The sequence below is a fragment of the Caldalkalibacillus mannanilyticus JCM 10596 genome, from assembly GCF_000615945.1.
Classification (GTDB): domain Bacteria; phylum Bacillota; class Bacilli; order Caldalkalibacillales; family JCM-10596; genus Bacillus_AT; species Bacillus_AT mannanilyticus.
The window spans coordinates 1-48,408 of sequence record NZ_BAMO01000039.1 but is presented as its reverse complement, the minus strand read 5'-3'; the positions used below and the strand labels follow the sequence as shown (position 1 = coordinate 48,408).

The following is a 48,408-nucleotide window of genomic DNA, read 5'->3' as shown; positions in this document are numbered from 1 at the left end:
AAGCGGTACTCATTTCCTACCCACCCACTATTTGACTTTAATCCTGAAAAATTACCAATAGATAATCCATTTACCGGCAAATTCTCGTGAGTATCTATATGTGACCATCCCCCTATCCAACCATCTTCTTTTTCGATTCGAAGCTTCCACTTAGTATTAGTTCCAGTATTTGTTGAAGTTTTTGCATTATAATATACTGTAGTTTTTCCAGAGCTTAAACGAATTGTCTTTGGAATCTGCCAGCCTGTTTCAACATTAAACTTTGCAGACCATAAATGTGTATTCCAAAACTTATCAATATCTTCCCCTTCTATCAATGGATATGAGTAGATAGTAGCACTCCCTTTTGCGGGACCATACACCCTATCTAATTCCTCTTGATCATGAGCACTTCCACTCACCTCTGTTGTCTCAATTTTCTCTTGTTTTTGCTCAGCTTCGGCATAAACTGAAAACGGCCACATCAAAGTTAATGCAAGCATAATTATAAAACTACTTTTTCTTTTCTTTCTCATAACAATCAACCTCCACATTTATTTGCCTTAATAGTTTCATATTATTCCCAATTTATTTCAGAATCAATACTTTATGAGGAATATTTACAATAAATTAACATTAATTGAAGGTAAGACTTTTAGTTGAAATTATTTGTTTTTTTAATTGTAAAGATGGCCTACTGAATAGCAAAAAATGAATTGTAGTGATTCCCCCCTTTTTCCTTGTATCCTTTCGCCTCTAGAATTATAATAATATAGATCGTATTTAGGATCGGAGGAATAATGATGAATACAACTCTAAAAACGATAATGGATCCTGCTCTCGCTCCTATTGTTGGGAAAGTTCAGAATGGAGAGCGACTAAGCTTAGAAGATGGTGTCACCCTCTATCAATCTCCAGACTTACTCACCATAGGTCAACTGGCGAATCAAATTAATCACAAAAAAAATGGTGACAATGTTTATTTTATTGAAAATATGACTATATATCATACCAATGTATGTGAAGCGCATTGTAAATTCTGTGGATTTCGACGTGATCCCGGTGAAGAGGGCTCCTATACCTATTCAGGAGATGAACTGGTTGAGCAGGTTGCTCAAAAGATCACACCCACCACTCGTGAATTGCACATGGTGGGAGGACATAACCATAAGGTGTCCTTTGATTATTATGTAGATATTGTTCGAAAGCTAAAGCAGGCGTTTCCACATGTCACTCTCAAAATGTATACTCCTGCTGAAATTGAATTTTTTGCTCGTCTATCTGGGCTCTCCAGTTTAGATGTGTTGAAAACCTTGATGGAAGCTGGCTTGGATACGATGCCTGGTGGTGGAGCAGAAATATTGTCCGAAAGATATCGCTTGAAAATGAGTCCAGATAAGGTAAGCTCTCAAGAATGGCTTAACATTCATCGTCAGGCACATCAGCTCGGAATGAAAACACATGCGACCATGCTTTACGGCTCCATTGAAACCTTAGAGGAAAGAGTCCAACATATGCTCTATCTACGTGAACTACAGGATGAAACGAATGGGTATCTTGTCTTTATACCTTTAGCTGTTCAGCCAATCAGTGTAAAAGCAGGAATCAAGCGTAGAACCTCCGCATTTGATGATATTCGTTCGATTGCCATTAGCCGGTTGATGCTCGATAATTTTCCTCATATTAAAGCTTACTTTATCAACATAGGTACACAACTGACTCAGCTTGCCCTTTCTTTCGGAGCATCAGATGTTCACGGTACTCTGATTGAAGAGAGAATTAGTCATTCTGCTGGAGCTCTTACTCCGGCTGGACTCACAAGAGATGAGCTTGTTTGGCTAGTCAAAGGTGCGTATAAGAAGCCTATTGAAAGAGATACCTTCTATAATATAATTAAAGAATATTAAACAATAGAAAAAAAGAGCCACTGAGAAAGTAACATGTCCTTGTCAAAAGGTCATATTAGATTTGCTCAGTGGCTCTTTTTCATTTTTTTACACTATTTTTTACACTTTTATAGAAAAAAGATTCCCTCACAGATATATTCCGCGGGTCCAGTCATCCAAATATGATCATCTTCTTTCCACGTAATTTGTAAATCTCCTCCAAGTAAATGTACCGTTATTGCTTCTCCCTTTTGTGCCTTCTCTTTGACAATGGCTGCTACCGCTGCGGCACATGCTCCTGTACCACATGCATAAGTTACACCAGATCCTCTCTCCCAAACACGAAAATCAATCTCACGTGGATTCCGAACATGAATAAATTCTACATTTGTCCACTCAGGAAAAAGCTCATGCTTCTCTATTTTGGGTCCTAATGTAGTCACTGGAGCCTTCTCCACATCTTCAACAAAGAAAATGGCATGGGGATTTCCCATAGACACTCCAACAAACGATAGTTCTTCTCCATCTACAGTCATTTGCGCATCTACGGTAGATTCTTCTTTTTCACCTAGCATGGGAAGTGAGCCTTTGGTCAAACCTGGTTTCCCCATATCAATCGTTACTTCAACCACTTTCCCCTGCACCAATCGAACCTCGGCTTCGACGATCCCCCCCAAGGTTTCAATTTTAAATTTTGGTTCAGTTACCAGCCCTTTTTCATAGGAGTATTTGGCTACACAACGTAAACCATTCCCACAATTCTTTGCTTCTGATCCGTCTGAATTAAATACCCTCATTTTTACCGCTCCGACATTGGAAGGGCAGATAAGAATCATTCCATCTGATCCGATTCCTGTCTGTACAGAGGCAACCTTGATGGCAATATCCGCTAAAGCATCTTCTGGTAAGCTCTCTTCAAACTGATTGACATAAATATAATTGTTTCCAAGAGCATGCATTTTAGTAAACCGAAAGCTCATTTCTGTAGGTCCTCACTTTCTTCCGCCTTATTCTTAGCCCTATTGTATACGAATCATTCCTCTACGTCACCTCTATGTCGATCAAAGCCATGATAGCGTGTTCCCTGAAATGTAAGCTTCCCCTGATCCCCTTCAGCTAACAAGCCATATTCCTTGAAAGACACCTTAAGCTCCATTCGATCCCCACTCTCGACCTCAAAGGTGACATAGTACGTTGTCGAAGTATGATGATTGGTGTGATCACTATGATGATGCGATGATCGGCTTACGTGGTTTCTTTTCGCTACGACTCTACTTTCAACGGTTAAAACCGGTTGAGTATTGTTGTGGCTCCATTCGGATACCCCTCTAAACAATTGAAATAGAATGATTCCAATGACCAAGATAAAGAACAGGGGGACGATCGTTTCCATTAATTCAAACATTGTACCACCTCACAATTTTTTACATAATATACGGTAAGACCTCCTAATAGTTTCAATTAATCAAAAAACTAGGCTCACCTATCTAGTCCTATCTAGCTCTTTCCTATTAGATCAAGGTATAAAAAACAAAATAAATACCCATAATATTCCTATTATGATGTTGAAGGAGGTCACGAAAATGGAGGAAGAAAAAAATATTTTTGTCGGAATATTCTGGGGTTTTCTACTCAGTATCCCTTTGTGGATCGCAGCCTTCGGATGGTTGGATACAATTATTCATTTCTTTAAACTATAAGCCTACAGGAATAATATGTAAAATTTTTAAAAAAATCAAAAAATATTTTCTAGCACGCATTTTTCCTTATATGCTCATATTTGCTTATATGGTATAATTCTTCTATCTAACAATTAGTTAATATTACCTTACTTAGAGGTGACAAGCTATGAAAGAAAGAATGTCTGCTAGAGTCGTGTTCACAAGTAATATTCGCATTCCATTTACCATTGCTGAGTTGCATGGTAAACCAGTGAAAGCAAATAGTACAGTAGTCAGCATCAAAGATATTAGTATGCATGGTTTACAATTTTATTCTTCTTTGAACTTCCCTGTAAATGAAGATCTCATATTAGATTTTAATCTATACAGAGATCAGCTTCAATCCTTACGTGGATATATTGTTTGGAAGCAGCAACATGGTGAGGAATACAAATACGGTGTCCAGTTTACTAGCGTACCCGCAGGATTCTTACACTATTTCATTAGCATGGCAGGTGCACAGGAGGGCTTCTCTACACCTCTGACGGAAAAACCGGCAAAATCGATTGAAGCCCAAACGGATGAAAATCCAAATTAAAGAGGGTGTTCCTATTCTCATAAGAACCCCCTCTTTAGTTCGTTTATCCTAACAAATAGACTCTTGCTTCATAAGGTCTAAGAAGAATTTGTTTCTTTTCTGTTTCCGTAACCTGATAGTTGCTAATTAATAAGCTTAAGGAAGAGAAAGACATGTGATCTGGCAAAATAAAGGTTGCTTGATCCTCCGTAAAGCTCGTAATCACTAGCAATGTCTGATCCTTCCACTGTCTTGTATAGGCAAAAACCTGCTCATCCTTCTCTGCCAGCAGTTTGTACTCCCCATATACAATAATCTCATATTGTTTGCGTAACTGAATCAGCTTTTTATAATAATAGAAGATCGAGGTAGGATCATGGACTACAGCTTCCGCATTGATATGCCTGTAATTTGGATTGACCTCAACCCACGGCGTTCCAGTGGTAAATCCAGCATGAGCTTCACCACTCCATTGCACGGGGGTTCTTGCGTTATCTCTGCTTCTCTGATAAATGGCATCCATAATGGAGTCATGAGAAAGTCTGCCATCCTGTGTATAATCTTTATAGGCGTTTAAGGTTTCAATATCCCTGTAGGCTGAATATCTTCAAAAGCAACATTGGTCATTCCGATTTCCTCGCCCTGATAGATGTATGGGGTCCCCTTCATCATGTGCAAACATGTGGCAAGCATTTTGGCAGAAACAACTCGATATTCTTCACTAGCATTGGCAAAGCGAGAAACGGCTCTTGGCTGATCATGGTTACTCCAGTACAAGGAGTTCCAGCCCTCTTGCTCTAACTCCAGCTGCCACTTAGAGAAGATTTTCTTCATTTCACTCAGCTTCCATTCTCCTGGTGTCCATTTTCCGTATCTTCCATTCCCTAAATCCACATGTTCAAAATGAAAGACCATGTTAAGTTCATGACGCTCGTCTGCCGTATAGAGCTTTGCTTGCTCTGTATTCACTCCAGGCATTTCACCCACAGTTATGACATCGTATTTCGAAAGAACTTCTTGGTTCATCTCTTGTAAAAATTCATGAATGCGAGGACCGCTTAAGTAATATGGACTGCCATCTCCATAATGATGACCCTCAGCTACTTCGCCATCAGGATATCTTTGATCCTTAGAAATGAAATTAATGACATCCATTCGGAAGCCATCCACTCCCTTATCTAACCACCATCTCATCATCTTATATATGCTTTGACGAAGAGCAGGATTCTCCCAGTTTAGATCAGGCTGTTTCTTGCTAAATAAGTGCAAGTAGTATTCCTTGGTGTGATCATCGAATTCCCATGCTGATCCTCCGAAGGCGGCTCCCCAATTAGTAGGCTCACTTCCATCTTCTTTTGGCTTTCTCCAAATATAAAAATCTCTTTTTTCATGATCAAGCGAAGAACGTGCGTCTTGAAACCAAGCATGCTCATCTGATGTATGATTGACAACAAGGTCCATCATGATTCTGATGTTACGATCATGTGCCTCCTTGAGCAATTGATCAAAATCCTCCATGGTTCCAAACTCACTCATAATGGCTTGATAATCGCTAATGTCATACCCATTATCATCATTTGGCGACTGATAGACTGGAGATAACCAAATCACATCGATTCCTAGCTCCTTTAGATAGTCTAGCTTCTGAATAATCCCTTGAATATCCCCGATTCCATCGCCATTAGAATCCATAAAACTCCTTGGATAAATTTGATATACGACCGCTTCTTTCCACCATGTTTTTTTCATTTCACTCACTCCTACCTTTTTCTATTTTTTAGTTTCTTTTTACTATGGTGAACTCTTGCACTCTTATTTAATCGCTCCCTTGGTTACACCGCTAATAATCCATTTTTGTGCAAAAATATAAACAACAATCATCGGGGTTAAAGCCATTAAATAAGAAGCAAAAGCTAAATTATAATTTGTACTAAATTGTGATTGAAAAATGTATTGTACGAGAGGTAACGTAGCTAGCTCTCGATCACTTAGAATAATCAAAGGTAACATAAAATCATTCCACGCCCAGAGGCAAGTCAAAATCCCTACTGTTGCATTCATGGGACTCAGCAAAGGAAAAATCACTTTCCAAAAAACTCCCCAAGTACTTGCTCCATCAATAATGGCTGCCTCTTCTAGTTCATAAGGGATCGATTTAATATAAGCCACATAGACAAAGACATTGAAAGCAAGCCCATAGACAATATAGAGAAATATTAAGCCTACAAGATTATCCATGCCCCACTGGCTCGTTTGCTTCACAATAGGAAGCATGATGATAGGAAAGGGTACAAACATTGCACTGACAAAATAATAATATAAAAGCTTATAGAAACGCTTGTGCAGGTTTCTCGCAATCGCATAAGCCACTAATGAGTTGGTTAGTAAAGTGAGAATCACCACAGATACAGTTATAATCGCACTATTCTGAAAGGCTCGAAAGAAATGGGTCATCTCAATCGCACTTATAAAATTATTCAGTGTCCAGTTTTGAGGCAAAGCTAATAGGGAATGTGCCATTTCCTGAGGAGTTTTAAAAGCGATAGTGATGGTTAAATACAAAGGAAATAAAATCAAAAGCGCCCCTAGTATTAAGAGAAAGGTTAACACCCAATTCGTCTTTCTTCCTACCATTTAGATTTCAACCTCCCTCTTACTTAAGATACGAATTTGAAAAATTGAAATAGCAACAATGACTAAGAAATAGATGACAGCATTGGCTGACTGATAAGCAAATTGCCCTCCTTCAAATCCTCCTCGATAAATTAATAAAGCAATGGACTCCGTTGCTCTACCAGGTCCTCCTCCTGTCATCGCCATAATTTGATCAAAAACCATTAAGAAATTTTTCATAGCCAGCACCATATTAATGGTAAAAAACGCCGCAATCATTGGGAATGTAATACTCCAAAACTGTCGCCAGCGATTCGCCCCGTCTAAGCTGGATGCTTCGTAAATCTCCAACGGAATGGTCTGAAGCCCGGCTAAATAAAGGATCGTATTAAAGGCTACTGCCTGCCATACAGCCACAATAACAATTCCAACCCACGCTAACTCTGGATTTCCTAAAATATTTTTGGTCAGTGAGATGATCCCTAATTCTTGAGCAATCTGAGGAATAAATTGCGCAAAAATAAAATTAAAGATAAATCCCACAATTAGAATACTCAAAATGTTAGGCATAAAATAAATCGCACGCAGTGTCTTTTTGAATTTAACATTTGCGTTTAACCCAAGAGCAATCAGTAAACTAAATATATTAACCAAAATCGTCGAAACAATAGCAAACTTAAAGGTAAAAAGATATGCAGAAAGAGCTCGATCATCCGCAAAAACATGAATATAATTCCTTAACCTATAAATCCACTCACCATACCCTCGCCAATTTGTAAAACTGTAAAAGATCCCTTGTAAAACAGGATACGTATGAAAAACAAAAAACAAAACTAGAGCAGGTAGTGTCATTAATAGATAGCTCCTCGCTTGTTTTTTCACAGTTACATCTCCTTTTGATCAATGGAAAGGGCACTAGAAAACGATGCCCCTTCCACTATCTCAGTTATTGATTATCTTTGCTCTACTTTGTCCCACTCTTGATCTAATCTATCTAGAAAGGCTTCTTTGTTTTTTCCTTCTAGTAAAAATTCATGAACAAGATTTGCAACCTGCATTCCTGGTGGATAGTAATGATCTGGAAAACTCGTAATATTTCCTGTTTCAAAACTTGTCTTAAAACCTACCATGATAGGATCATCTTGAAATACTCCTTGTACAGCTGAAAAAGCGGATTGCTCTGTAATATATTGCTTGGCTATTTCTTCTTGCAGCATAAAATCAATAAACTTTTTTGCTTCCTCAGGGTACTTGGTCTTTGCCCCCATACTTAACAAAACATCAACACCAGAAACCAAACGGTTCTGTGCAGACTGATTTGTAACAGGAAATGGGAAAACGCCAAGCTTTATATCTGGATTTGCCTTCGTGATTTCAGGAATTGCCCAGACTCCCTGTAAGTAAAATAGACTTTCTCCTCTCGCAAAGGCATTATTTCCATCACCATAGCCTACTCCAAAACGATCATGTTGACCGTAGTTTAAAAGGGTTAAAAACTTATCTGCCACCTCGCTATATCTATCCTGAAATGTTACTTCTCCAGAGGAGCGCTTCTGAGCAAAGTCATCACCTTGAAGATTGGCAGCCAATGAGTTCCAAGTCACCATTCCCGTCCATGCATCCAAAAGAGTAAAATAAATGGGAGTTTCGCCTGCTTCTTTCGCCACCTCTAGGGCATGAATAAATTCATCCCAGGTAGTTGGTGGTTGAAGTCCTAGTGCCTCCAGTTTTTCAATATTATAAATTACTCCATTGGCATTAGCTGCATAAGGGATTCCAAAGATTCCTTCCTTCTCGCTTCCAACAAGATTTTTGAGCATGTCCATATAAGCTTCATGTACTTTGTTCACATTCGAATCACCACTAAAATCATGAAAGACCCCTGCCCTTGCTAACTCACCAAAAGTATAATTCCCTCCGATTGCCATTAAATCGGGAATATCATTCTTGGTCAGTCTTGTTTTCAGTACCGTTTCCGCTTCAGGAGGTGCATTTAATTCAATTTTAATGGTAGGATTTTGTTCCTCAAATTTTTGAATCATGCTTTTCAATGTTTCAATGCTCTCTGATTTATTGGAGAATAGCTCTAGCTTGACATGACCGTTCTGTCCCGTGCTTTTTGAACCACAAGCAGATAGTAAGGATAAAGGCAAGACAACCACCAATAAAATAATTAATAATTTTCTGAAAACTTCACTCATATTGACCCTCCTCAACTCATTCTGAACTTCTTTTTTCAATAAAACCAACTACGTAAACGTTTAACTAAATAGGTAAAAAAATATGTTTTTCACTCTAGTTTTTTTACAGATTCTCTCTCTACTATATAATGCTCCATCAATTTACTTGGGACACTTTCACCTGTATCAATCATCTCAAATAACATACTTGCTCCAGCCTCACCCAGCCCTACTAAGGTTGAGCCACTGTTGTTAATGGGGGAATCGCCATTTCTGCAGATCTTGTATTATCATACCCAATGACGGATAATTGCTGAGGGACAGCAATCCCTAACTGATAGGCTGAGGAAATCACTCCCATAGCTAAATCATCACTTGCAGCAAACACAGCCGTAGCTTCTGGATACTTGTCCAGCAGTAGAGGTAAAACCCTTTGACCATCATAAAATCCAAAACTATTACAATGAATAATGGAATGATCATGACAAGGAAGCTGATAATCCTTCAACGCTTTTTTAAAACCCTCAATTCTTGGAATCCCAGCAATGATCATTCGAGCTACCACTGACCATGGCAATATGCCGATGCCCCTTTTGAATCAGGTATTCGGTAGCTGAATACGCAGCTATTTCATCGTCTACCTTCACAAAGGGAAAAGGGTGTGAAGATGCAGTAGATAACAAAACGACAGGAACATTCATATCTACCATCCTCTGATAATAGGCTTCTGTAAGAATAGAACTGGCAAAAATCAGCCCATCCACTCTTTTTTCATGGAGCATCTGTAGGTATTTCATCGTTCGCTCTCCATTACTCGCTGTATGACAAACAATCACACTCGAGTCACGGTCATGAGCTATATTTTCAATACCGTCCAGAATTTCAGATGAAAGCATACTCGAAACATAAGGAAATAGAACTCCAATTGTCTGTGTCTTCTTTCCAATCAATCCCCTCGCCAAAGCATTGCTTATAATTTAGTTCTTCAATCGCCTCTAATACTTTCCGCTTGGTTTCTTCTGTATATCCAGGTAATTGATTAAGAATACGTGACACTGTGGCAATGGATACATTAGCCTTCTTAGCGACGTCTTTTATGGTGGGCTTCATATTAAACTCCTAACGTAAACGTTACATGATAATAGTAGCCTTTTTTTATGCATGTTGTCAATACGATTCTTCCAACTCAAAAATAAAGGTTTCAAATCTGGGATTCTCACTACCCACACGCACATTTCTCTTTACTGTTAAGGCGTTATCTTTTACATCCATCTCTTCATAAAACAAGACTGTAGAAGGAATCATCTCATGTTCAACCTCTATCGCGTTTGGATACAACGGATCCTTTTTGATCCTATACGTCTGACCAATAGGAATATTGCATTTATTTTTCTTTGTGGTGATCCCGTTTTGAGTTATGTATACTTCCACTAGCTTTGCTTTTACAGGGATTTCAAGCATGGGGCTCACTCCTTTTTAATCTTTTTGTACTTTGGAAAACTTTTCGTTCACCTCTACACCACCAATATCATGTAGCTTCTTTTCCAATATTTTTAAGACTAGTTCCTCATCATCTGCCAAAATAGCCTGAATCAATTCAGCATCCCAAAAGACTTCTTATATGTTACTATATTATGTGGACTTGCTACTTTCAAGTCTATTGTACGTTAATTACCCGAGCGAAAGGATGTATTATCATTACTAAGAACTGGCTCGCTACTCTTGTCATTATTATTTCCTTGTTTTTTTCCATAATGATAGCATTCTCTCCTTTTTTTCTCGAAAGCAAAGAACCATTGGCAGTAAAAGGGGTTCTGGATCTAAGAGAACAGTACGAAAAAAAACTAGGACGTTTCTCATTAGAAGGCGAATGGGAATATTATCCGAACTCACTGTATACCTCACCAGAAGATATCATACGGGATCAGGTCAAACCCGTCTATGTGAACGTCCCTCGGAGTTGGAAAAGCGAACAGGTCATGGATACTTATGGATACGGTACTTATCGATTAAAAATACTCCTTGAGGATATAGAAGATATCGCTGCTTTCAATATTAAATGGATTCTTTCCGCCCATGCCCTCTTCGTGAATGGGGAAATGATCGCCCAAGGAGGAATTGTTGCAGACCATCCGGAACATTATGTGCCCGATCAAAAACCCTATATCGCTTATATCCCGATAGAAGGAAATGAGATCGATCTGTTTTTGCAAGTAGCCAATTTTGATCATGCTTTGGGAGGGGGAATGATGCACACCATTACCTTTGGTTCTCCCGATGAGGTGAATAAATGGCGATTATATAGACTAATCATTGAGTTTAGCGTAATTCTCCTGTTTTTTATTTCAGCACTTATTTCTATTTTTATCTTCTGGTTTCAAAAAAGAAAGAAAGAATGGCTATCCTTTATTCTTTTTTGTCTTGCTGCACTCAGCTTTATATCTGTCCAAGGGGAAAGGTGGATCACACTCTTGTTTCCAACCATCTCCTTTGAGCTTTTATATAAATTTTATTTGTTATTTTCTATTCTTGCAAAAGGCTTTCTTTATCTATTTATTTATTATCGTTACGCTCAGAACAAATTTCCCCTTCTACATAGAGGGATTCAAATCACATTTGTTGGATTAGTTCTTTTGTTCACACTAAGCAGCGTTTCCTATTCCTCTAAATTTGGAATATTATGGACTTTGATTGCGACCGCAATCACCATACTGCTCCTGTCTATTCTTTTAAAAAGCATGTTGGCAAAAAATGAGGATGCCAAGCTTGATTTTGCCTTTCTTTTTAGCTATGCTATGGCGGAATTGTCACATCTGCCAACAGTTCTGGGATTCATGGAACGGGAACCCCTTATGGGATTGCATATCATCTTGATTGTGATCGCCTTGTGTCTTGTTGTGGCTCAACGTTATTACCGTATCTATCAAAAGGAAATAAGACGGTCGGAAGAACTGATTCAATTTAACAAACGTAAAGACGAGTTTTTAGCTGTAACCTCCCATGAATTAAAAACACCCTTACATGCGATCTCAGCGATTACGCAGTTGCTTGTGGAGAAAAACAGCCAGACGGACAAAAATAGCAAAGAAAACTTGCAGCTTATTACCTCTATTACCCGAAAGATGAATGTGCTGATCAATGATCTGCTAGATTGGTCAAAAATCAGGGAGGGGAAACTATCCATTCACCCCCAAGTAGTCAACATCCATACCGTTGTCGAAAGTACGATGGATGTTCTGCGATATGTTTCCTTAAAAAAAGAGGTACGATTGATCAACCAGACGTCTTCTGCTCCTCTCGTTCTGGCGGATGAACAGCGTTTGACACAAATATTGACTAACCTGCTGTCCAACGCTATCAAGCATACCAAAGAAGGGAGCATTATAGTCAGAGCCAGCCAACAAGATGACATGCTAGAAATTGGTGTTTCTGATACAGGGGGAGGGATTCCAGAAGAGAAGCTGCAAACCATCTTTCACGCTTACGAACAAGCAACAGACCATCAATCTAAGGATTCAGTCGGTACTGGCCTTGGTTTAACCATAACTAAAATGTTGGTTGAGCTTCATGGCGGAACCATAGGTGTTACATCTAAAGCGGGGAAGGGAGCAACATTCTCTTTTACCTTACCAGTAGCTGATAAGCTGCAAGTAACAAATCAGACAAAAGAAAAAAAGAAGATGACACTTGCTGCTGCCAAAGATCATATACAGGAAGATTATGTAGATCACTTAAATAATCAACACGCAGTTCCACTCTCCCTCCTTCCTTGGCAACATGGGGAAGTATGAACCTACTTCTTGTTGATGATGATCCTTTAAACATTAAAGTGATGTCCGATCTCCTTTCTCATGAAAACATTCATATTACTTCAGTTACTACTGGGGAGGAAGCACTTCAGCAAGTAGAAGATTTTTCTCACTGGGATCTCGTCATTCTGGATTTAATGTTACCAGGGATTTCTGGAATAGAGGTGTGTAGAACAATTCGAGAGCACCACCCTCTCTTTCAATTACCTATGTTGATACTGACAGCAAGTGGACGTACAAATGATATTATGGCTTCCTTTGCCGCCGGAGCCAATGATTTTCTGACAAAACCAGTTCAAGCAGCAGAATTGAGAGCGCGGGTTCGTACGTTGTTAGAAATGAAAAAATCGGTGAATGAGCGTATCCGTATGGAATCTTCATTTTTACAAGCTCAAATTAAACCTCATTTTTTGTTTAATACCTTGAATTCGATTTTTGCTCTAAGTGAAGATGATCCCGAGCAGATGAGAGAGCTACTGGATCAATTTACACACTATTTGCAGGAAAGCTACTTGTTTGAAAACCATGAGCTACTGGTGCCCATTCAAAGAGAGCTTCAATTGGTGCGTTCTTATTTGTATATAGAGAAAGTGCGCTTTGGTCATAGGCTGCATTATGAAATAGATATGGCAGAAGAAACAAACAGTGAAATTCCTCCTTTTACTCTTCAACCAATCGTTGAAAATGCCATCCATCATGGCGTGCTGAAAAAAAAGGAAGGAGGAAGCATCAAGATTCGTATCATGGAAAACGGAGATCAACTCATCATTTGCGTAAGTGACGATGGTGTTGGGATGTCAAACGAAAAGGTGAAGAGAATCATGTCCAGTATTCCGCTAGACGGAATAGGTCTAAAAAACGTTGATCTGCGAATGAAACGCTTGTATGGAAGAGGGATTTCCATTACAACGGATCTGGGTCTAGGAACTACAGTGGAGATGCGAATTCCAAAAAAAAGATAAAAACACTGCATTGCCTTGTCCTTAGCACATGGTAGCACAATTACTCCTCATACGGAAATTCGATAGACAGATTCGCCGTGTGAATACGCGAACTGTTCATTGATGAATACAGCACAAGCATTTTCATCAATCCCTAGACCATTCTTTATTTCTCTTAATTTCATAGCTTGTACTAAGTTTTGCCTCTCGTTCCATTCAGAAAAATGAACGCTAATAAGGATGTCTGAAAGCAATCCTACACCTTGTTTGAATAGCATGACTCCTTCAGCATGATCGTTCGAAGAGATGAAGCAACACTCTGGTAAAATCAAGGCACCCGCTGAATTTCCTGCAATAGGAATTCCTTGTTGATAACGATCTATGATCCAGTCTTTAAAAGGATGGGTAGCGAAATGATGATGATAAGCCACTGTATCCCCTCCCCCAATAAAGATGCCTGTAGAGGTGGAGAGAATCTCCTTAGCTTTAGCCAAGTCTATTTCTCCATTTTCATTCGGTACAATCACTTCTACACTCGTTACTCCGTATGGCTCCCATGTCCGTCTAAACAACGGTACATAATTTTCCCATCCAGAGCTGTTCATGATACATAATGCTATCTTGCTCTGGCTCCACCAGCCTTTTCTACAAAGTCCTTATTGGCTTCTTTTTGGAACGAATGACCGCCTAATAAATACAAATACCTGTTTTTCATGAAAATCACCACCCATAGCTCATAAATGAACAAATCCATAAAAAATCTTACTTTTCACCTTATTCTCCTCATTCTTTCATTTCTATCCAATATCTTTGTATTAGCATCCCATCTACTAGGCCCTCTGAATCTAATCTTCCGCCATTATTCACAATCGTTTTAGCAGAAGCTATATTCTCTTTATCACAGGTCACTAGCACCCGATCCAGTCCCATTTCCCGTGCTTTTATTAAAGCGAGAGCAAGCTGTAGAGTCGCAAACCCTTTGTTTCTTTCACTGGGACGAATTCCATAACCAATATGCCCCCCGATCTCTCGTAAAGAATCATTAAGTTTATGTCTTATATTGACCGCTCCTACTACTTTTTTATTGGAATGTACGAGCCAGAATGTTGAACTATTTCCTGTTCTTTCATTCACGTTTTCCCCAACTTTTAAATGATTCATTTCTTGTAAGAAAAGAGTAAAATCACTACAATCATATCTCAGAGTGAAGGGAACCATCCTTTCTCCGGTTTTCTCCCATTCTTGAATCATGTTTAGATATTCAGCCTTATACTCTTCCGATGGCTCTACTAATCTAAGGTCTTTCATAAATCTACTCCTTTCTTTGAGCAATAAATTATATTCTCACTCAATCGTATTCACTTAGGATAAATTGTGGATCTGTCATATACTCAACTGGATATATATCCTCCCTATGAGTAATCAATCCTTTGATAAGACCAAGATTGCCGTATTTCTCAACAACTTGTACAATCACAAAAGCATCATTCCTAAGAGTTAATGGGTATACCTTATTTCCACTTTGAAAAACTTCCTCATCCCTATCCATTGTGTAGAGTTTACACTCTTGTCCTCTCCATTCAATGGAATAGCATTTAAAAGCTTCTGAATGAATGGATGAAAGAAACTGTTCCTTACTCAAACTCATCTCGATCCCTATTAGATAGCCTTCTGAATCCCTGTCATTGCAATATTCTTCGTCTATCTCTTCATTACCTAGTGCTTCTGCATATGTTTTAGGTTGAATAGAAAGTAAATCTAACTTGCTCATCATGTTTTTTCCGTCTAGCACGGGAATGTTGATATCTTCTTTTCCTATGTATTCATAGAGGTGATTCTCTTTGCTTAGAAAATACTCCATTCCCTCAATAGGGGGCTTAAGATAGATATATCCCATATGACTATAGGCATCACAAGTAATAATCATTTATTTGTTACACCTCCGTAATTCCAAATAAGCTTCCCATTCCTCTCTTAGAATTCCCATTCTAATAGAGTCATAATATTCTCCATTATAGTAACGACATTTTCTAAGTCTGGCTTCCATCTTCATCCCTAGTTTTTCCCCTACTTTAATCATACGTTCATTCCCCGACCAAGTGGTATAACCGACTCGAACTAGGGGCATTGTCTGGAATAGGTGAGTGATCCAGAGGCGCAATGCCTTGGTACCGTAGCCACCATTCCAATAACTAGGGTGATAGATTCCTATTCCCATTTCAAGCCAGAGCGAAGGCTGATGCTCCCAATAGTAGTTTATTGTTCCAATTACTTCGCCATTCACCTCAATAGCCCACCTATCTTCTTGATTGATCATCTTTTCTTTTGAATCTATGTATTCTTGATAGGGAATTGGTTTATGCTCAAAATAAGGAGCATCCCATTTCTTCCATTCTGGTGATTCATCCTTATAGATTAACTCCCATAATGTAGGCAAATCTTTCTCTAGTATGGGACGAATTATCATTTCTCCATCTTTGTAAGCCAAGCGTACCTCTCCTTTTCACCTTAAAAATGTGTTTAGTTTCATCTAGCCAGAAACTCTTTACTACTTTTTATCTGAGCAAGCTCGATTTTTCCAGTAACCGCTTGTAGATGTGGTTCTGTTGTATTCCAATACTCATGCTGCTTTAAACTCTGATAATCAAAAATTCTTTCCCAGCTTTGTTCTTTTGTCATCGATACTAATGATTGTTCATATAAGCGATCCTCTTCTTCATCTAAAGCCAGAAATGCATCAAGCAATACAATATGCCAAGCATCAAAGTCTGAAATTAAAATCTTCTCTGGATTTAATTCTACTTCTAGTAGAATCCCTTGGGTTCCTCTTTCTAAATGTCCACTGCATCTTAAATCCGGTCTTTTGACCCATAGCCATACCGGATATTCCACGGTATCGGAGTTGATTCGTTTTTTCATTTGATCCATCATCCATAGATAGGGAGAGATAAAATCCTCCCACACGTAGGCAACATCTCCTACCAAATATCCTCTTTTTTGAGCCACTTTCCAAGCTTGCTTGGTTTGAATGGTCCATAAGATCATAAGAAAGTTCCCCTTACATTATACAGATATTAATATTTAATCCATTTCACTCTAGTAATAAATTGAATAATAGCATAAATTCTAATTAATGGTAAGAGGATTTTAAGGTCGTAAAGGTTCTCACTAAAATGAAGTGACAGGCGTGGCTCCATACTGGTAAACAACGAAGCACCAACGACGCAAGCACTGCAGTGAATTAAAAATGCTTTAATACTAAACGTTTAGTATTTATGTAAAATTCCTCATCCTAAACTCTAGGTGGAAGTTCTCAAGCTGGTGTTGTATTTAGTAGTTAAATATCTATCGGTGTACTCTATTTATTTGCTAGGAACTGTTAGACAAAAGACTCTACTATGGATCATAAAACGTGTCTTTTAAGATGTCAGATTGGAACTCCACCTAAGCTTTACTTTGAATAATATCTTTTCCTCTTTTTAACTTGCTTTTTTGCTTTAACCTTCAGTACCTTTTCTTTATTTTTTATTTCTATTTTTGGTCTCTTCATTTGTATCATCTGACTAACCTCTACCACTTTTCCATTCTTCAAAAATACTCGGGGCAGACGGTGGCTAAGAGTAGCAACAACCTCATAATTGATAGTCCCTAGCATTTCGGCTACTTCTTCGACTGAAATCTCAGCATTGTTTTGCCTACCATATAGGACAACTTCATCCCCCTGGTTTCCTTCGCTTTCTCCTAAACTGACCATCAATTGATCCATGGTCACCCTGCCCGCAATAGGGACTCGTTGACCACGATGTAGAATAGAGCCTCGATTTGAGAGAGCTCTAGAGTACCCATCAGCATAACCAATAGGAACAGTAGCTATCACCTCTCCTAGCCTTGCGACATACGTACCGCCATAGCTGATCGTCAGTGGCTCCGTCAACATGGTTTTGACAAAAGAAAAACGAGCTTTCAACGTTAAAGCAGGTGTCAATTGCACAATATCTAACTCTCTGATATAGCCTGAAGGGTATAGCCCATATAGCCCGATCCCTAAACGAATCATATCCGCACTAAATTCAGGAAAGGCAATTGCCGCAGCCGTATTACTCATATGCACAGTGGGCAGCTTATAACCTTTATCTCTCAAAGTACGGAGAAATCTTATAAATAGATCATGCTGGATGTGCAATAATGTGGTATCTGGTTCATCTGACGTTGAGAAATGTGTAAAAATCCCCTTCCATGCTAAAAACTTACTAGAAGTAAGAACTTGAACAATCGCTAGAAGCTCTTCCTCAGTTCGTACGCCTAAACGTCCCAATCCCGTATCCACATTGATATGAATGGATAGTTTGTTAGATGAGTTCATTTTTTTTACGATTCTGTGGGCTTCCTTAAGCCAGCTTACTTGAAAGGCAGATAATTGGACATTCCAAGCCACCGCTTCCTTCACACAATTTAATGCAGTAAAACCAAGAACAAGGATGGGAGCCCTAATTCCTGCTTTACGTAAAATAATCGCTTCTTCTAATGAGGCTACACCTAACTCACTTGCTCCATTTCTCAAAGCATGACGTGATACACCAACCAACCCATGACCATAGGCATTTGCTTTCACCACAGCCATAATCTTACTTTTCCTTGGAATGTGTTGGCGAAACGTTCGCAGGTTTTGCTTTATCGCATCAAGATTGACTTCTACCCAAGCTTCCCGACAAAGCTTTCTCATTATGTTTCCTACCCTTCTGCATAAAGTAGACTTCCAGAGGAGAGAGTCTTACCGACGCTTAGAACGAGATATAAATAGTACTGACATTTATCAGTGTTCTCTTCGTTGCATCACGTACAGATAGAACGCTCCTTTTCATCTATACTCGCGATTCACCCAATACATTCTCTTTTTTTACATCCCCTCATTTTATTGATACTTGATCAATCATTGAAATTTTTTACAATTATGATAACATTGTGTATAGATTTATAGGGAGGTGAACTAGTGAAGCTGTTAAAACCTATGGATTTTTTGGGATTATCCGTCATCACACTATTACTCATTTGTGATTATTTTTTGGATGCAAAGCATAGTCTGGAAATTGCTAGAATGATAGCTGTTGCTTTTGTCGTTATCTTAGTATTGCGGGCTGTCTTCGCCAAACGTAAAGATCAAAAGGAAGATGAAATCGGAGAATTAAAAGGTCGATTGTTTCATATCATTTATATCTTTATTTTGCTAGGGATTCTGACAGCACTAGGAGGAGAATCCAACTCTGGCATTTCTTTTTACGATTGGTTTTTTTGGGTTGTAGTTGGTGTTTATTGTATAGATTTATATTCCAGTTGGAAAAAAACAAAAAAGAACATAGATATCTCAAGTTGATAGTAGAAGCTCTAAGCGATAGTTATTCTAGCCCTTGCTCTCTTCCGTTTGCTCTATTTTCTTATATTCACGCCAATCTATTTCTTTAGGCTTCTGCATTTCTTTTCCACATTTTTTACAAGCATAATTACTAGGAATTAGAAACGGAAGCCAGCAGATAAAAATTCCATATGGTACAAAAAGCAAGATAATGGCTAAGGGAATTTTTAAAAACAAAAACATTCTTTTCTCTAGCATGTCAGATTGACAATAATGACAAATCTTCATAAATCTACTCTCTTCCTTTCCTTCTACAGTTCAATTTCCTCTATTTACTTTTCTTCATACACGAGAACTAACTCACATGAAGGACATTCTCTCTCATGAGGAGAAACCTTAAATTGACAGGCAGAGCAATATTCTACTTCATTGCTATCGGGAACTATCCTAGTATCACTTTCTATTTCTTCAGCAATCAGGTCCTCAGGCTTCCGGCCTTCAATTTCCATCACCTGTAATTCTTCAGTTAGAAACCAATGGATTTTTCCTTTTGAGTCTGAAACAGCGGCTACAGGGATTTCACCCATATCTTCAAAAGGAAATAAAGATCCACCTAGCACACTAGGTCTAGTAGACTTATAGGCACCAAATCCAGTACCAAGAAGCACATATTTTCTCTTACTTTTTACATGCATTACAACAATAGCCATGCAATACCCCTCATTCTTAGATAGCTTTTCATCTAAATTATACCATATCTAACTATTTCTTTCGTTTACAACACAAAAAATATTCAGCTTAATCATGTTGTTCAATGCTTGCATTGCTGCAAGTATTTAGGCTATAATATCGTTATCTAAAAACAACTTATGTCAATTGATAGGTTGTTAGATGATGTCGGGACGTGGCGCAGCTCGGTAGCGCGCACCCTTGGGGTGGGTGAGGTCGCAGGTTCAAATCCTGTCGTTCCGACCATTGTTTTTCACCCTACCTATAATGTATGGAAGCTGAACACAAGACCATACGTAATGCAGGTTCGTATTCTAACCAATAAAGTTTCTATAGATAACGCTTTTTCATTCTACGATTGTTCGAATGGGAAAGTGTTTTTTAGTTCAAATCGCCCATCCAAAGGAGGAACTTACCTATGTTCTCACCCATTTCATCTGAACTACCCAAGGCTTGGCTTACCCCTTCTATTAAAAACAGACTGCTTACCCCTCAGGTATTGATTCACTATCAACAATTAGAGGCAAACATCAAGAGAATGGAAGACTTTGCTCAACGCTATCAGCTTAAGCTGCGTCCTCATCTCAAAACGCATAAGACGGCTGAAATCGCCGCACTCCAGCTGAAGCACGGGGCATGTGGACTTACGGTGGCAAAAATTAGTGAAGCAGAGGCACTTGTAGCTTCCCCTGTATTTAAAAATCAAAAGCTTTCCATCCTCATTGCTTACCCTATTGTTGGAGAGCAAAATTTTCAGAGAGTGTTGGCTTTAGCTAAACAAGCTACTCTTCTACTTATGATTGACTCAGTCGAACAAGCCAAAGAACTGCACCATTTTGCTGAGAAGAATCAGACAACTTTCTCAGTGCTGATTAAAATAGATACAGGACTAAAGAGATGTGGCATCCAAGCTGATACAGGAACCCTCCAATCCTTCCTACAGCAGGTACTCCCTCTCAAAAATATATTAATTCATGGATTAATGACTCATGCAGGACATGCTTACGGTGCCTCCACAACAGAAAAACGAAAAGAAATTGCTACGTATGAAGGGGAAGCCCTCGTTAGGCTGAAGCATGATGCACAACAACATAGTGGAATTAATCTAGCTGATGTTAGTGTAGGCTCTACTCCCACCGTCTATCTTTCAGGAACGATTCCGGGAGTCACCGAAATCAGACCGGGTAATTATGTGTTTTATGACCGAACTCAGGTTAGCTTAGGAAGCGCCACTTGGCAGGATTGTTCTTTACGAGTCTTAAGTCGGGTCGTATCACATCCTGCCCCGCAGAGGTGGATTATTGATGCTGGTTCAAAAACATTGGCGTTGGATCAAGGCGCTCACGGGCAGGCGGGAGTTGCTGGCTATGGCTATATCGTCGACCAACCCCATTTGCAAATCGCCCGTCTCTCTGAAGAACATGGGGTTGTTGAAGGAAATCCAACCACCCCATTATGTATCGGTGATATCATTGAAATTATTCCTAACCATTCTTGTCCCGTTGCCAATCTTGCTAACCAACTCCTTGTATTGAAGAAAGAAGATCGGGATGAACCAGAATTTGAAACATGGAACGTAATGGCAAGAGGAAGAAATTATTGATTCTCTATTTCATCGCTTTATTTCATAATTCTTTAATTCAATGAGGATGTTTCCTCCTTGACACGATACGAATAGCTTCGTAATTGGGGTTGTAGCATAACGATGATTGCAGTAAGCAGATAGAGAAGCGAAGCAAGAAGAAAAACATTTCTTACTCCAATAATTTCCGAAAGAAATCCCATCATAGGGATGACTACACCATTCCAGGGTGAAAGAATGATGTTTCTAGCAGCCATCACACTCGCACGCTCACGTTCTGGAATAACATCTTGAAGGATGGTCGATTGACAAATATCTCGAATTTGATACATCGGTCCCATGAGAATACATAGTAGAACAGATAAAATCGGAATGGTAACAATAGAAAAGAAAAAGGTTAAGATGCTCATGCATATGGCACTTAAGGCAATAGTAAAGGTCATTCTCCGTTCAAGAATCTTGCTATTTAAAACGACGACTAAACCTCCCAATATAGCACCTATAAAATAACCTGCATTAATAAAGCCCCACCACTCCTCCGTTTCCTTTAATACTAAGGTGGTAAAACCTAAGAGCAGGGCGGATGACCAAATGGCGTTAGCCAATCCCTCAACTATATCCATCATGGTAATAGAGCGAACCATTGGTGATTGAAGAGCAAGCTGCCAACCCGGCTTCGCTCTTTTCTTCGCTTCTTTTTTCTCTTCTTTTTGCTGGATTTGAATGGATTGAATCAGAACTCCTGATAAGGCGAACATCAAACAACAGAACATCAATAATTGAACATTTGAAAAAAGAAACAAGGAAGCTGAACCAAGCGCCCACCCTGCTGTCATGAGCAGTTGCTGAACCACCGTTAAGGTTCCATTTGCTTTTATATATTGCTCTCGTGACACGATTAAAGGCAGTAAAGCAAATCGAGCAGGTCCATACCATGAACCCACAAAGGAAAGAATAAATTTAAACACCAAAATACCTATAATAACATACAGGTCTGTTTGAAACCCTGAAGCAAGCCAAATGAATAGGAGCGTAAGGATGGCTCTGATCCATCCTATGGTATGTAATAATCTTTTTTGATCAAATCTACTAATATAGTAGGAAGCTAAAAAACTCCCTAAAAATACAGAAATAGAGGTTATCGCTGGTACTAATGAAGCACCAAATACAGAACCCGTCAGACGATAAACTTGTGAAATCAAAACAATTTCTAAAACAATTTGTCCTAGTATATTGGCGGTTTGCGAGAACCATAGCTTTATGAAATTTGGTTGCTTCCAAAGAGAATAGGGATAATTCATTTCCATCTCCCTTTTACTTTCTTTGCCATGTTTAATCTCCTTCTCAAGTTCTTCTCTTATTCATCTCTTGCTCTTGGTCTAATGAATCTTATTTTCACACAAACAAAGCACAAGGCATTCTGCCTAGTGCTTTGATGTTCATGTATCTTGAGTCTATTCACTTTCCTTTATTTCCTGACGAATTTTCTCCAATAAATCCTTTGTTGATTCTCCCATAACCACTTGACCGTTGACTAAAGCAAAGGGATATTCGTAGCATTCACCACAGTGTCCTAAGCAACCGTAAGAAATGACATCTAGGTTTAGATCCTTTTCTAACTCTTCCTTTACTCTCTCTGTTCCTGCGGATAGATTACTTTGACAGAATTCTATAATGGGTCTCATATCATCCCAGCCTTTCTCCCTTTATCCTACCCACACTTTCCTGAATCGTCAACTTCTAGTGTGCACTGAATGGCATCAAATGTGTCCGTTTTTATTTTCTTACTTTCTTTCTCAATGACTTGCTCAAAAGTTTCTTTACTAGCAGCTCCTGAAATACGTTCATCACCGATTATAAATGTGGGAACACCAGTAATTCGAGCTTCTTCATACGCATGTTTTAAAGCTTGTTGTTGTGTATGTTTGTATTTTTGTAAAACCAATGCTTCCTTAAATTCTTCTTTATTTAAGCCGACTTCTTCAGCTAATTGTGCTAATACTTCAATCTCTCCAATGTTTTGATCCTCTTGGAAGAGTGCTTGGTAAACTCGATCATTATATTCTTTTTCTTTGCCTTTCTCTTTTGCAAAGTGGAAACCTTCATGTGCCAAATCTGTATACGGATGAGGAGAAACATTTGGTAATTTCATGTCTACACCCCATGCTTCAATTCTCGGATAAATAGCCTGCTCCCATATTGCTAATTTAGATGGATCATTTACTGGATCTAATTGTTGAGATGGTCTAGGACGTAATTCATACGGCATCCATTCCACCTCAATGTCCTTTCCTTGCACTGCTTTTTCAAACTGATCTTTCCCTAAGAAACAAAACGGGCAAACATAATCTGAATACACTTTTACCTTAAGCGCCATTTTATTACTTCTCCTCCTAAATTGATTTTCTTATTCATTTTGACTCTTTATATCGTTATTATTCGATAATACACCTGTAACCAAGGAAGTTACAACTAGATTGCAAAAATTTCTCTTAACATCCTGCGTTACAATATTAGTTTCATCTCTATTTTTTTGTCAACATATTGAATTACTGAAAGGCTCCTATTTATTCAAGAAGTTGTTGATTTTTTGTCACACATTAGATAAAATTTAAAAGGTGACTATGGTCATCTTTTTTTAAGGAGAAGAGGAGTTTTGTTCAATGGGTAGACGTGAGCGCAAGAAAGAACAGACCAAAGAACGGATTATGAGTGAAGCACTTGAGCTGTTTAAAGAGAACGGCTATAGGCAGACAAGTGTGGAAATGATAGTGCAGAAAGCACAGATTGCTAAGGGTACTTTTTTTAATTATTTTTCTACAAAGGAATCTTTATTACTAGAGATACAAAATAATAAGATCATGCACGGACGAGATTTTTTAAATGCTCCTCATATTCAAACACTGCCTTTTTTACAGCAGGCAAGTCAATTATTTCATTATCTTCTTTCTTATTATGATGTGGACCCATTACTAACAAGACAATCTTTTTTTACTTTATATCAAGAAAAAAACAGTTCAAGCTTCCATATGATCGATTTATTTCAGCAATTAATTGAACAAGCACAAAGCAGAGGAGAAATTCCGCAGGACTTGCCTTCTGCACTTGTAGCTGAGGTTTGCTATGGATTGTTTATTTCTAGTCTGTCTTTTGTACAAGACGATACTCCAAGAGAGCAACTGATAACAGAGATGAATAAAAAAATGAATATTTGCTTAGAGGGATTTTCAACTAAGAAAGGAAGTCAAGCCATGAAACGTAATGTCATTATTCTAGGTGGAGGATATGGGGGAATACGAATTATTCAACGCTTATTAGCAGCTCAACTCCCAGAGGATATTCAGCTGACACTTGTTGATCGAATGCCGTATCACTGCCTAAAAACAGAATTCTATGCTCTTGCTGCCGGTACTGAGCCAGATTCAGCCATTCGAGTCAGTTTTCCTAATGATCCTAGACTCATGATAAAATATGGTGAAATAACGGAAGTCGATTTAGAACAAAAAACAGTTCATATGGAGAATCAAGAATCTTTGAGCTATGACTATCTCGTGATTGCCCTTGGTTGTGAGGATAAATACCACGGAGTACCGGGTGCAGAGGAAAACACGCATAGTATTCAAACCATTAATAAAACGCGAATGACCTACCAAGCGTTAAATAATGTCCAGCCATATGGAAAAGTAGCCATTGTAGGCGGAGGGCTAAGCGGAGTAGAGATTGCTTCGGAATTAAGAGAAAGTCGCCCTGATTTATCCATTCAGATCTATGATCGGGGTGAAAGTATTCTCAGCCCATTCCCAGAACGACTTAAAAAATATGTACGACAATGGTTTCTTAATCATGGAGTGGACTTAATCAATAAAGCCAATATAACCAAAGTCGAGCCTTCCATTCTGTATAATCATGATCAACCCGTTGAGCTTGATGCCATTGTATGGACAGCAGGAATTCAAGCCAGCTATGTCGTTCGACAACTTCCAGTTGAACAGGATCAGATGGGGCGTGTTAAGCTCGCTGAACATCATTACATTCCTGGATTTCAAGAGGCTTTTGTTGTGGGCGATTGTGCCAGTCTCCCTCATGCACCAAGTGCACAGCTGGCAGAGGCACAGGGGGATCAGATCGCGCTTGTCTTACAAGCTATGTTCTTAGGGGACCCACTCCCTCACTTACCTAAGTTTAAACTAAAAGGGGTTTTAGGCTCCCTCGGTAAAAAGCATGGATTTGGATTGATGGGAGATACCACGCTCTTAGGAAGAGTCCCACGAGTCCTCAAAACAGGGGTTCTATGGATGTACAAACACCATTCAGGATAAACCGAGTACTGTTTCACTCTCTTCACTATGATGAATAATTATCATTTTCAATATTCCTAAGCAGTTAGATAGATTTTTTGATCTTAGGGTACTATAATATAGGTATAAGAAAGGAGTGTTGTATGATGAGTCTTGAAGAACGCGTACAAGAGGTTTTGGATAAGTTACGCCCTTTCCTTCAACGTGACGGTGGAGATTGTGAGCTAGTTGCTATTGAAGAAGGAATTGTAAAGCTTAAGTTATTAGGAGCTTGCGGTACTTGTCCTGCATCAACAATGACTTTAAAAGCAGGGATTGAACGTGCATTAACAGAAGAAATTCCTGAAATAATTGAAGTCGAGCAAGTATTCTAAAACAAATACGGTAGAATGAAAGATATAACCCTTGTCTTTTTGGCAGGGGGTTTTTACCATGACTTTTTTTTTCGATCCGCGAATATTCTTAAGGATAAATGCCAATCTAAAATAAGGTACAAATTCGTAAAAAACGGCATAGCTTATATAAAGGCGGTGACTTGAGATGTCTGAAAATCATATTCATGATATGAAAGATATATGCGTAGAATTACTTACAGAGCGTGGTGTAACTCTTCGGGATATTGCTGAATTGGTACTATTCCTCCAGGAACAATATGTCCCCAATCTAACTGTCGATATTTGCCTACAGAATGTAGAACGAGTTTGCAAAGAAGAGGTTCAGAATGCCATCATTACCGGTATTCAGTTAGACAAGTTAGCTGAGAAAAAAGCACTAGATAATCCTCTCCTAGACATCCTACGAAATGACGAAGGTTTATACGGAGTGGACGAAATTGTTGCCTTATCTATTGTCAATATTTACGGGAGTATAGGCTTTACCAATTACGGCTATATCGACAAAGTAAAGCCCGGTATTCTAGCCAAATTAAATGATAAAGGTACGGGGGAGTGTCATACTTTTTTAGATGATATTGTTGGAGCTATTGCCGCAAGTGCCTCAAGTCGCTTAGCACATTCGCTTGCTCACTTAGAATAATAGAAAACAAACGAAACAGCCCCCAAGGAAAGTTGTCATGTTCTTCCTTGGGGGCTCTTCTTTAATTCCTTTTTTTAATCCTTCCACTCTAATAGGTGATTCCACTGATAAGTAGGCTGGTGCTCACATTTAGCAATATCTTCCTTAGACGTAAATCCTGTAAAAACAAGCGCGGTATCAATCCCTGCATTAACACCCGCTAAAATATCCGTATCATAGTTATCCCCAATCATGAGAGCCTCTTCTTTACTTAACCCTTTTTGCTCTAATATCAGTTCAATCATCAAAGGTTCTGGCTTGCCTATAAAACGAGGAGCCACCTGCGTAGAGGTTGAAATCACAGCCGTTAAAGAACCATTCCCAGGCAATAGTCCTTTCTCCGTTGGTAAGGCTTTATCCCCATTGGTTGAAATAAAGGTAGCGCCTGCACGTACAGCTAAAGCCGCCTTAGCTAACTTATCATAGGTAATTTGACGATCTAAGCCTGTTACGACATAATCACAAGAAGCAAGCTCCTCTTCCTCTGTCACTAGTTGCAGACGAGCTTCTTCAAGCAGAACGAAGCCCCTCCTCCCCAATCATATATACTTTAGCATGAGGCTTTTGATCGGCAATATATTGTGCTGTAGCCATACTCGTTGTATAGACTTTATCTTCTGTCGTCTGAATATCAAATAAGGCGAGATGCTTCACTACATCTGCGGGGCGTTTTGTTGAATTATTAGTCAAAAATAAGTAATCCTGCCCTGCTTTTTCTAATTCTTGTATAAATAGAGGAGCTTCCTCAATTTTCTCACTGCCTCGATACATGGTACCATCTAAATCAATCAGAAATAATTTGTATGTTTTCATGATTCCTCTCCTTCATGCTACTCCGGTAAAAAAGCACTGACAGGTCCTAGTTGCTCGTTAAGATATAGACGAACACATGTAGGGAAGCTTTCCATAGCAGAACGCACTTCTTGATAGTGACTCCATATGACTTCCGCTTGAACTTGTTCATACTCAGTTACTAAGCTTTTTCTAAGCTGAATCCATTTCACTAATCCTAAGCCCACCTGCTGGTCGACCACTTGTTCGTCCGTTAAAATATCAATGATATCTTCATAACTCCCGGGATCTCTCATAATAAATCCATCAATCATCTGATTCCCTACATCTAAAATAGCCTCAATAGACATATGAGCTGCTCTTTCTAAGGCAAGTCTTGCTCCGACATCCTCAGGAAGCTGCTCCTGTGAGGCAAGGTAGGTTAACAATCCTTCTATATATGTAAGACGTTGCTCAAGTTTCTTTCGATCAACAAAATACATGTCATGAACTCCTTATTCTCTAGCCCTGATCTCGCAAAGCTTCTAGATTATTTCTTATTTTCTTTTCTCTTCTGAATCTTTCCTACCATAATCGTAATACCAAATGTTAAAATAATAGCTAACAAGGTGACCATTGCCAGTCCTTTTTCCATTTTCCCTTACACCTTCTTTACATTCGTCATTATCCTTATTTTATACTAAAATAAAGAAAGAAAAAAGAAAGGACATACTATAGACAGACAGGTAAATGGACAATAGTTATGGATCGTCACTATTTTTATAAAAACTGGGGAGTGAAAGCTATGAGTGAAGCTATATTTATGTATGATGATACAGAGGATACAAGAACACGATTTGTTGGATTTATTGGAGAATCCAAACGTTTTGACCTTGCGTTAACCTCTTCCACACGCTTCTATGGAAAAACATTGGTTCACGATATTCAGAATGGCCGCTCAGCATTATTGGACGCGATGACTTAGAGGAAGAGGGATATCTTGAGTTTGCCTTTCAATTAACAGAAGAAGAGGCTAAGGAGCTATTTGAATTTCTAGAACAGGTCATCTAAACAAAAATGTATACTTTCTTATTCAGTAAAAAATCCCCTTTTGCGCTTCACTAATGAAGGTTGAAAGGGGTTCTTCTTATGTTCTTATGGTTCAGTTACTTGTGTGGCTTCTTCCGTCGCCTGTTGCTCTTCTACTGGAGTATACCCTGCTGGCGGGTTCACTCTTTTGGCAACGAAATACGGACAACCAAAATTACAATACTCTAAAATATACTCATCTAGGGTACTAATTTTATTATCGTAGGAAGCTTTTGCTTTTTTATTATGATCATCGTAGAAACCGCGCAAACGCAATTGACTGTATCCCCAATCTCCCACGACGTAATCATATTTGGCAAGCACTTCACTATACCTTTCCTTAAATGCCTCTACATTCCAACCTTCACGGACATTTTGAACCACTTCATAAAAACATCCCTGAACCTGTATCATGTTCATCACTCCTAACTCGTTATTACAATAATACCATCTTCCCCCTAGGTAAAGGAAATATTTTATCTAATTGTTCTGTTCTGTAGAAGGGCAATCTATAGATAGGAGGTGTATTCAACAATGGACAAAAAGTGGGTAGGAATCATGTTATGTGCCTTGCTTATTCTTGGAGTGGGCTGTCAACCACAAGCAGGAAATCAAGCTCAAACAGCGAGAAACGACGGCACGTCCAATGAGGGAATCGTACGAGGAAAAGGATATACATCTCTTTATCGAGACGCCCAGCATCCTCAGCAGGATCAGCGAAACGCTCGTCTCTTTACCTTTGATCGGGATATGGGGACCAATCGCGACTATGATCTAGGGAATACTCGAACTCCAGGAACAAGGATTGGACGAGATCAGATCCCTTATGGCTATGCCAGCCATTCTGCTAATGATGCTGACGTCATGTTCCAAGGCTATGGAGCCAATATCTATATTGATCGGCAAGTCGTTGCCGAAGCTGTTAGTCAAATTGTTGTAGGACTTCAAGATATCGAGGAAGCAACCGTTGTTGTCGCTGATGATGTCTGTCTTATTGGATATCATGGGGTAGGAAATCAAGAAGAAATGGATGAACAGGTATGGAGCAGTGGATTAAGTGTCACTCCTAGATGGTTTAAAGTCTATACAACAAACGATACCACTACGGTACAAAGAATAAAGGATTTAGGAACGAACCCTAAGGGCCATTCTTTTAATGTTCAAGGATTAGGTCGAGAAATTGAAAACATTATCGCCCAGGTCGCTCAAACTGAAGCGAATCAAGGAAGAAAGCAAGATACGATGGATGAAGGTGACATGAATCAGGACGAAAGACATAAACGAGGAATCATGGAGAAGCGGGGATTCCATCGGATGGGTGTTCAATAATTTTTTTTGCCTAACTAAAAACCCCCCAGCAGAACGCTTCCTTACCATGGATACACTCTGTTGGGGGATTCTTTTTTAAATTGATTTACGCTTCTGCCACTTTTTGATCATGACTCTGAGCAGACTGTACTTGCTCATGTGCGTGATAAGAAGAACGAACAAGCGGCCCTGACTCTACATGGCTAAATCCTCTTTTCAAGCCTTCTTCTTTCAGCTTGGCAAAATCATCAGGATGCCAATACTTCTCTACCTTCATGTGTGATCTTGTCGGCTGTAAATATTGCCCGATTGTTAATATGTTAACATCATTGGCACGAAGATCATCCATCGTTTCAATAATCTCTTCCCATGTTTCACCTACTCCTATCATAATACTTGATTTTGTAGGTATTTTGGGTTGCATTTCTTTCGCTCGTTTAAGTAGCTCTAAGGTACGATCATACTTCGCTCTTGCCCGAACACGGTCAGATAAACGTCTTACCGTTTCGACATTATGATTTAAGATGTCTGGCTTGGCATCCATGACAATTTTTAAAGCATCATAGCTTCCCATGAAATCAGGGATCAGAACCTCTACGCTACATAACGGAAGTCTCTTTTTAACCGCTTTTATACTTTCAGCAAAGATCGTAGCCCCACCATCCCTCAGATCATCTCGAGCAACAGAGGTAATGACACAGTGCTTTAAGCCCATTTTTTCTGCCGTTTCTGCTACTCTTTCAGGCTCCGCCCAATCAAGCTCCGTAGGAAGACCTGTTTTAACTGCGCAAAAGCGGCAAGCGCGGGTACAAATATCACCAAGGATCATAAACGTAGCTGTACGATGTACCGCCCAGCATTCATATATATTTGGGCATTTAGCCTCTTCGCAAACGGTATGTAACGTTTTGTCACGTAACATGGATTTCAATTCATTGTAATTCTTATTTGTTGTTAATTTAATTTTTAACCATTCAGGTTTACGTTCCATTTACAGCAACTCCGTTTCTTGCAGGATTCATTATACATTATACCCTTAATCACTAAGAACACCAACTCCTTTATCTTGTTGCCATGAAATGGATTCATGAAACTTTTATTAATTCGCCAAAATAAAGGGAGAGCTATCGTAAAACTTACTCACATCTATACTAGCCTGATTTTTGAACTGATTTTTTAGAGGAGGAAGCCCTGTGAGAAAAGCGTTTCTGTGGTTCTGTATTATTCATTTTTTCACATTGAGTTGTTTTTCTACCGTGGTCTTAGCCAATGAAAAACCTATAGAAGAAGTATTGATGGACCGAAAAGCTTTGTATTTGAAATACGAGGCGATTACACAGGTTCCCTGGTATTTTCTCGCAGCCGTAGACCAATTTGAAAGAAATATTCAACAGGTACGAAAGGATATTCCGAAAAGAGATACGACGATCTCCATCTACTTTTCTCCAGAGTATTGGGCTGGGGCCTTAAACCTTGATAAAGAAAACCCTTCATTAGAATCCATTCTCTTCTTTGATGGTGAAGGAAAAGATGGGAATGGCGATGGAAAAGCGGAGCGCACAAACGATGAAGATGCTCTGTACACTATGAGTGACTACTTAGCTAAATATGGTTTCACTTGGGAAGACTTTAAGATTGCTCTCTGGGATTATTATCACCGGGAGCAAACGGTAAATCAAATTATGACAATCGCCAAGATTTATCACCACTTTCAAACCATTGATCTAAGAAAGAAAGTGTTTCCTCTCCCTTTATTCCATAACTACAGCTATAGAAGCACTTGGGGGGATCGCCGAGGCTGGGGCGGAAGGCGGATACATGAAGGAACCGATATCTTTGCCTCTTATGGAGTTCCCGTACGCTCAACGACCTATGGAGTGGTTGAAATTATGGGGTGGAATAAATACGGAGGATGGAGAGTCGGCATTAGAGATATTCACAATGTGTACCATTATTACGCCCATCTTTCTGGATTTAACAGCGACGTAAAAGAAGGACATGTTGTAGAGCCTGGAACCGTCATTGGTTATGTAGGCAGTTCTGGATACGGAAAGCCAGGTACTTCGGGCAAGTTCCCTCCCCATCTGCATTATGGAATGTATAAGGACAACGGTAGAACGGAATGGTCATTTGATCCCTACCCCTCCCTTCGATTATGGGAAAAGCAAGAAAGGAAACGTAAAAAAAGATAACCTCTTCTCTTCTGAGGTTGTCTTTTTTCAACTTAACTCCTTACTTATTCATTAGAATCCGTTTTTTTTGCCGGCATCATATGTGGGATAGGCGTTACTTGACCATCTCCCCCTTTAAAATAATATTCAGGAACCTCTCCTTGAACAAAAATATGATCAATCGGAAATTCCGTTGTCACCACAGCTTCATCCGAAGAAAAAGGAATAACAATTCGTACATCTGCTTCAATTCTCAAGTAAACGACAATCATGACATTGTTGATCCCAGCTTCCTGCATTCTGACATCAATATCTGCTCTTGCCGCTCCCATCGGAATCAGCGTAATCGGTACATCAGGACCTAACTGAGACAAAATATTACTATTTAGCGCCTGACCTATGGGAATAGAAACAGGCTGTTGATAGAGCTCCATTAGTGTTTGGTTCGCTCGATCCGTTACTTGAGTGACAATTCTGGCATGTTTCGACTGATCAAAAGAAATGTAAGCTATCTTCCCTTCTGTTCGTTCATGAATAAGCTGATCCTCATCAGAAAAGCTTTCACTTATTTTTTTGGAAATAGCTTCATTTATGGCAAGCATGGCAATTTGTTTGACATGAGTACGGGCAATCTCCTTCAAGGCTGGTTCTAGATTTCTCTCAACAAAAACAAAGCCTTGAATCGAAATAAGGGTTAATAAGATAAGAACAATCAAAAAAATATGTTTTCCTCTTAATGGTCCTTTTCGATTGGTTTTGAATTTATTTGACAATTCTTTACACCCCCTACTCTATGTCTATGCGACATGCTCTTATTTATGGTTAAAAATTTTAGACATGTTCCCTCTAGACAAATGGAATGTTCATGGTATAATTTGATTAAAGTTGTACTAAGGCAAAACTTTTTGTCCAGTAAAACTTAAGGTTTTTTAGGCTGATCCATCACTTTTTTTACACAAAAGCATATAGTATTTTTATCCTTGGTAATAAACAGACCCCTGTTCATGCCATTTTATTTTTAACAAAAAGTTGCACAAGAGCAACTTTTGTATCCATACGAAACATTTGCTAGGTAAGGAGGTTTTATCCTTGAGTTCTAATCATACAGAAGAACTGCATTCATTAAGCTCCATTCAAGTTCAGCAGCTGTCCGTTTCCTATCACGGTAAGCAAGTATTTAAGCCTTCCTCTGTCACTCTTGAACAAGGAAAGCTGATTGGCATTATTGGTCCAAATGGAGCTGGCAAGTCTACTTTCCTAAAAGGAGTTATGGGACTTATTCCTATAGATTCTGGAGAGATCCGGATTTTCAATCAAGCCGTGAAAAAAGTACGCAAAAGAATTGCCTATGTCCCTCAGCGCTCCGATATTGATTGGGACTTCCCTGTATTAGTGAAGGATGTTGTTATGATGGGGCGTTATCCGCTTATGGGCTGGTTCCGCAGAGAAAAGGAGAAAGATCGCCAAATCGTATCTGCCGCCTTAGAGAAAGTAGGCTTAACGAGCTTGGCTAAGCGCCAAATTGGTCAGTTGTCTGGCGGACAACAGCAGAGAGTTTTCTTAGCTCGAGCACTCGCCCAGGAAGCAGATCTATTTCTACTTGATGAGCCATTTGTCGGGGTGGACGTGGCAACTGAGCAAATTATTCTTGCCCAGCTTCGACAGCTTATCTCAGAAGGAAAGACCATCGTTGTGGTTCACCACGATTTAAGTAAGGCAACCCACTATTTTGATCGCCTGCTTCTAATCAATCAGGAGATCATTGGCTATGGACCTTCGGAAGAGATGTTCCAACCAGAATGGCTGGATCGCACTTACGGAAACCAATTAACGATGATCCACAAAGAAAATCAAGTGATGGTGATAAATCAATGATGATCATACAATCCCTTTATCAATTTATTGATTCGCTTTTTAGGTATACCTACTTACAGCAAGCCTTGATCGCTTCGATCCTCGTTGGAATCATCTGTGGCGTAATTGGTTGCTTTATCATTCTAAGAGGAATGGCTTTAATGGGAGATGCGATTTCACACGCTGTCCTTCCGGGAGTAGCTATCTCCTATATGCTTGGGATTGGATTTTTTTGGGGAGCCGTGGTTACAGGAGTACTCACTGCCATTGGAATCGGGTATATTTCTCAGAATACACGGATTAAGGAAGACTCTGCCATTGGAATCATGTTTACCGCAGCCTTTGCTTTAGGAATTGTTCTAATTAATTTAATGCGCGGTGTCAGTGTCGATCTTTACCATATTTTATTTGGGAATGTCTTAGGCGTTTCCTCTCAAGATTTAGTCATTGTTGCTGTAATCGGAGTGATCGTACTGGCTGTTATTATCTTATTCTTCAAGGAATTATTGATTTCTACTTTCGATCCGATTATGTCTAAAGCAATTGGACTGCCAACCAACCTGATTCATTATTTTCTGATGCTGTTACTTTCTCTTGTCACAGTAGCATCCTTAAAAACGGTTGGGATCGTCTTGGTTGTGGCTATGTTGATTACTCCAGGGGCTACAGCCTACCTTCTTACTGATCGCTTAAGTATCATGCTTTGGATATCAAGCTTCATCGGTGTTCTCTCATCTGTGTCAGGTTTATTTCTATCCTACACGCTCGATGTTTCTTCTGGTGCAGCCATCGTTCTTGTTGCTACTTTCTTCTTTATGCTGGCTATGTTATTTTCACCCAAGCAAGGTATTCTATCTAAAGCCATTAAGACTCGTCGCTTACGTAAAGCCATCAATGAATAAACATCATAGATAACATACATCTCCCAAGCCTAGAAAAAGGGAGAAAAAAACGGAGAAGGAGAAATGTGTCATGAAAAATTTACAATTATTACGAAACAAAACAAACTGGAGAGCAAAAGGAATTCTGATTCTAGTTATGAGCCTTGGATTTATGATGCTATTGTCAGGTTGTGCGCTGGGCTCTTTAGGACAGCCCATAGAAAAAGATAAACCTCATGTGGTTTCTTCTTTTAGTGTCATTCACGATATTGTCACTCATATTGGAGGAGATCGAATTCAAGCTGATTTCTTAACCCCTATCGGAGAAGATCCACACGAATTTGAACCTACTCCTAGTACATTTAAGCTGATCTCAGATGCCGATCTTTTGTTTTATAATGGGTTTAACATGGATTATTGGATTCGTAACTTAGCGCAAAATGCAGAAAGTGCTGGACGTGAGATCATCCTGACAGAAGGAGTCCCTGCCATTCCATTAAGCGCAGAAGCTGGAGAATTATCTGGGAAAGAGGACCCTCATGCTTGGCTCAATCCTAAGCATGTTATGATTTATGCACAGAATGTAGCAAAAGCTCTCATCGAGCTAGACCCCGAGGGAGAAAGCTATTACCAACAAAACTTAGATCGTTATCTTACCGAGCTAAAAGAGCTTGATCAATGGATTGAGGAACAAGTGAAGCAAATCCCAGCAGAGAAAAGAGTGGTGATAACCAGCGAAAGTGCCTTCAAATACTTTGCTGAAGGCTATGGGTTCGATTATGAATCTATATGGGAAATTAATGCTCACGAAGAAGGAAGTGCACGACAAATCGAACGTTTAGTAGAGGTTATCACGTCTAGACAGCTTCCCGCTGTCTTTCTAGAAACAAGTGTGGATTCAAGACCCATGGATCGAGTCGCTAGTGAAGCTGGAATTGAAATTGCAGGAGAAGTATTCACCGATTCTATCGGCTTACCTGGTTCTGGCGCAGAAAACTATATTGATATGATGCGTTCAAATGTAAAAACCATTGTAGAGGGACTATCCCAATAGTCGCAGATTGGCATATGCAAAAGCACAAAAGAATCTAATCAGATTCCTTTGTGCTTTTTGTACTTTTGTGCTTCCTCCCTCTACTTCCACCAATCATCAAATACGGAGATAGGAGCCATTCTTTTATGCTCTGTTCTGCTATACCATTCCTCAATCCTTTGACGACTTTGTTCCTCTACTTTTTTGCCTTCTAGATAATCATCTATTTCTTCATAGGTGACTCCTAAGGCTGTTTCATCAGGCAATTGAGGTTTATCATCTTCTAGATCCGCTGTAGGCTTTTTGAGATAGAGATGCTCTGGGCAGCCTAGTTCTTGTAACAATTGCTTTCCTTGTCTTTTATTTAAACGGAAGATAGGAACAAGATCCGCTGCTCCATCTCCGAATTTAGTATAAAAGCCCGTAATGGCTTCTGCTGAATGGTCTGTCCCAAGAACCACGCCTTGATGGGCTCCGGCAATACTATACTGTACCTTCATTCTCTCTCTGGCTTTTTCATTTCCCTTGAGAAAGTCACTTAGCGTAACACCAGCATCCTTCAAGGAAGCTATACTAGCATCTACCGCTGGCTTAATGTTCACGGTGTAGAGTTTGCTTGGATTAATAAATTGAATTGCATCCTGACAATCTGCTTCGTCTTTCTGAATACCATAAGGAAGTCGTACCGCGATAAATTGATACTTACTTGTCCCTTCCTCTTGGTTGAGTTCATCCACAGCCAATTGAGCCAATTTACCGGCTAACGTTGAATCCTGTCCACCAGAAAGCCCCAGTACAAAGGATGTAATAAAAGGATGTTTTTTGGCATACGTCTTCAATAAATCAATACTTTTTCTTATTTCCTCTTGAACATCAATGACTGGTTTGGTTTTCATTGCTTCAATAATTGTTTTTTGCATGGCTTCCATCCTATTCCCTCCTATTCTAATTCCCTATCCGATTCCGCATAGATTCCTTGTTCTTTAATATAGCGATAACACTCCTCTGGAAGCAGGTATCGCGGTTCACCCCCACGCGCTAGTTCTTCCCTAATATAAGTAGAGCTGATCTCCATAGCTAATCCCTTGTCCAGCAGCTGAAAACGACCATCATCATAATTTCGTAACAAGGCGGAATGAGCAATAGTACCAAGCATGTCCACTCCATTGCGAGCCATGATGATAAATTGATTTCTAGCGATTAATTCCTCTGCAAAGCGCCATTTTCCCGCAGCGATATCGACAAGCAGATCCGCTCCCATAATAAAAAACACTTCGTCTCCCTTGTCCTTGTTCTTAAAATATTCCATTGTATAATACGTGTATTGCTTTCCAGGGAGAACTTGCAGCTCATATGTATCCAATTCAAATTTAGGATTGTTCTGGATGGCTAATTTAATCATTTCCACTCGATGCCGATCATCGGTTTTCGTTTTCTTATCAATTCTCTTATTAGAGGAAGGAAGAAAAATCACCCTATCTAATTTCTTGCGATGCGCCACTGTCGAAGCTGTCCATAAATGAACGTTTGTGATTGGATCAAAGGATGAACCATATATGCCTATCTTCGCCATTCCCATCCCCCTCCTTCTTCTTTTTCTTTCTATACTCAAGCGTTCTTTTCTTCTCTATGCTCCTGTACAATCCTACGCAGGCTTACCCACCTTAGGGTTTGGGTTTCTCCATTTCATGCTGAATGTTCCTGATAATCTGCATCTTATTATCCCAACATTGCTGACTTAAGTCCACTGGGTATTCTTCGGGATTCATGGTGCGTTTATACTCGTCCCATAAGAAATCTAAATTCTTAGCCACATATTTTTGAATGTCTGTTATTGGTGGATTCTCATAGACTTGTTTGCCCTGTTTAAAGACATCAACATGAAGCTCTCTCGCTTCAAAATTGGTCACAAACTTGCTAACGAAGGTATGAACGGGATGAAACATCTTTAGGCGTTCCTCTTGATTAGGATTTTCATTCGCCAGTGCAATATAATCCCCTTCCGAGCGTTGATTCACTTGGTTAATCACCCTGTATAGCTTTTTCATTCCTGGTGTCGTTACCTTTTCAGGATTGGAAGAGATTTTGATGGTGTCTACCATTTTACCATGCTCGTCCTCAATCGCTACGATTTTATAGACAGCGCCGAGAGCAGGCTGGTCAAAAGCCGTAATCAGCTTTGTTCCAATTCCCCATATATCAATCTCCGCCCCTTGTGCTTTCAGATGAATAATCGTATATTCATCTAAATCATTCGAGGCAACAATTTGTGTCTGTGTAAATCCAGCCTCATTCAAGAGCTTTCTTGCTTCCTTGGACAAGTAAGCCATATCTCCACTGTCTAGACGGATACCTGCAAACTCGATTTGCCCCTCAAATTCCTTGGCTACTCTAATCGCTGCTGGAACTCCAGAACGAAGGGTATCATAGGTATCTACAAGAGGAATAAAGACTTTATTCCTTCTACGAACACAGCTTTCCGCATACTTTTTCATCGCCACATAATCGCTGCGATAGGTTTGAATCATAGAATGAGCATGAGTTCCCGAAACAGGAATCCCAAATTTCTTTCCTGCTCGCACATTACTTGTGGCATCAAAGCCAGCGATAAAGGCAGCTCTTGTTCCCCATATAGCAGCATCCATTTCATGAGCTCGACGAGTCCCGAATTCCATTGCCTTCGCCTGACCGATCACTTGTTTAATTCTTGAAGCCTTCGTAGCCACCAGCGTCTGATAATTAACAATGTTTAAAAGGGCGGTTTCAATTAACTGTGCCTCTGCTAGAGTTGATTCTACTTGAAGAATGGCTTCATTTCCAAAAACCAATTCTCCTTCTCTTAAGGAGCGAATATTCCCGGTAAATTGAATATTTTGCAGAAATTGAAGGTATTCTTCCTCATAGCCAAATTCATCTCTTAGATACTCAATATCGCTTTCGGTAAAGCGAAAGCCCTTAATATATTCGATGATTCTCTCTAACCCTGCATAGACACCATATCCATTGCCGAAGGGTAATTTTCTAAAAAATAGCTCAAACACAGCTTTTCGCTTGTGCATCTGATCATGCCAGTAGGTTTCAACCATGTTGATCTGATAGGCATCGGTATGCAAAGCTAAACTATCGTCCACATATTCTTTTCTCATTCTCCCTCTCCCCTTTTCTAGCTGCTTCTTTACACGATTTTGGCGTTTAAGCATCCTTTAAAATGACCTAATGCCCACTCGTGACCTGCTTGATTAAAACTAGCCACCGCTTTCTCGTGAATCACAATTTGAAACCCTTTATTATAGGCATCCACAGCGGTATGCAGTACACAGATGTCTGTACACACTCCAACAAGATGAACTTCTGTAATCCCTCGTTCTCTTAACCTTATCTCAAGATCCGTACCGGCAAATGCACTATATCTTGTCTTATCCAAGGAATAGACGTTGTCCCTCTCTTGATTTACTTTATATAGTTCATGAAGGCGGCCATATAAATCTCTTCCCTTTGTTCCTCTAAGATTGTGTGGTGGAAACAAACTTGTTTCGGGATGAAAAGGATCTCCCTCTTCATGTACATCTAGAGCAAAGACGACAAAGTCTTGGTTCTTAATCATTTCTTCCGTTATATTCACAATCGCCTCTTCAATTTCTTGTGCGGGTTTCCCACACGTTAACGCTCCTTGATCTGCAACAAAATCCCATGTGTAATCAATATTAATTAAAGCTTTTTTCTCCATAATTCTCTCTCCTTTACTTAGGCTCTCATTGTATAAATGGATAATGATGGTTCATAAGCGACAAATCGGTACAGCTGCGCTGGAGTCTTCGAATATCGATTGGATTTCTTATACTCCCCGTTTTCTTTGATCTTCTCCAAAAAAGGCAGGGTAGGTGCTTTGCGAAAGAAGGCTGGGTCTGATTTAATCGAAGGATCGTCACTTACGGTTAGCAGCACTCCTTGAAGTTCAGACAAAACAAATTCTGAGGGCAGAAATTTCTGGGCAATGGTTTTCAGCAGCAAATCTCTCTTAATGAAGCCGAGCGCCTCTTCAATAATCTGCCGATGGTCAAAAGCAAGATCCAATTGAAAGACCTCTTCCAGTGTAAATAATTCTACTTCTTCTGCATCGTCTGCTGCCTTTCTCTTGCTGAGATAATCTTCGGGAACGATCGCATAGTGTGCATTCGAGATGATCCAGCCTCTTTTATCTCGTCCTGGCTGATCATAGACACCGAAATGCTGAATATGAATATCTGTTACTCCTGTTTCCTCTTCTAGCTCTCTTTTCGCTGCCTCAAATGCCGTTTCATCCGGCTGGATAAAGCCACCCGGCAATGCCCATTTTCCTCCCTCTATGTTGGGTTCTCCTTCTGCATCTTTCTCCGCTCGCTTAATCAGCATGAGCTTTAAGCTTTTGGTCGGAGGCTTATACATTTCTACTTCCTCTGAGATGATGGTAAAAACAGCAATATCACTTGTATACCCATCTGGCGTTCGATACTTTCTTGCATCATAATGTGCCAATACTTCTTCTTCTGAGTTATATTTTGCCATATCTATTTCCTCCATGATTCTGCAACAGGTTCATATTCTGCTATAGGGTCAGGTTTGCATTTTATAAATTAACGATTTGTTAATTGTTAATTGTTAATTGTTAATTTAAATATACACGATTTATCCAAAGGATGCAAGAAGAAAATGGTTTAGGAATAAAAAGACTTTACTAACAAATTGAGGTATTATAATAAGGAGAGATAAATGAAAGGAGGGGGACGATGAGAAAGTCATTTGTGTTCGCCACTATTTTTGTAGTAGCTTTATTCTTCTTTTCTTTTTTCACATCCAATTGGTCTTACCTTTATTATATTTCAGGGACTCTAGGGCTGGCATGTATCTCTTGTGCTCTATTATCTTACTTAGATATACTGATTCTAGGGAATAAGGGAACATTTTCTCATAAAGAAGGCAGAAAAAAGCCACGAACCGAGTTAGCTAATCAGTATCTAGCTGCTTCTATTCCTAACTTAGCAGCAGCAGCCATTTATATCATGTTGATCCCTGCTTAAAGAATACCCCCACTTTTTCATCCTGCTCTTATCCTGATGTTAAGTGAGGGTATCAAATCATAGTTCATACAGTTTGTTCGGTAGGCAATCTACTTAATACAACTTTCCTTGACGGTAGAGAATCGTTGATAATTTGAGAACCGCTTGAATATAACAATTCTGACGTAGTGAGTAAGGATCCCCAAAAAACTGAGGAAGGATCGTATTCATGGTCCCCTTCATCTTTTCAGAGAGTAGATGATAGACTTCATTCTCACTATAAAATTGGGTTTCACGTCCCTGAAGCCATTCTAGATAAGACACAATAACCCCACCCGCATTTGCCAGAATATCGGGAATAATCATGACCCCTTTTTCGTTTAAATAACGATCGGCTTCTCCTGTTATGGGAGCATTGGCTCCTTCAACAATGATGTTGGCTTTAATTTGATCCTTATTTCTGTCATGAATTTGATCTTCTAATGCAGCTAAGAATAGTACATCGACATCTAGAGTAAGCACCTCTTCACGGTCTAGAATGGATGCCTTTACTCCTGCCTTGGTTAGCTCCTCCTCACTTACAGGTAAATCTCCCGCCGATTTCGAAACAAAATCAATCAGCGCAGGAATATCTAAACCTTCTGGATTAAATACTGTTACATTTCGATCACTTACCGCCACAACCTTATTATTCAATTGCGTACAGTGGTAAGCTTCATTCGCTGTAACCGAACCCACATTTCCAAACCCCTGGATCGCTAGAGTAAGGGGTTGATCTCTATAGGCGAGTGCTGTTTGGGCAAACACATTCTTACTTCCCGCTAACCATCGGCTATGCTCATGTACAAAATCATGAAGTAAATAACGAAATGAAAAATAAACGCCTTTTCCTGTCGCCTCTCTTCGTCCTAAAGACCCTCCATTCACCACACTTTTTCCAGTAAAGCTTCCTCTGTATGGAGTGCCAGGGCGAATGCTTTTATATTCAGCCATCATCCAGTCCATTTCACGTTCCCCAGTTCCAACATCGGGAGCCGGAATGTCCTTGTCTGGACCTAATACATCACTAAAATATTGAACATATTTTTTGCATATGAGATGAAGCTCTTTTTCTGTGAAATCTCGGGGATTTAGAATCACCCCTCCTTTTCCACCACCAAAAGGAACTTCATGTAAGGCATTCTTCAATGTCATTAATACAGCCAAATTGGTCACTTCATCCTCGTTCACCGATTCATGAAAACGAATCCCACCCTTGTAAGGACCAAGTGTATCATTATGCTGTACTCGAAAAGCCGGGATACGGACAACTCGCCCATCCTCCAGTGAAATGCGTAAGAAAGATTTATGTATATGATTGGGAGTGGAAAGAATTGCCGTTAAGGAAGTAAACATTTGCTTTCTTGTTAGTCCCTGTAATTCAGGTAAAAAAAGTTCATCTTGCATCAAAGCATTGAGTGATTCTTGCACGATTTGACCTGTTTGACTCGCCATGTTATCGATACCTCCAATTTGATAAAGTAGATTGCCATCAGATGGAGTTTTTACTCCACCTGATTGGTTCGTCGCCCTTATATTTATCAGTGCAGTCTTTTCAACTGCATTGTATCACATACTTGGAATAATATGAAAAAAAAGCCGGTTCTACTTAGAGAACCCGCTACTGTATGTTTGTTCACTCTATATTCTTGCTCCTACGTTCGTACACCTTAAAAAAGTAGAGATACGGATTTTTTTCATCCTGTACTCCCTGTTCAGATGAAACCAGCTCCCACTCGTTTTCATCAAAGGGAGGAAAGTACGTATTTCCTTCAAACTCTGCTTCAATGTGCGTAATATACAATCGATGAGCGATAGCAAAGCCTGCTGAAAAAATCTCGGCTCCACCGATAATAAAAACCTCTTGATCTTTCCCGTGATCTTCAATTTGATCCAAGCTATGGATAATCGAGCAACCCTCTGCAACGTACTCCTTATTCCTAGTCAGGATTATATTTTCTCTTCCCGGTAATGGACGCCCAATGGATTCATAGGTTTTTCTACCATGATAATGGGATGTTCCATGGTGACTCGTTTAAAATATTTTAAATCAGCCGGAAGATACCAAGGTAAATCATTATCTTTGCCTATCACTCTATTTTGATCCATGGCTACAATCATTGAAATGGTCATCAGACAGCTACGACTCCTTTTAATGTAGGGTGCGGATGATATCCTTCAATACTTATATCTTCTAATTCAAAATCGAAGACCGATCTAATATCTTGATTTAATTGTAATCTAGGAAGCTGGCGTGGTTCACGACTTAGCTGAACCTGAACTTGTTCTACATGGTTAAGATAAATATGAGCATCCCCTAAGGTATGAATGAACTCTCCAGCCTCCAAACCACATTCGTGTGCGATTAAATGAGTTAACAGAGCATAGCTAGCTATATTGAATGGAATACCTAGAAAAATATCTCCACTTCTTTGATAAAGCTGACAGGAGAGCTTCCCTTGCTGGACATAAAATTGAAATAGACTATGGCAGGGTGGTAAAGCCATATTTGTCGGAACATCCTCCGGATTCCAAGCCGTTACAAGTAAACGTCTAGAAGTAGGATTGCTTTTAATCGTGTGAATCACATCCTGCAACTGATCAATCGTACTTCCATTCGATGCTTGCCAGGCTCTCCATTGTTTTCCGTAGACATTGCCCAGTTCACCATATTTTCTAGCAAATTCGTCCTCTTCTAGGATTCGCTTCTTAAATTGCTCCATTTGCTCCTCGTAAATGACAGAGAAGGAGGGATCTTGCTGAGCACGCAAGCCAAAATTAGTCATATCTGGCCCTTGATACTCATCACTTTCTACCCACTTCTTAAACGCCCATTCATTCCAGATGTTATTATTATGCTGGAGTAAATAGCGAATATTTGTATCTCCTTTAATAAACCACAGCAATTCGCTTGCAATCAATCGAAAAGGAACTCTCTTCGTGGTAAGAAGCGGAAACCCTTCACTTAAATCAAACCTCATTTGATGACCAAAAATAGAGATCGTTCCCGTACCTGTTCGATCTTCTTTCTTTTCTCCGTTCTCTAAGACGTATCGGCATAAATCTAAGTATGTCTGTTCACTACGACTCATTGCTACTGGAAACCTCCTTGCTAATATCAAAAACATTCTGTTTCGCTTAATTTATTTATTTATTTATTTATTTGTTTATTTGTTTGATTGAAGTCTAGATTTCATTTAGGCAACCGAAACGGGACCTGCAATCACTAATGATAGCTGTTCTGCTAAATTAATTTCTTTCATAGTAGCTTGTCCCATCTGATCCTTAATAAGCCGAACGACAGGTCTACTAGGTAAGGATTTATTTAAGGCGATCACCACTCCAATAGAACCATCACTGAGCTTGACGGTCATACCAACGGGATACAAGGAAATCGTATCGCGGAAAAGCTCCACCAATTCCTTTTGAAATAAAGTTCCACTGCCAGCAAAGATAATCTCCATTGCCTGATGGGCTGGCATCGCTTTCCGATAGGAACGATGACTCGTCAGGGCATCAAACACATCACACAGTCCAATGAGCTTAGCATAATCATGGATCTCTTTATCCTTCAGTCCGCGCGGATAACCGGAGCCATTCTCTCTTTCATGGTGCTGATACGCACAGTGAGCACAAACAAAAGGAACTTCGTGAATCTTGCGTAAGATTTCAAAACCAGTTGTTGGATGCTCCTTAATAATGGCGAACTCTTCCTCTGTTAATTTCCCTGGCTTTGTCAAAATTTCATGCGGGGTCGTAAGCTTCCCAATATCATGAAGCATAGCACCTAGACCAATCTCTAAAATCTGTTTCTCTGAATAGTTTTTAGCCATTGCTAGGGTGATGGAATAAATCGTTACGTGCAGTGAATGAGTGAAGGTGTATTGGTCATAGGAGTACATATTGGTTAGCGCACTCATCACTCCCTGAAAATTATTTAAATCTTCGATAATACATTCTACCGATTTTCTAAAAGATTTAATGAATTTAGGGTCTTGCGCTGCGTGCAGTAATTTTCCACTATTGCTCAGCTTTGAAAACTGTTCTTTGATTGTTTCCATCGCCAAACGTCTTGTTGCATCTGTCAAAACCTCTGGGATCACAATGTCTTCCGTTCTTGAGTCCTTAATATAGACATACGTGATCCCCATATTGACAAGCCGTTCAAGCATCTTCTTGGTGAGATGTACACCCTCATTAATAAGTACTAGACCGTCATCGTTAAAAATGGCTTTGGCAAGCTGCATTCCTTCCTGACAATCTGAAGTTGACACTAACCTCATTGTTCATTCTCCTACTCCAAATCAGATTCATACACTCATTATATCAGACAAGCGTCCATTCCTCGATAAAGAAATTAAAATTAAAAAGAACAAATGGTAACAAGAGGCATTTGTTCTTTTTTGTGTATTTTATTTTTCTGCTTTTAAAGCATTTTAAGAATAGCTTCTCGACCGATCATCCCTGCATGAACGCCTAATTTCTCTGCTTCATATGTCACCGATTCAAGAGGAGCTTCTAGCAATTGATCAATCGTTTTCACTCCCACTGCTCTCCCAGCTAAAACACCGCGGTCTTTTAGTTTCTCGTTTAAAAGGGCAACATCTAAGGCTCCGCACATAATATAGCCTTTCTCAGTAGTAACCACTAATAAATTGGTTTTGGGGAGCTTCACTTCAATCGCTAGTACCTGGTGACCTTCTATTTGTATAGGACTTAGAGACATCATGTAATCTGAACACTCTCCTTTTCCTTTTGTCTTCCCTTACATAGACTATGTTGGAAGAGAGAAGAATGTTCGTCTATTCTACTTTAGTGAACATTTTTAGAATCGGGATGTGGACTTGGTCTATACTGACCTAATCCTTCCTCCGCCATTTTATCCTTGAGCTTTTCAATGAGAAAATTACCAAGCATCTGATAAATTTCATCTTCATTCATCTGATGTATAAATTGAATCAGATCCTCACGTCCATGATCCTGAAGAGCATACAATACTAACGCAATCGCATCTTCTTCATCCCCTACTAATTGATCCTTATACAATTCATATAAATCATTTATAAATTTCATTGTTTTCACCTCCTGAATCTTCAACGCATTTCCAGCGTTTAATATGAGTGCTTTCTATTCGTCCCTGTCTTAAACGATTGGCTAAAATATCTCTGATGAATTCCGGGAGTAAATAAGTTACTTTTTGCGCCTGATGAATTTCTGGAATCACTTTACTAAAGGTAAACATATCTATCGTCGCGATCTCATATTCTTTTTCTTTTTCAATACACTGATCATCATTAGTGAAGATGCCAATCACTCGTTTCTTCATCAATGATTCATTCTTATAGCGAATTTGCAGGCCATCAACAGATAGCATCCCCATTATTTTCCCTCTAAAACCATATCCTCGTATCGCCTTTCTCTGTTGCTCTAGCTCCAATGAACGTTGTAATAGATCCCAGATCTCATATCCTTGTAGTGTCACAATACAGGGATTTATGGGGTGAGGGCAGACTCGCAGTAGATCTCCGCGGGTGACGAGTCCAGAGTGAAGACGATCTAATATTTGTCCTGAATTAACAAGTGATATTGAAGTGTTACACCATTCTCTCAAGCCTTCCGCTAGCAAATTGCCAAAAGCAGACTCCTCATCCCATGAAACTTCTAATTCCTGATCCAGTACAGTCACTTGTTCATTAAGATGATCAAGGGCTTTCTGTTTCCATGCGTTAAGACGTTCGACTGTATGTAAATCAGGAGCCTTCTGCGAAGTAGGTATACACTGCGCTTCGATGTGTATTTTTTCTGCATCCCATTCAATGGATACATGCCCCACATATTCTCCTGATCTTCCCGCTTGATTAATCATGCTCTCTTCTATTCTTTCACCATTTTCAAGTAAATGGTGTGTGTGTGCGCCTAAAATCACATCAATCCCTGCTACTTTACGTGCTAATTCTTCATCATATGGCAGCCCCATATGAGAAAGAACAAGAATCAAGTCCACTTCTTCTCTTATTTGTTTTACTTGCCTCTCGATACTAATGAACGGGTCCTCTGTCTTCCACCCTAATAAATGATAGAAGGGTTCAAAGTTAATCGTAGCTCCAATGACTCCGATCTTCTTGCCACTCATCTCATGAATCGTAGCAGGAAGTAACCATGATGGCAGAGAATCGTCTTGGTTTCTAAGATTGCTAACCAATACACGGAAATGGGCCTTCTCATATAGCTTCTCTATTTGCTCCTTAGCAAAAGTAATTCCCTCATTATTTCCTATGGTTATATAATCATAGCCGAGTTCATTCATCAAGTCGATATTTGCTTCACCTAACGTCCCCTCTGTAATCAGGTGCGAACGATCTAAGTGATCTCCAATATCCAATAGTAAAAATTCTTCATTTCTATGTTGAAGTTCTTGTTTCAGACTCTGAATCGTCGATACTGTTTGTGGCCAATTTATAAAATGACTATGTAAATCATTAGTATGGATGAAATGTATGCGAGTTCGGCTCATATATCCCCCTCTTAAAAAGTTACATTTCGAAAATATCTTACATTATATCATGGGAAGAATCCGAATAAAACAAAAGAGAACTCCATGCAGGTTCCACTCACTCGTTTGGATAATTATACCATAGATTAATTGAAATACTTTGCTATTTTTATTCACATAACCCATGTTTTCCTTTTAATTGCCGTATGGTAAATATAGGGTTATAATGGAAATTGTGAAATAATGTGTGAGGTTAGGTGAAATAAATTATGAAACGCAAAGTAGCTTTAGTCTTTATACTCCTTAGTTTCTGCATAGGTATATTTCTATTGTCTAGTTGTTCATCTACACAAGAAGTGACTGATTTGAAAGATCCAAATACAGAGGAATACGTTGATACAGAAACTGAATGGAGGGATACAGATATAGAAAAATACTCTGAAGAAGCAACTGAATTAAAGGATACAGAAACCAAGACATACTCTGAAGAAGCAGAAGGAAAAGAGTTGACTGAAGAATTCATTTTCTCTACGAGTGTAAAAGTGGTTGATACAACTTTGTATGGCTCAAATGGCAATATGTCTGAAATTTTCCCTATCAGTACCAACCTAAAAAATTATAAGGTTTGGATTAATAATACAAGTGATAGTCATTATAATGTGACCATTACCTACGGCTCAGCAGGAGGAAAACTCCTCGGATCTTATAAAGTAAAGGCAGGAAAAAGCAAAACCTTGTACTTTGAAGCCGATGATACTATGGAGCGCTATATAAATATAACGTCTTCTAATGGGGCAGAACTACAAGGAGAATTAGCTGTTAGAATCGGTAAAAAGCTCAAAAACTAAATGGGCTTTTCCCTCATGGGAAATTCAGGATTTCCCACCAATGCTCCGTAATTCTTATTCTCAACCCTGAATTATTAGATCAAATTCCTATGAAACCTAAACAAGATGACCCCTGTACAAAACAGGAATCATCTTATCGGTGTAGCATGTTATTTTTTAAATAGGCTTTCAAAGGGTACACTTTAGAGTGACTATAATCCTTCTTT

Annotated in this window: 51 protein-coding genes, 1 tRNA gene and 6 pseudogenes; 19 read left to right on the top strand and 39 right to left on the bottom strand. The window is 39.3% G+C overall.

Going from position 1 to position 48,408, the window contains the following annotated elements; genetic code table 11:
- Window positions 1–515: hypothetical protein (locus JCM10596_RS26455; RefSeq protein WP_034681737.1), on the bottom strand; the 515-nt coding region annotated here is incomplete at its 3' end.
- 267 nt (window positions 516–782) lie between these two features.
- Between JCM10596_RS26455 and mqnE the strand changes: the two genes are divergently transcribed.
- On the top strand, window positions 783–1,886 hold the full coding sequence (gene mqnE, locus JCM10596_RS18830) for an aminofutalosine synthase MqnE (protein WP_025028460.1): 1,104 nt from the start codon (window positions 783–785) through the stop codon (window positions 1,884–1,886).
- Between the two features lie 107 nt (window positions 1,887–1,993).
- On the opposite strand, the gene dapF is transcribed toward mqnE, so the two are convergent.
- Window positions 1,994–2,845 carry a diaminopimelate epimerase gene (dapF, locus tag JCM10596_RS18825; RefSeq protein ID WP_025028459.1) on the bottom strand — a complete coding sequence of 284 codons (852 nt, stop codon included), beginning with the start codon at window positions 2,843–2,845 and terminating at the stop codon, window positions 1,994–1,996.
- A 53-nt stretch (window positions 2,846–2,898) separates the two neighbouring features.
- Entirely contained in the window at window positions 2,899–3,270 is a 372-nt protein-coding gene (locus JCM10596_RS18820) for a DUF2500 domain-containing protein (protein WP_025028458.1), read from the bottom strand.
- Window positions 3,271–3,713: 443 nt separating this feature from the next.
- On the opposite strand from JCM10596_RS18820, the gene JCM10596_RS18810 reads away from it, so the two are divergent.
- Complete coding sequence (locus JCM10596_RS18810) at window positions 3,714–4,124, top strand: PilZ domain-containing protein (RefSeq protein WP_025028457.1); 411 nt, start codon at window positions 3,714–3,716, stop codon at window positions 4,122–4,124.
- 43 nt (window positions 4,125–4,167) lie between these two features.
- On the opposite strand, the pseudogene JCM10596_RS26450 reads toward JCM10596_RS18810, so the two are convergent.
- From JCM10596_RS26450 to JCM10596_RS18765, 8 genes and pseudogenes are all read right to left on the bottom strand, one after another.
- A pseudogene (locus tag JCM10596_RS26450) lies at window positions 4,168–5,852 on the bottom strand (glycoside hydrolase family 13 protein).
- Window positions 5,853–5,915: 63 nt separating this feature from the next.
- Window positions 5,916–6,737, bottom strand: coding sequence for a carbohydrate ABC transporter permease (locus tag JCM10596_RS18800; RefSeq protein ID WP_025028456.1), 822 nt, complete (start codon window positions 6,735–6,737; stop codon window positions 5,916–5,918).
- Window positions 6,738–7,598: a carbohydrate ABC transporter permease gene (locus tag JCM10596_RS18795; protein ID WP_025028455.1), complete on the bottom strand. Its 861-nt coding sequence runs from the start codon at window positions 7,596–7,598 to the stop codon at window positions 6,738–6,740.
- A gap of 71 nt (window positions 7,599–7,669) precedes the next feature.
- Window positions 7,670–8,917, bottom strand: a complete 1,248-nt coding sequence (locus JCM10596_RS18790; protein WP_025028454.1) for an ABC transporter substrate-binding protein — start codon at window positions 8,915–8,917, stop codon at window positions 7,670–7,672.
- Window positions 8,918–9,128: 211 nt separating this feature from the next.
- Window positions 9,129–9,473 carry a substrate-binding domain-containing protein gene (locus tag JCM10596_RS30475; RefSeq protein ID WP_234410564.1) on the bottom strand — a complete coding sequence of 115 codons (345 nt, stop codon included), beginning with the start codon at window positions 9,471–9,473 and terminating at the stop codon, window positions 9,129–9,131.
- Window positions 9,421–9,792 (bottom strand): type 1 periplasmic-binding domain-containing protein, encoded by a 372-nt coding sequence (locus JCM10596_RS30470; RefSeq protein WP_025028452.1) that lies wholly within the window; start codon window positions 9,790–9,792, stop codon window positions 9,421–9,423. The genes JCM10596_RS30475 and JCM10596_RS30470 overlap by 53 nt, the downstream gene beginning before the upstream one ends.
- A complete protein-coding gene (locus JCM10596_RS30465) occupies window positions 9,779–10,006 on the bottom strand; it encodes a LacI family DNA-binding transcriptional regulator (protein ID WP_025028451.1) in 228 nt (75 codons plus the stop codon). The genes JCM10596_RS30470 and JCM10596_RS30465 overlap by 14 nt, the downstream gene beginning before the upstream one ends.
- 57 nt (window positions 10,007–10,063) lie before the next feature.
- A complete protein-coding gene (locus JCM10596_RS18765) occupies window positions 10,064–10,357 on the bottom strand; it encodes a hypothetical protein (RefSeq protein ID WP_025028450.1) in 294 nt (97 codons plus the stop codon).
- 335 nt (window positions 10,358–10,692) lie between these two features.
- Here JCM10596_RS18765 and JCM10596_RS18755 point away from each other — a divergent pair, with 335 nt between their 5' ends.
- Together JCM10596_RS18755 and JCM10596_RS18750 are read left to right on the top strand one after the other, a co-directional pair.
- On the top strand, window positions 10,693–12,687 hold the full coding sequence (locus JCM10596_RS18755) for a sensor histidine kinase (RefSeq protein ID WP_234410563.1): 1,995 nt from the start codon (window positions 10,693–10,695) through the stop codon (window positions 12,685–12,687).
- The gene (locus JCM10596_RS18750) at window positions 12,684–13,667 is read left to right on the top strand and encodes a response regulator (protein ID WP_025028448.1); all 984 of its coding nucleotides are present in this window, start codon (window positions 12,684–12,686) and stop codon (window positions 13,665–13,667) included. The genes JCM10596_RS18755 and JCM10596_RS18750 overlap by 4 nt, the downstream gene beginning before the upstream one ends.
- 47 nt (window positions 13,668–13,714) lie before the next feature.
- Here the strand turns inward: JCM10596_RS18750 and JCM10596_RS26440 are convergent, their stop codons facing one another.
- From JCM10596_RS26440 to alr, 6 genes and pseudogenes are all read right to left on the bottom strand, one after another.
- Window positions 13,715–14,251 carry a Type 1 glutamine amidotransferase-like domain-containing protein gene (locus JCM10596_RS26440; protein ID WP_234410562.1) on the bottom strand — a complete coding sequence of 179 codons (537 nt, stop codon included), beginning with the start codon at window positions 14,249–14,251 and terminating at the stop codon, window positions 13,715–13,717.
- A 178-nt stretch (window positions 14,252–14,429) separates the two neighbouring features.
- The gene (locus JCM10596_RS18740; protein ID WP_025028447.1) at window positions 14,430–14,954 is read right to left on the bottom strand and encodes a GNAT family N-acetyltransferase; all 525 of its coding nucleotides are present in this window, start codon (window positions 14,952–14,954) and stop codon (window positions 14,430–14,432) included.
- 40 nt (window positions 14,955–14,994) lie between these two features.
- Window positions 14,995–15,573 (bottom strand): hypothetical protein, encoded by a 579-nt coding sequence (locus tag JCM10596_RS18735; protein WP_025028446.1) that lies wholly within the window; start codon window positions 15,571–15,573, stop codon window positions 14,995–14,997.
- The gene (locus JCM10596_RS18730; protein ID WP_034681757.1) at window positions 15,574–16,113 is read right to left on the bottom strand and encodes a GNAT family N-acetyltransferase; all 540 of its coding nucleotides are present in this window, start codon (window positions 16,111–16,113) and stop codon (window positions 15,574–15,576) included. It abuts the gene before it with no gap.
- Between the two features lie 59 nt (window positions 16,114–16,172).
- Window positions 16,173–16,691: a DUF3841 domain-containing protein gene (locus tag JCM10596_RS18725; protein ID WP_025028444.1), complete on the bottom strand. Its 519-nt coding sequence runs from the start codon at window positions 16,689–16,691 to the stop codon at window positions 16,173–16,175.
- Window positions 16,692–17,208: 517 nt separating this feature from the next.
- Window positions 17,209–18,369 (bottom strand): annotated as a pseudogene (gene alr / locus JCM10596_RS18720) (alanine racemase); the annotation flags it as partial.
- 267 nt (window positions 18,370–18,636) lie between these two features.
- Here alr and JCM10596_RS18715 point away from each other — a divergent pair.
- Window positions 18,637–19,017: a hypothetical protein gene (locus JCM10596_RS18715; protein ID WP_025028442.1), complete on the top strand. Its 381-nt coding sequence runs from the start codon at window positions 18,637–18,639 to the stop codon at window positions 19,015–19,017.
- Between the two features lie 27 nt (window positions 19,018–19,044).
- Here the strand turns inward: JCM10596_RS18715 and JCM10596_RS18710 are convergent, their stop codons facing one another.
- Window positions 19,045–19,284: a hypothetical protein gene (locus JCM10596_RS18710; protein WP_025028441.1), complete on the bottom strand. Its 240-nt coding sequence runs from the start codon at window positions 19,282–19,284 to the stop codon at window positions 19,045–19,047.
- A 44-nt stretch (window positions 19,285–19,328) separates the two neighbouring features.
- Window positions 19,329–19,706 (bottom strand): hypothetical protein, encoded by a 378-nt coding sequence (locus tag JCM10596_RS18705; RefSeq protein ID WP_025028440.1) that lies wholly within the window; start codon window positions 19,704–19,706, stop codon window positions 19,329–19,331.
- A 188-nt stretch (window positions 19,707–19,894) separates the two neighbouring features.
- Here JCM10596_RS18705 and JCM10596_RS18700 point away from each other — a divergent pair.
- Window positions 19,895–19,971 (top strand) — tRNA-Pro (locus JCM10596_RS18700).
- 172 nt (window positions 19,972–20,143) lie between these two features.
- Window positions 20,144–21,328 (top strand): alanine racemase, encoded by a 1,185-nt coding sequence (locus tag JCM10596_RS18695; RefSeq protein WP_025028439.1) that lies wholly within the window; start codon window positions 20,144–20,146, stop codon window positions 21,326–21,328.
- Window positions 21,329–21,360: 32 nt separating this feature from the next.
- Here the strand turns inward: JCM10596_RS18695 and JCM10596_RS18690 are convergent, their stop codons facing one another.
- The 3 genes from JCM10596_RS18690 to JCM10596_RS18680 all read right to left on the bottom strand — a co-directional run bounded on the left by JCM10596_RS18690 (window position 21,361) and on the right by JCM10596_RS18680 (window position 23,684).
- Window positions 21,361–22,608, bottom strand: a complete 1,248-nt coding sequence (locus tag JCM10596_RS18690; RefSeq protein WP_159102376.1) for an MFS transporter — start codon at window positions 22,606–22,608, stop codon at window positions 21,361–21,363.
- Window positions 22,609–22,761: 153 nt separating this feature from the next.
- Window positions 22,762–22,992 carry a DUF1450 domain-containing protein gene (locus tag JCM10596_RS18685; protein ID WP_025028437.1) on the bottom strand — a complete coding sequence of 77 codons (231 nt, stop codon included), beginning with the start codon at window positions 22,990–22,992 and terminating at the stop codon, window positions 22,762–22,764.
- A 26-nt stretch (window positions 22,993–23,018) separates the two neighbouring features.
- Window positions 23,019–23,684 (bottom strand): DsbA family oxidoreductase, encoded by a 666-nt coding sequence (locus JCM10596_RS18680; RefSeq protein ID WP_025028436.1) that lies wholly within the window; start codon window positions 23,682–23,684, stop codon window positions 23,019–23,021.
- 286 nt (window positions 23,685–23,970) lie between these two features.
- On the opposite strand from JCM10596_RS18680, the pseudogene JCM10596_RS31510 reads away from it, so the two are divergent.
- From JCM10596_RS31510 to JCM10596_RS18665, 4 genes and pseudogenes are all read left to right on the top strand, one after another.
- Window positions 23,971–24,141, top strand: a pseudogene (locus JCM10596_RS31510) (TetR/AcrR family transcriptional regulator); the annotation flags it as partial.
- Window positions 24,142–24,558: 417 nt separating this feature from the next.
- A complete protein-coding gene (locus tag JCM10596_RS31505) occupies window positions 24,559–25,626 on the top strand; it encodes an NAD(P)/FAD-dependent oxidoreductase (protein WP_025028435.1) in 1,068 nt (355 codons plus the stop codon).
- A gap of 122 nt (window positions 25,627–25,748) precedes the next feature.
- A complete protein-coding gene (locus tag JCM10596_RS18670; RefSeq protein WP_025028434.1) occupies window positions 25,749–25,979 on the top strand; it encodes a NifU family protein in 231 nt (76 codons plus the stop codon).
- 166 nt (window positions 25,980–26,145) lie between these two features.
- Complete coding sequence (locus tag JCM10596_RS18665) at window positions 26,146–26,640, top strand: phosphatidylglycerophosphatase A family protein (RefSeq protein WP_025028433.1); 495 nt, start codon at window positions 26,146–26,148, stop codon at window positions 26,638–26,640.
- Window positions 26,641–26,714: 74 nt separating this feature from the next.
- Here the strand turns inward: JCM10596_RS18665 and nucF are convergent.
- Both nucF and JCM10596_RS18655 read right to left on the bottom strand, forming a co-directional pair.
- A pseudogene (gene nucF, locus JCM10596_RS26435) lies at window positions 26,715–27,492 on the bottom strand (5' nucleotidase NucF).
- Between the two features lie 17 nt (window positions 27,493–27,509).
- Entirely contained in the window at window positions 27,510–27,953 is a 444-nt protein-coding gene (locus JCM10596_RS18655; RefSeq protein ID WP_025028432.1) for a DUF86 domain-containing protein, read from the bottom strand.
- 302 nt (window positions 27,954–28,255) lie between these two features.
- Here JCM10596_RS18655 and JCM10596_RS26430 point away from each other — a divergent pair.
- Window positions 28,256–28,521 (top strand): annotated as a pseudogene (locus tag JCM10596_RS26430) (DUF3055 domain-containing protein).
- Between the two features lie 84 nt (window positions 28,522–28,605).
- On the opposite strand, the gene JCM10596_RS26425 reads toward JCM10596_RS26430, so the two are convergent.
- The gene (locus JCM10596_RS26425; protein WP_025028431.1) at window positions 28,606–28,953 is read right to left on the bottom strand and encodes a YutD family protein; all 348 of its coding nucleotides are present in this window, start codon (window positions 28,951–28,953) and stop codon (window positions 28,606–28,608) included.
- A 120-nt stretch (window positions 28,954–29,073) separates the two neighbouring features.
- Here JCM10596_RS26425 and JCM10596_RS18635 point away from each other — a divergent pair, with 120 nt between their 5' ends.
- Window positions 29,074–29,868, top strand: a complete 795-nt coding sequence (locus tag JCM10596_RS18635) for a YhcN/YlaJ family sporulation lipoprotein (protein WP_025028430.1) — start codon at window positions 29,074–29,076, stop codon at window positions 29,866–29,868.
- 85 nt (window positions 29,869–29,953) lie between these two features.
- On the opposite strand, the gene lipA is transcribed toward JCM10596_RS18635, so the two are convergent.
- On the bottom strand, window positions 29,954–30,838 hold the full coding sequence (lipA, locus tag JCM10596_RS18630; protein WP_025028429.1) for a lipoyl synthase: 885 nt from the start codon (window positions 30,836–30,838) through the stop codon (window positions 29,954–29,956).
- Between the two features lie 202 nt (window positions 30,839–31,040).
- Here lipA and JCM10596_RS18625 point away from each other — a divergent pair, with 202 nt between their 5' ends.
- Window positions 31,041–32,039 carry a M23 family metallopeptidase gene (locus JCM10596_RS18625; protein ID WP_025028428.1) on the top strand — a complete coding sequence of 333 codons (999 nt, stop codon included), beginning with the start codon at window positions 31,041–31,043 and terminating at the stop codon, window positions 32,037–32,039.
- Window positions 32,040–32,083: 44 nt separating this feature from the next.
- Here the strand turns inward: JCM10596_RS18625 and yunB are convergent, their stop codons facing one another.
- On the bottom strand, window positions 32,084–32,791 hold the full coding sequence (gene yunB / locus JCM10596_RS26420) for a sporulation protein YunB (protein ID WP_025028427.1): 708 nt from the start codon (window positions 32,789–32,791) through the stop codon (window positions 32,084–32,086).
- Window positions 32,792–33,107: 316 nt separating this feature from the next.
- Between yunB and JCM10596_RS18615 the strand changes: the two genes are divergently transcribed.
- The 3 genes from JCM10596_RS18615 (at window position 33,108) to JCM10596_RS18605 (ending at window position 35,807) form a co-directional block, all read left to right on the top strand.
- A complete protein-coding gene (locus JCM10596_RS18615; protein ID WP_234410561.1) occupies window positions 33,108–33,893 on the top strand; it encodes a metal ABC transporter ATP-binding protein in 786 nt (261 codons plus the stop codon).
- Window positions 33,890–34,774 (top strand): metal ABC transporter permease, encoded by an 885-nt coding sequence (locus tag JCM10596_RS18610; RefSeq protein WP_234410560.1) that lies wholly within the window; start codon window positions 33,890–33,892, stop codon window positions 34,772–34,774. Before JCM10596_RS18615 ends, JCM10596_RS18610 begins: the two co-directional genes overlap by 4 nt.
- A 70-nt stretch (window positions 34,775–34,844) precedes the next feature.
- A complete protein-coding gene (locus JCM10596_RS18605; protein WP_025028424.1) occupies window positions 34,845–35,807 on the top strand; it encodes a metal ABC transporter substrate-binding protein in 963 nt (320 codons plus the stop codon).
- Window positions 35,808–35,887: 80 nt separating this feature from the next.
- On the opposite strand, the gene nadE is transcribed toward JCM10596_RS18605, so the two are convergent.
- From nadE to JCM10596_RS18580, 5 genes are all read right to left on the bottom strand, one after another.
- Window positions 35,888–36,715 (bottom strand): NAD(+) synthase, encoded by an 828-nt coding sequence (nadE, locus tag JCM10596_RS18600; RefSeq protein WP_025028423.1) that lies wholly within the window; start codon window positions 36,713–36,715, stop codon window positions 35,888–35,890.
- Between the two features lie 11 nt (window positions 36,716–36,726).
- On the bottom strand, window positions 36,727–37,359 hold the full coding sequence (nadD, locus tag JCM10596_RS18595) for a nicotinate-nucleotide adenylyltransferase (protein WP_025028422.1): 633 nt from the start codon (window positions 37,357–37,359) through the stop codon (window positions 36,727–36,729).
- A 91-nt stretch (window positions 37,360–37,450) separates the two neighbouring features.
- Window positions 37,451–38,932 (bottom strand): nicotinate phosphoribosyltransferase, encoded by a 1,482-nt coding sequence (locus JCM10596_RS18590; RefSeq protein ID WP_025028421.1) that lies wholly within the window; start codon window positions 38,930–38,932, stop codon window positions 37,451–37,453.
- 29 nt (window positions 38,933–38,961) lie between these two features.
- Window positions 38,962–39,513, bottom strand: coding sequence for a cysteine hydrolase family protein (locus JCM10596_RS18585; protein ID WP_025028420.1), 552 nt, complete (start codon window positions 39,511–39,513; stop codon window positions 38,962–38,964).
- 17 nt (window positions 39,514–39,530) lie between these two features.
- Window positions 39,531–40,331: an NUDIX domain-containing protein gene (locus tag JCM10596_RS18580; RefSeq protein ID WP_025028419.1), complete on the bottom strand. Its 801-nt coding sequence runs from the start codon at window positions 40,329–40,331 to the stop codon at window positions 39,531–39,533.
- A 221-nt stretch (window positions 40,332–40,552) separates the two neighbouring features.
- On the opposite strand from JCM10596_RS18580, the gene JCM10596_RS18575 reads away from it, so the two are divergent.
- A complete protein-coding gene (locus tag JCM10596_RS18575; protein WP_025028418.1) occupies window positions 40,553–40,843 on the top strand; it encodes a hypothetical protein in 291 nt (96 codons plus the stop codon).
- A gap of 93 nt (window positions 40,844–40,936) precedes the next feature.
- Here the strand turns inward: JCM10596_RS18575 and JCM10596_RS18570 are convergent, their stop codons facing one another.
- The 7 genes and pseudogenes from JCM10596_RS18570 to JCM10596_RS18540 all read right to left on the bottom strand — a co-directional run bounded on the left by JCM10596_RS18570 (window position 40,937) and on the right by JCM10596_RS18540 (window position 47,375).
- The gene (locus tag JCM10596_RS18570; protein WP_025028417.1) at window positions 40,937–42,316 is read right to left on the bottom strand and encodes a Glu/Leu/Phe/Val family dehydrogenase; all 1,380 of its coding nucleotides are present in this window, start codon (window positions 42,314–42,316) and stop codon (window positions 40,937–40,939) included.
- A 181-nt stretch (window positions 42,317–42,497) separates the two neighbouring features.
- Window positions 42,498–42,994: pseudogene (locus tag JCM10596_RS26415) on the bottom strand (dihydrofolate reductase).
- Entirely contained in the window at window positions 42,994–43,953 is a 960-nt protein-coding gene (locus JCM10596_RS18560) for a thymidylate synthase (RefSeq protein ID WP_025028416.1), read from the bottom strand. The pseudogene JCM10596_RS26415 and the gene JCM10596_RS18560 overlap by 1 nt, the downstream one beginning before the upstream one ends.
- 105 nt (window positions 43,954–44,058) lie before the next feature.
- The gene (locus tag JCM10596_RS18555) at window positions 44,059–45,144 is read right to left on the bottom strand and encodes an HD-GYP domain-containing protein (protein WP_025028415.1); all 1,086 of its coding nucleotides are present in this window, start codon (window positions 45,142–45,144) and stop codon (window positions 44,059–44,061) included.
- A 143-nt stretch (window positions 45,145–45,287) separates the two neighbouring features.
- Window positions 45,288–45,590 carry a YunC family protein gene (locus tag JCM10596_RS18550; RefSeq protein ID WP_025028414.1) on the bottom strand — a complete coding sequence of 101 codons (303 nt, stop codon included), beginning with the start codon at window positions 45,588–45,590 and terminating at the stop codon, window positions 45,288–45,290.
- An 83-nt stretch (window positions 45,591–45,673) separates the two neighbouring features.
- Window positions 45,674–45,934 (bottom strand): DUF6154 family protein, encoded by a 261-nt coding sequence (locus tag JCM10596_RS18545; RefSeq protein ID WP_025028413.1) that lies wholly within the window; start codon window positions 45,932–45,934, stop codon window positions 45,674–45,676.
- Window positions 45,918–47,375 (bottom strand): bifunctional metallophosphatase/5'-nucleotidase, encoded by a 1,458-nt coding sequence (locus JCM10596_RS18540; RefSeq protein ID WP_025028412.1) that lies wholly within the window; start codon window positions 47,373–47,375, stop codon window positions 45,918–45,920. The genes JCM10596_RS18545 and JCM10596_RS18540 overlap by 17 nt, the downstream gene beginning before the upstream one ends.
- Window positions 47,376–47,623: 248 nt before the next feature.
- Between JCM10596_RS18540 and JCM10596_RS18535 the strand changes: the two genes are divergently transcribed.
- The gene (locus tag JCM10596_RS18535; protein WP_025028411.1) at window positions 47,624–48,202 is read left to right on the top strand and encodes a hypothetical protein; all 579 of its coding nucleotides are present in this window, start codon (window positions 47,624–47,626) and stop codon (window positions 48,200–48,202) included.
- Window positions 48,203–48,408 lie beyond the last annotated feature (206 nt).

What these genes read in the sequence shown, in the direction of transcription:
- JCM10596_RS18570 (WP_025028417.1), bottom strand. Translation starts at nt 42,316, where the DNA reads ATGGCGAGTCAAACAGGTCAAATCGTGCAAGAATCACTCAATGCTTTG.
- JCM10596_RS18710 (WP_025028441.1), bottom strand. Translation starts at nt 19,284, where the DNA reads ATGAAGATTTGTCATTATTGTCAATCTGACATGCTAGAGAAAAGAATG.
- JCM10596_RS18550 (WP_025028414.1), bottom strand. Translation starts at nt 45,590, where the DNA reads ATGATGTCTCTAAGTCCTATACAAATAGAAGGTCACCAGGTACTAGCG.
- JCM10596_RS18670 (WP_025028434.1), top strand. Translation starts at nt 25,749, where the DNA reads ATGATGAGTCTTGAAGAACGCGTACAAGAGGTTTTGGATAAGTTACGC.
- JCM10596_RS18820 (WP_025028458.1), bottom strand. Translation starts at nt 3,270, where the DNA reads ATGTTTGAATTAATGGAAACGATCGTCCCCCTGTTCTTTATCTTGGTC.
- JCM10596_RS18740 (WP_025028447.1), bottom strand. Translation starts at nt 14,954, where the DNA reads ATGAAAGACCTTAGATTAGTAGAGCCATCGGAAGAGTATAAGGCTGAA.
- JCM10596_RS18725 (WP_025028444.1), bottom strand. Translation starts at nt 16,691, where the DNA reads ATGATCTTATGGACCATTCAAACCAAGCAAGCTTGGAAAGTGGCTCAA.
- JCM10596_RS18540 (WP_025028412.1), bottom strand. Translation starts at nt 47,375, where the DNA reads ATGAGCCGAACTCGCATACATTTCATCCATACTAATGATTTACATAGT.
- JCM10596_RS18790 (WP_025028454.1), bottom strand. Translation starts at nt 8,917, where the DNA reads ATGAGTGAAGTTTTCAGAAAATTATTAATTATTTTATTGGTGGTTGTC.
- JCM10596_RS26425 (WP_025028431.1), bottom strand. Translation starts at nt 28,953, where the DNA reads ATGATACAGGTTCAGGGATGTTTTTATGAAGTGGTTCAAAATGTCCGT.
- JCM10596_RS30470 (WP_025028452.1), bottom strand. Translation starts at nt 9,792, where the DNA reads ATGCTTTCATCTGAAATTCTGGACGGTATTGAAAATATAGCTCATGAC.
- JCM10596_RS31505 (WP_025028435.1), top strand. Translation starts at nt 24,559, where the DNA reads ATGAAACGTAATGTCATTATTCTAGGTGGAGGATATGGGGGAATACGA.
- JCM10596_RS26440 (WP_234410562.1), bottom strand. Translation starts at nt 14,251, where the DNA reads ATGAACAGCTCTGGATGGGAAAATTATGTACCGTTGTTTAGACGGACA.
- JCM10596_RS18605 (WP_025028424.1), top strand. Translation starts at nt 34,845, where the DNA reads ATGAAAAATTTACAATTATTACGAAACAAAACAAACTGGAGAGCAAAA.
- JCM10596_RS18735 (WP_025028446.1), bottom strand. Translation starts at nt 15,573, where the DNA reads ATGATTATTACTTGTGATGCCTATAGTCATATGGGATATATCTATCTT.
- lipA (WP_025028429.1), bottom strand. Translation starts at nt 30,838, where the DNA reads ATGGAACGTAAACCTGAATGGTTAAAAATTAAATTAACAACAAATAAG.
- nadE (WP_025028423.1), bottom strand. Translation starts at nt 36,715, where the DNA reads ATGGAAGCCATGCAAAAAACAATTATTGAAGCAATGAAAACCAAACCA.
- JCM10596_RS18685 (WP_025028437.1), bottom strand. Translation starts at nt 22,992, where the DNA reads ATGAGACCCATTATAGAATTCTGTCAAAGTAATCTATCCGCAGGAACA.
- JCM10596_RS18555 (WP_025028415.1), bottom strand. Translation starts at nt 45,144, where the DNA reads ATGAGGTTAGTGTCAACTTCAGATTGTCAGGAAGGAATGCAGCTTGCC.
- JCM10596_RS18695 (WP_025028439.1), top strand. Translation starts at nt 20,144, where the DNA reads ATGTTCTCACCCATTTCATCTGAACTACCCAAGGCTTGGCTTACCCCT.
- JCM10596_RS18705 (WP_025028440.1), bottom strand. Translation starts at nt 19,706, where the DNA reads ATGGCTATTGTTGTAATGCATGTAAAAAGTAAGAGAAAATATGTGCTT.
- JCM10596_RS18560 (WP_025028416.1), bottom strand. Translation starts at nt 43,953, where the DNA reads ATGAGTCGTAGTGAACAGACATACTTAGATTTATGCCGATACGTCTTA.
- JCM10596_RS18580 (WP_025028419.1), bottom strand. Translation starts at nt 40,331, where the DNA reads ATGGCAAAATATAACTCAGAAGAAGAAGTATTGGCACATTATGATGCA.
- JCM10596_RS18800 (WP_025028456.1), bottom strand. Translation starts at nt 6,737, where the DNA reads ATGGTAGGAAGAAAGACGAATTGGGTGTTAACCTTTCTCTTAATACTA.
- JCM10596_RS18680 (WP_025028436.1), bottom strand. Translation starts at nt 23,684, where the DNA reads ATGGCGCTTAAGGTAAAAGTGTATTCAGATTATGTTTGCCCGTTTTGT.
- JCM10596_RS18765 (WP_025028450.1), bottom strand. Translation starts at nt 10,357, where the DNA reads ATGCTTGAAATCCCTGTAAAAGCAAAGCTAGTGGAAGTATACATAACT.
- JCM10596_RS18810 (WP_025028457.1), top strand. Translation starts at nt 3,714, where the DNA reads ATGAAAGAAAGAATGTCTGCTAGAGTCGTGTTCACAAGTAATATTCGC.
- JCM10596_RS18750 (WP_025028448.1), top strand. Translation starts at nt 12,684, where the DNA reads ATGAACCTACTTCTTGTTGATGATGATCCTTTAAACATTAAAGTGATG.
- JCM10596_RS18535 (WP_025028411.1), top strand. Translation starts at nt 47,624, where the DNA reads ATGAAACGCAAAGTAGCTTTAGTCTTTATACTCCTTAGTTTCTGCATA.
- JCM10596_RS18665 (WP_025028433.1), top strand. Translation starts at nt 26,146, where the DNA reads ATGTCTGAAAATCATATTCATGATATGAAAGATATATGCGTAGAATTA.
- JCM10596_RS18585 (WP_025028420.1), bottom strand. Translation starts at nt 39,513, where the DNA reads ATGGAGAAAAAAGCTTTAATTAATATTGATTACACATGGGATTTTGTT.
- JCM10596_RS18690 (WP_159102376.1), bottom strand. Translation starts at nt 22,608, where the DNA reads ATGAATTATCCCTATTCTCTTTGGAAGCAACCAAATTTCATAAAGCTA.
- JCM10596_RS18545 (WP_025028413.1), bottom strand. Translation starts at nt 45,934, where the DNA reads ATGAAATTTATAAATGATTTATATGAATTGTATAAGGATCAATTAGTA.
- mqnE (WP_025028460.1), top strand. Translation starts at nt 783, where the DNA reads ATGAATACAACTCTAAAAACGATAATGGATCCTGCTCTCGCTCCTATT.
- JCM10596_RS18635 (WP_025028430.1), top strand. Translation starts at nt 29,074, where the DNA reads ATGGACAAAAAGTGGGTAGGAATCATGTTATGTGCCTTGCTTATTCTT.
- JCM10596_RS18655 (WP_025028432.1), bottom strand. Translation starts at nt 27,953, where the DNA reads ATGTATTTTGTTGATCGAAAGAAACTTGAGCAACGTCTTACATATATA.
- JCM10596_RS30465 (WP_025028451.1), bottom strand. Translation starts at nt 10,006, where the DNA reads ATGAAGCCCACCATAAAAGACGTCGCTAAGAAGGCTAATGTATCCATT.
- JCM10596_RS18575 (WP_025028418.1), top strand. Translation starts at nt 40,553, where the DNA reads ATGAGAAAGTCATTTGTGTTCGCCACTATTTTTGTAGTAGCTTTATTC.
- JCM10596_RS18730 (WP_034681757.1), bottom strand. Translation starts at nt 16,113, where the DNA reads ATGATAATTCGTCCCATACTAGAGAAAGATTTGCCTACATTATGGGAG.
- JCM10596_RS18590 (WP_025028421.1), bottom strand. Translation starts at nt 38,932, where the DNA reads ATGAGAAAAGAATATGTGGACGATAGTTTAGCTTTGCATACCGATGCC.
- nadD (WP_025028422.1), bottom strand. Translation starts at nt 37,359, where the DNA reads ATGGCGAAGATAGGCATATATGGTTCATCCTTTGATCCAATCACAAAC.
- dapF (WP_025028459.1), bottom strand. Translation starts at nt 2,845, where the DNA reads ATGAGCTTTCGGTTTACTAAAATGCATGCTCTTGGAAACAATTATATT.
- JCM10596_RS18610 (WP_234410560.1), top strand. Translation starts at nt 33,890, where the DNA reads ATGATGATCATACAATCCCTTTATCAATTTATTGATTCGCTTTTTAGG.